This window comes from Devosia nitrariae, from assembly GCF_030160115.1.
Lineage (GTDB): Bacteria > Pseudomonadota > Alphaproteobacteria > Rhizobiales > Devosiaceae > Devosia > Devosia nitrariae.
In genome coordinates this window covers 56781-114451 of record NZ_BSNS01000022.1, presented here as the reverse complement: position 1 = coordinate 114451, position 57671 = coordinate 56781, and the positions used below count along the sequence as shown (strand labels likewise).

At 64.3% G+C, this 57671-nt stretch carries 45 protein-coding genes (2 of these 45 cut by a window edge); 30 read left to right on the top strand and 15 right to left on the bottom strand.

Annotated elements, in window-relative coordinates; genetic code table 11:
- Positions 1-167: the beginning of an ABC transporter substrate-binding protein gene (locus tag QQK18_RS20175; RefSeq protein ID WP_284342181.1), read on the bottom strand. It extends 754 nt beyond the left edge of the window; only the first 167 of its 921 coding nucleotides appear in the window; its start codon is at positions 165-167; the stop codon falls past the left edge of the window.
- A 150-nt stretch (positions 168-317) separates the two neighbouring features.
- Between QQK18_RS20175 and QQK18_RS20170 the strand changes: the two genes are divergently transcribed.
- The 3 genes from QQK18_RS20170 to QQK18_RS20160 are packed head-to-tail and all read left to right on the top strand — an operon-like array spanning position 318 to position 3158.
- Positions 318-1286 (top strand): FecCD family ABC transporter permease, encoded by a 969-nt coding sequence (locus tag QQK18_RS20170; RefSeq protein WP_284342180.1) that lies wholly within the window; start codon positions 318-320, stop codon positions 1284-1286.
- On the top strand, positions 1283-2326 hold the full coding sequence (locus QQK18_RS20165) for a FecCD family ABC transporter permease (protein WP_284342179.1): 1044 nt from the start codon (positions 1283-1285) through the stop codon (positions 2324-2326). The genes QQK18_RS20170 and QQK18_RS20165 overlap by 4 nt, the downstream gene beginning before the upstream one ends.
- Positions 2316-3158 carry an ABC transporter ATP-binding protein gene (locus QQK18_RS20160; RefSeq protein ID WP_284342178.1) on the top strand — a complete coding sequence of 281 codons (843 nt, stop codon included), beginning with the start codon at positions 2316-2318 and terminating at the stop codon, positions 3156-3158. The genes QQK18_RS20165 and QQK18_RS20160 overlap by 11 nt, the downstream gene beginning before the upstream one ends.
- A gap of 180 nt (positions 3159-3338) precedes the next feature.
- On the opposite strand, the gene QQK18_RS20155 is transcribed toward QQK18_RS20160, so the two are convergent.
- Positions 3339-4151 carry a DUF72 domain-containing protein gene (locus QQK18_RS20155; protein WP_284342177.1) on the bottom strand — a complete coding sequence of 271 codons (813 nt, stop codon included), beginning with the start codon at positions 4149-4151 and terminating at the stop codon, positions 3339-3341.
- 203 nt (positions 4152-4354) lie between these two features.
- Between QQK18_RS20155 and QQK18_RS20150 the strand changes: the two genes are divergently transcribed.
- Both QQK18_RS20150 and QQK18_RS20145 read left to right on the top strand, forming a co-directional pair.
- Entirely contained in the window at positions 4355-8368 is a 4014-nt protein-coding gene (locus tag QQK18_RS20150) for a glycosylhydrolase-like jelly roll fold domain-containing protein (protein ID WP_284342176.1), read from the top strand.
- Positions 8369-8456: 88 nt separating this feature from the next.
- On the top strand, positions 8457-9179 hold the full coding sequence (locus QQK18_RS20145) for a FadR/GntR family transcriptional regulator (protein ID WP_284342175.1): 723 nt from the start codon (positions 8457-8459) through the stop codon (positions 9177-9179).
- A gap of 12 nt (positions 9180-9191) precedes the next feature.
- Here the strand turns inward: QQK18_RS20145 and QQK18_RS20140 are convergent, their stop codons facing one another.
- Positions 9192-10220, bottom strand: a complete 1029-nt coding sequence (locus QQK18_RS20140; protein ID WP_284342174.1) for a LacI family DNA-binding transcriptional regulator — start codon at positions 10218-10220, stop codon at positions 9192-9194.
- A gap of 398 nt (positions 10221-10618) precedes the next feature.
- Here QQK18_RS20140 and QQK18_RS20135 point away from each other — a divergent pair, with 398 nt between their 5' ends.
- The 13 genes from QQK18_RS20135 (at position 10619) to QQK18_RS20075 (ending at position 30991) form a co-directional block, all read left to right on the top strand.
- Positions 10619-12904: an alpha-L-rhamnosidase gene (locus tag QQK18_RS20135; RefSeq protein WP_284342524.1), complete on the top strand. Its 2286-nt coding sequence runs from the start codon at positions 10619-10621 to the stop codon at positions 12902-12904.
- An 86-nt stretch (positions 12905-12990) separates the two neighbouring features.
- Positions 12991-14436, top strand: a complete 1446-nt coding sequence (locus QQK18_RS20130; protein ID WP_284342173.1) for an ABC transporter substrate-binding protein — start codon at positions 12991-12993, stop codon at positions 14434-14436.
- A gap of 240 nt (positions 14437-14676) precedes the next feature.
- Positions 14677-15627 carry a carbohydrate ABC transporter permease gene (locus QQK18_RS20125; RefSeq protein ID WP_284342172.1) on the top strand — a complete coding sequence of 317 codons (951 nt, stop codon included), beginning with the start codon at positions 14677-14679 and terminating at the stop codon, positions 15625-15627.
- Positions 15614-16453 carry a carbohydrate ABC transporter permease gene (locus QQK18_RS20120; protein WP_284342171.1) on the top strand — a complete coding sequence of 280 codons (840 nt, stop codon included), beginning with the start codon at positions 15614-15616 and terminating at the stop codon, positions 16451-16453. Before QQK18_RS20125 ends, QQK18_RS20120 begins: the two co-directional genes overlap by 14 nt.
- Before the next feature lie 8 nt (positions 16454-16461).
- A complete protein-coding gene (locus QQK18_RS20115; RefSeq protein WP_284342170.1) occupies positions 16462-17607 on the top strand; it encodes an ABC transporter ATP-binding protein in 1146 nt (381 codons plus the stop codon).
- A 132-nt stretch (positions 17608-17739) separates the two neighbouring features.
- A complete protein-coding gene (locus QQK18_RS20110; protein ID WP_284342169.1) occupies positions 17740-20796 on the top strand; it encodes an alpha-mannosidase in 3057 nt (1018 codons plus the stop codon).
- A 15-nt stretch (positions 20797-20811) separates the two neighbouring features.
- Positions 20812-21894, top strand: coding sequence for a LacI family DNA-binding transcriptional regulator (locus QQK18_RS20105; protein WP_284342168.1), 1083 nt, complete (start codon positions 20812-20814; stop codon positions 21892-21894).
- 370 nt (positions 21895-22264) lie between these two features.
- On the top strand, positions 22265-24172 hold the full coding sequence (locus tag QQK18_RS20100; RefSeq protein WP_284342167.1) for an ABC transporter substrate-binding protein: 1908 nt from the start codon (positions 22265-22267) through the stop codon (positions 24170-24172).
- 94 nt (positions 24173-24266) lie between these two features.
- The gene (locus tag QQK18_RS20095; protein WP_284342166.1) at positions 24267-25253 is read left to right on the top strand and encodes an ABC transporter permease; all 987 of its coding nucleotides are present in this window, start codon (positions 24267-24269) and stop codon (positions 25251-25253) included.
- A 10-nt stretch (positions 25254-25263) separates the two neighbouring features.
- Positions 25264-26400 carry an ABC transporter permease gene (locus QQK18_RS20090; protein WP_284342165.1) on the top strand — a complete coding sequence of 379 codons (1137 nt, stop codon included), beginning with the start codon at positions 25264-25266 and terminating at the stop codon, positions 26398-26400.
- A gap of 10 nt (positions 26401-26410) precedes the next feature.
- The gene (locus QQK18_RS20085) at positions 26411-27448 is read left to right on the top strand and encodes an ABC transporter ATP-binding protein (protein ID WP_284342164.1); all 1038 of its coding nucleotides are present in this window, start codon (positions 26411-26413) and stop codon (positions 27446-27448) included.
- Positions 27441-28484: an ABC transporter ATP-binding protein gene (locus QQK18_RS20080; protein ID WP_284342163.1), complete on the top strand. Its 1044-nt coding sequence runs from the start codon at positions 27441-27443 to the stop codon at positions 28482-28484. Before QQK18_RS20085 ends, QQK18_RS20080 begins: the two co-directional genes overlap by 8 nt.
- Positions 28481-30991, top strand: coding sequence for a hypothetical protein (locus tag QQK18_RS20075; RefSeq protein WP_284342162.1), 2511 nt, complete (start codon positions 28481-28483; stop codon positions 30989-30991). Before QQK18_RS20080 ends, QQK18_RS20075 begins: the two co-directional genes overlap by 4 nt.
- Here QQK18_RS20075 and QQK18_RS20070 read toward each other — a convergent pair.
- From QQK18_RS20070 to dgoD, 4 genes are all read right to left on the bottom strand, one after another.
- The gene (locus QQK18_RS20070; protein ID WP_284342161.1) at positions 30988-31344 is read right to left on the bottom strand and encodes an iron chaperone; all 357 of its coding nucleotides are present in this window, start codon (positions 31342-31344) and stop codon (positions 30988-30990) included. The two genes, QQK18_RS20075 and QQK18_RS20070, sit on opposite strands and share 4 nt — an antisense overlap.
- A gap of 64 nt (positions 31345-31408) precedes the next feature.
- Positions 31409-32125 carry a FadR/GntR family transcriptional regulator gene (locus tag QQK18_RS20065; protein ID WP_284342160.1) on the bottom strand — a complete coding sequence of 239 codons (717 nt, stop codon included), beginning with the start codon at positions 32123-32125 and terminating at the stop codon, positions 31409-31411.
- 66 nt (positions 32126-32191) lie between these two features.
- Positions 32192-32953, bottom strand: a complete 762-nt coding sequence (locus QQK18_RS20060) for an SDR family oxidoreductase (RefSeq protein ID WP_284342159.1) — start codon at positions 32951-32953, stop codon at positions 32192-32194.
- Positions 32954-32958: 5 nt separating this feature from the next.
- A complete protein-coding gene (gene dgoD, locus QQK18_RS20055; RefSeq protein WP_284342158.1) occupies positions 32959-34131 on the bottom strand; it encodes a galactonate dehydratase in 1173 nt (390 codons plus the stop codon).
- A gap of 132 nt (positions 34132-34263) precedes the next feature.
- Between dgoD and QQK18_RS20050 the strand changes: the two genes are divergently transcribed.
- The 5 genes from QQK18_RS20050 (at position 34264) to QQK18_RS20030 (ending at position 41219) form a co-directional block, all read left to right on the top strand.
- Entirely contained in the window at positions 34264-35184 is a 921-nt protein-coding gene (locus tag QQK18_RS20050) for a carbohydrate ABC transporter permease (protein WP_284342157.1), read from the top strand.
- Positions 35181-36023, top strand: coding sequence for a carbohydrate ABC transporter permease (locus tag QQK18_RS20045; protein ID WP_284342156.1), 843 nt, complete (start codon positions 35181-35183; stop codon positions 36021-36023). Before QQK18_RS20050 ends, QQK18_RS20045 begins: the two co-directional genes overlap by 4 nt.
- 73 nt (positions 36024-36096) lie before the next feature.
- Positions 36097-37380: an ABC transporter substrate-binding protein gene (locus QQK18_RS20040; protein ID WP_284342155.1), complete on the top strand. Its 1284-nt coding sequence runs from the start codon at positions 36097-36099 to the stop codon at positions 37378-37380.
- A 72-nt stretch (positions 37381-37452) separates the two neighbouring features.
- On the top strand, positions 37453-40158 hold the full coding sequence (locus QQK18_RS20035; RefSeq protein ID WP_284342154.1) for a DUF8487 domain-containing protein: 2706 nt from the start codon (positions 37453-37455) through the stop codon (positions 40156-40158).
- Complete coding sequence (locus QQK18_RS20030; protein WP_284342153.1) at positions 40155-41219, top strand: ABC transporter ATP-binding protein; 1065 nt, start codon at positions 40155-40157, stop codon at positions 41217-41219. The genes QQK18_RS20035 and QQK18_RS20030 overlap by 4 nt, the downstream gene beginning before the upstream one ends.
- A 355-nt stretch (positions 41220-41574) precedes the next feature.
- On the opposite strand, the gene QQK18_RS20025 is transcribed toward QQK18_RS20030, so the two are convergent.
- The 6 genes from QQK18_RS20025 to QQK18_RS20000 all read right to left on the bottom strand — a co-directional run bounded on the left by QQK18_RS20025 (position 41575) and on the right by QQK18_RS20000 (position 48076).
- The gene (locus tag QQK18_RS20025) at positions 41575-42315 is read right to left on the bottom strand and encodes a ribonuclease activity regulator RraA (protein ID WP_284342152.1); all 741 of its coding nucleotides are present in this window, start codon (positions 42313-42315) and stop codon (positions 41575-41577) included.
- A gap of 28 nt (positions 42316-42343) precedes the next feature.
- The gene (locus QQK18_RS20020; RefSeq protein ID WP_284342151.1) at positions 42344-43498 is read right to left on the bottom strand and encodes a mandelate racemase/muconate lactonizing enzyme family protein; all 1155 of its coding nucleotides are present in this window, start codon (positions 43496-43498) and stop codon (positions 42344-42346) included.
- An 8-nt stretch (positions 43499-43506) separates the two neighbouring features.
- On the bottom strand, positions 43507-44607 hold the full coding sequence (locus QQK18_RS20015) for an ABC transporter ATP-binding protein (RefSeq protein WP_284342150.1): 1101 nt from the start codon (positions 44605-44607) through the stop codon (positions 43507-43509).
- 25 nt (positions 44608-44632) lie between these two features.
- Complete coding sequence (locus tag QQK18_RS20010) at positions 44633-45517, bottom strand: carbohydrate ABC transporter permease (RefSeq protein WP_284342149.1); 885 nt, start codon at positions 45515-45517, stop codon at positions 44633-44635.
- Entirely contained in the window at positions 45514-46467 is a 954-nt protein-coding gene (locus tag QQK18_RS20005) for a carbohydrate ABC transporter permease (protein WP_284342523.1), read from the bottom strand. Before QQK18_RS20005 ends, QQK18_RS20010 begins: the two co-directional genes overlap by 4 nt.
- A 133-nt stretch (positions 46468-46600) precedes the next feature.
- Positions 46601-48076 (bottom strand): extracellular solute-binding protein, encoded by a 1476-nt coding sequence (locus QQK18_RS20000; RefSeq protein ID WP_284342522.1) that lies wholly within the window; start codon positions 48074-48076, stop codon positions 46601-46603.
- 253 nt (positions 48077-48329) lie between these two features.
- On the opposite strand from QQK18_RS20000, the gene QQK18_RS19995 reads away from it, so the two are divergent.
- The 3 genes from QQK18_RS19995 (at position 48330) to QQK18_RS19985 (ending at position 51707) form a co-directional block, all read left to right on the top strand.
- The gene (locus QQK18_RS19995; RefSeq protein ID WP_284342148.1) at positions 48330-49019 is read left to right on the top strand and encodes a GntR family transcriptional regulator; all 690 of its coding nucleotides are present in this window, start codon (positions 48330-48332) and stop codon (positions 49017-49019) included.
- A 54-nt stretch (positions 49020-49073) separates the two neighbouring features.
- Positions 49074-50444 carry a mandelate racemase/muconate lactonizing enzyme family protein gene (locus QQK18_RS19990; RefSeq protein WP_284342147.1) on the top strand — a complete coding sequence of 457 codons (1371 nt, stop codon included), beginning with the start codon at positions 49074-49076 and terminating at the stop codon, positions 50442-50444.
- A gap of 63 nt (positions 50445-50507) precedes the next feature.
- Positions 50508-51707: a mandelate racemase/muconate lactonizing enzyme family protein gene (locus QQK18_RS19985; protein WP_284342146.1), complete on the top strand. Its 1200-nt coding sequence runs from the start codon at positions 50508-50510 to the stop codon at positions 51705-51707.
- Positions 51708-51829: 122 nt separating this feature from the next.
- Here the strand turns inward: QQK18_RS19985 and QQK18_RS19980 are convergent, their stop codons facing one another.
- Entirely contained in the window at positions 51830-52612 is a 783-nt protein-coding gene (locus tag QQK18_RS19980) for an SDR family oxidoreductase (protein ID WP_284342521.1), read from the bottom strand.
- Between the two features lie 228 nt (positions 52613-52840).
- Between QQK18_RS19980 and QQK18_RS19975 the strand changes: the two genes are divergently transcribed.
- On the top strand, positions 52841-53746 hold the full coding sequence (locus QQK18_RS19975; RefSeq protein ID WP_284342145.1) for a S1C family serine protease: 906 nt from the start codon (positions 52841-52843) through the stop codon (positions 53744-53746).
- A 12-nt stretch (positions 53747-53758) separates the two neighbouring features.
- On the opposite strand, the gene QQK18_RS19970 is transcribed toward QQK18_RS19975, so the two are convergent.
- The gene (locus QQK18_RS19970; RefSeq protein WP_284342144.1) at positions 53759-54421 is read right to left on the bottom strand and encodes an ArsR/SmtB family transcription factor; all 663 of its coding nucleotides are present in this window, start codon (positions 54419-54421) and stop codon (positions 53759-53761) included.
- A 62-nt stretch (positions 54422-54483) separates the two neighbouring features.
- Between QQK18_RS19970 and QQK18_RS19965 the strand changes: the two genes are divergently transcribed.
- The 3 genes from QQK18_RS19965 to serA form a co-directional block, all read left to right on the top strand.
- Complete coding sequence (locus QQK18_RS19965; protein ID WP_284342143.1) at positions 54484-55674, top strand: MFS transporter; 1191 nt, start codon at positions 54484-54486, stop codon at positions 55672-55674.
- 129 nt (positions 55675-55803) lie between these two features.
- The gene (locus tag QQK18_RS19960; protein ID WP_284342142.1) at positions 55804-56985 is read left to right on the top strand and encodes a phosphoserine transaminase; all 1182 of its coding nucleotides are present in this window, start codon (positions 55804-55806) and stop codon (positions 56983-56985) included.
- 171 nt (positions 56986-57156) lie between these two features.
- Positions 57157-57671 carry the beginning of a phosphoglycerate dehydrogenase gene (serA, locus tag QQK18_RS19955; RefSeq protein WP_284342141.1) on the top strand. 1075 nt of this gene lie beyond the right edge of the window, so only the first 515 of its 1590 coding nucleotides appear in the window; its start codon is at positions 57157-57159; its stop codon lies off the right edge, out of view.

Genomic DNA, 57671 nt, shown 5'->3' with positions numbered 1-57671 from the left:
AGGAGGGCTTCGGTGCCCTCGTTGGTGAGGATGACGATGCGCTGCGGATCGTCGGGCACATCGGTCACGCCCATGGCATGGGTGATTTCGCGGGCCAGCGTCGCAGGGGCCGACAGGAGCGCGGCGACGACAGCCAGCGCTGCCAGACCGTGGCGGAGTATGGTCATTTCTTGCATCCCAAACTTGACAACCGTCTTCAGATAATGGTTGTGGCAAACATCAGAATTTAATCTGACTGTCAACATCCAGTTCAGAGGCGCGTCCTGTCCGATCTGACCGTACCCCATCGCCGGGAAGCGACGTTCGCCTGGCCGGTTATGGCGACCTATGGCGCGCTGGCGACTGGGCTGCTGCTGGTTATGGCGGCAAGCCTGACGCTCGGCTATCGCATCTATTCACTCGACCAGGTGGCGCGGGCGCTCTTTGCCTTCGACGGCACGGAAACCTCGGTGATCATCGCGAACCTGCGCCTGCCGCGTGCGGTGGTGGCGCCGATGGTCGGCGCCGCGCTCGGCATCGCCGGGGTGCTGGTGCAAACGCTTTCGCGTAACCGCATTGCCTCTCCCGACACGCTCGGGCTCAATGCCGGAGCATCGCTGAGCGTGGTGATGGCAAGCTCGGTGGTGGGCGTGTCCTCGTTGATGGGGCTGTCGCTGGCGGCGGCGCTCGGTGCGCTGCTCGCCGCGCTCCTCGTCTTCGGTATCGCGGCGACAGCGGGCGGGCTCTCGCCGTTGCGCATTGTCCTCGTCGGGGTCACCTTCGCCGGGCTCGGCCATTCGGTCGTCGAGGTGGTGCTGACCACAAACGAGGCGCAGATGCAGCAGTTGCTCTTCTGGCTCTCGGGTGCCTTCGTCGACCGGCCGCTGGCGCTCGCCGCCAACGGCGCACCGTTCATGGCCGCCGGGGCGCTGATCGCACTCGTCCTGTCGCGGGCGCTCGATGCGCTGCAGGCGGACGACTCGACGGCGGCAAGTCTCGGGGTACCCCTGTTCCTGGTGCGCGGGGCTGCGTTCCTTTCGGTCTCGTTGCTGACCGGAGCATCGGTGGCGATGGCGGGGCCGGTCGGCTTCGTCGGCCTGGTGGTGCCGCATGCGGCCCGGCGCCTGGTAGGCTTGCGTCACTCGCGCCAGATCGTGGCCGCTGCGCTGATCGGCGCGGTCTATACGACCGCCGCGGACGTCGCCGCCCGTTTCGTCATCTATCCGGTCGAGGCGCCAGTCGGGGCGGTCACGGCCGTCGTCGGCGGCGTCGTGCTGTTCGTGCTCCTGCGGCGGAGGGCGGCATGACGGCAATTGCAGCCCGCCCCGCCAGACCCGGAGTTGCGCGCGCCCCGCTGGTGCTTACCGCGATGGTTGTTCTTTTCGCGGTGCTGGGGCTTTCGGGAGTGGCTTTCGGGTCGACCTGGATACCGCTCGAGGACGTCGCCAGAGTCATCCTCGGTTTCGGCGACAAGACACAGAACCTCATCGTGCTGCAGTTGCGTCTACCGCGGGTGGTTGCAGCGATCCTGTCGGGCGGGGCGATCGCGGTCGCCGGGTACCTCCTGCAGAAGGTCACCCGCAATGAACTGGCCTCGCCGGGCGTCCTCGGTGTCGTCGATGGCGCGGCGCTCGGTGTTGTCATCTTCCTTGCCGCCCTTTCCGACGAGTCCAATGCGCTGGTCACCAGCATCGCCTATCAACCCCTTGCGGCGGCCATCGGCGGACTGACGGCCATCGCTCTCGTCTTTGCGCTATCGGGCCGCCAGGCCTCCTCGGCGGTGCGGCTCCTGCTCTTCGGCATCGCGGTGGCGGCGGTGGCCAAGGCGCTGACCATGATCATGATGCTGGTCGGCCCGATCTACCGCACCACCCAGGCGGCGCGTTGGATCGCCGGAGCGGTCAACGAGGTCAACTGGAGCGAGATCCAGATCACCTTCCTCGCGCTGGTGCCGCTGCTGGTCATCACGCTCCTCGTCGCACGCCGCCTGCCGCCCGCCGACCTCGACGAGGTTTCGGCCCAGAGCGTCGGACTCAACCTGCCGGTCGTGCGGCTGTTCATCTTCGTCCTCGCGGCGGTGCTCACCGCGGTCGGCGTGGCGTTCGTCGGCGGCGTCGGCTTCATCGGCCTGATGGCGCCGCACCTTGCGCGCATGCTCATGGGGCGCGGCGTCCATCTCGGGATCGTTGGCAGCTTCGTTATCGGGGCGATGATGCTCCTCGCCGCCGACCTTCTCGTGCGTGTCGCCTTCGCCCCGGTCGAAGTGCCGGCGGGCACCGTCACCGCCATTCTCGGGGCTCCCTATTTCCTCTATCTCCTCATGCGAAAGCAAAGCTATGACGGATGATCGTACCCAACACCGCATCGCGGTCGAGAACCTGACGCTCGCCTATGGGACGACGCGGGTACTCGATGCGCTGACCCTTCCGATCGAGCGCGGCAAGGTGACGGTGCTCGCCGGACCGAATGGCTGCGGAAAGTCGACGCTGCTGCGCGCCATCCGCAGGCTCCTGCGCGGGTCTGCGGGCCAAGTGCTGCTCGACGATGTCGACATTGACCGGATGAGCGGCAAGGATCTGGCTCTGCAGATCGGCCTCCTCGCGCAAAGCCCATCGGCCCCCGGCGATATGAGCGTCGAGGAACTGGTGCGGCTCGGGCGCTATCCGCACCAGACGATGATGCAGCCGTGGAGCCCGCGCGACGCCGAGGCAGTGGAGCGGGCGATGGCGGGTACCGGCGTCACCGGATTGCGCACCCGGCCGATCAGCTCGCTCTCGGGTGGGCAGCTGCAGCGGGTGTGGATCGCGCTGGTTCTCGCCCAGGAGACCGACGTCATCTGCCTCGACGAACCGGTCAACCATCTCGATATCGCCCACCAGCTCGAGTGCCTCGATCTCGTCAAGCGCCTCAATCGCGAACATGGGCGCACCATCGTTCTGGTGCTGCACGACCTCAACCTTGCCGCGCGCTATGCCGATCAGCTGGTGTTTGTGCGCGAGGGACGGATCGCTGCGCGCGGAACGCCGGCCGAACTGATGTCGGCAAAGCTCATCGAAGACGTGTTCGGCGTCCATGCCACTATCATCACCGATCCCGTCCACGGCAGTCCGGTGTGCATTCCGGCGAGCCGGAAGGCGATGTCGTCGGGCGTGGACGAGAAGGTCGCCGAGGCAGTTTAGTCGGCACAGCAAGTGCCCGCTTTTTGAGATTGTGCGCGTGTCGGCATCGCGTCACCCCCTCCCGGCCTCCCCCATCCATGGTGCTCGTGGCACGACCTTGCCAAGCCCACCAGACCGGCACCTCCCCCCTTGTGGGGGAGGTTGGGAGGGGGGTGGCTCAGGTGACCGAGCCAGTCCGAGTCACCTCAACCGCTCGATCAGCGCCATGGCAGCGGCCGGGTTTCGCTCCTTGAATCCGGAGATGACGTAGAGGAAGACTTCGGTCGGGCCGGCGTTAGCGGGCTTTTCCTCGACGGCGTCGAGACCCTCAGGCACGTCGCCCGCCGCCAGCGTCCTTGCGCGTTCGGCCCAGGTGTCGAGCGCAGCATCGGAATAGCCGAGCGGCTCGTCCTCGCTGGTGCCCATGATACGTAGATACGCGAACGGCGCGGTGATGTCGGCGATCTGAGTGTATTTGGCGTCGGCGGCCGTGATGACGGCGGCGCCGTATTTACGGGCAAGCGCGATGAACGCCGGATCGCGAAAACTCTCGTGTCGCACTTCGAGTGCGTGGCGGATCTGGCGACCCTCGATGCTTTTGGGCAGGAGCTTGAGGAAACCCTCGAAATCCTCGGGATCGAACCTCTTGGTCGGAGCGAACTGCCAGTTGATTGCGCCGAGCTTGTCCTTGAGTTCGAGCACGCCGCCCATGAGGAACCGCTCCACCGAATCACCGGCTTCGGCAAGAACCCGTCGGTTGGTGGCAAAACGCGGGCCCTTGAGCGAGAAGATGAAATCCTCGGGGGTTTCGTCATGCCACTTCGCGAAGCTCTCGGGTTTCTGAGACCCATAGAAGGTGCCGTTGATCTCGATGGAAGTGAGCTTGCTCGCGGCGTATTCGAGTTCGCGCTTCTGCGTCAGACCTTCGGGATAGAAGGTGCCGCGCCAGGGCTCGTAGGTCCATCCGCCGATGCCGATATGGATGCCGGACTGCTTGTTGGCCAATTGAGTCATCCTCCCGCTGCGGTTGCGGGCGACAACCTATCCGGAAAACCCTCGCCAAAACATCCCGGTTTTGACCGTTCTTTTGTTCGCTAACTTGTTTGACAAATTGTCAGGTCGGTGCAAACCTCGGGCGAGTGGAGGAGGTGTGGCGCCGGTACAGGCGGACGCATGCTCGTCTGCGACCAGACGAACCGCATCATGGGTGATCATCAATGTCGAAGAGCCAGGTCAGCGCCGCGCTCCATGAAGGTTTCGCGGTCCCGAACCCGGAATATTCGCCCGTACCGATCTGGTGGTGGAGCGGCGATGAGCTCGCACTCGACAGGATGACCTGGCAGGTCGACCAGCTCGTCTCGCAGGGCGTCCACAATGCCGTGGTGCTGAACCTCGCACCTACCGGGCCGATGTACGGCGCCTTGAGCGATAATCCGCACTTCCTCACCGAGGAATGGTGGGCGCTGTGGGAGGGGGTTTGCGATCACGCCCGGAAAGTTGGCATGTGCTTCTGGTTCTACGACCAGATCGGGTTTTCGGGCGCCAACCTGCAGGGACGGCTGGCAGTCAAAAATCCGGCTTTCGTCGGCATGGACCTCAACCGCGTGACGCTGGATGTAGCGGGCGAGGGTGAGATCGCGCTGCCGGAGGCCGGGGTGTTCGTTGCCGGCCAAGTGCTGCCGCTTTCGGCGGACGGGTGCGTGGCGGGGGAACCGGTGAACCTTGCACTCGAGGACGGCGTCATCAGCTGGCGGGGAGAGGGCAGGGCGCGACTGATCCTCGCCTATGCCATCCGCAAGGGATACGACTATCATTCGCCCGAGGCGTGCCGGGCGCTGATGGATATCGTCCACCACGCGTTCGAAAAACGCCTCGGCAAGTATTTCGGCAGCGCCATCGTCGGTTCGTTCCAGGACGAGCTGCCATCCGTGCCGACCTGGAGCGCGCGGTTCGCGGGCGAGTTCGAGAAGCGCTGCGGCTATCGGCTGACCGACAAGGTTGCCGCGCTCTGGGAAGATTGGGGCCTCGCGAGCGCCCGCATCCGCATCGACTATCAGCGGGTGCGCGCTCAGCTTGCCGAGGAGGCCCTGTTCAAGCCGGTGTTCGATTGGCATGAAAAGCATGGACTGACCATCGGCTTCGACCAGCAGAGCCCCTCGCGCGCCGCCCAGCCGATTTCGACGGTGGATCAATATGCCGACTATGCGCGTACCCACCGCTGGTACTCGGCACCGGGCAGCGACCATTGGGGCGACGCCAAGTTCCATTCCTCGCTTGCCCACAATTACGGGCGGCCTCGCACGTGGATCGAGGCGTTCCATTCGTCCGGTTGGGGCGGCACGCTCGAGGAGACCTTCGACTGGTTGCAGCCCTGGCTGCTGGCGGGCGCCAACCTCTACGATCCGCATGCGGTCTATTATTCGACGCGCGGCGGACAATGGGAATGGGCGGCGCCATCGACTTGCTGGCGGCAGCCCTATTGGCGCCACTACAAGCACTTCGCCGATGCCGTCAGCCGTCTCTGCTGGCTGGCGACGCGCGGTGAGCATCAATGCGATATCGGCCTGCTGTTCCCGAGCGCCACGGTGCAGGCCGATCTCTTTCTCGACAGCTGCGGCCAGACCGCTCGCGCGGCTCACGGGACCTATCAGGACCTCGTCGGGCAGATGACCTGGTTCAATGCACGGTCAGGGCCGCTCAAGCGGCTTCGGCGCGATTTCGACGTGCTGGACGACGATACCGTCGCGGCTGCGCGCATTGCGGAGGGTGCTCTCCATACGCGCGGCGAGCTCTACAAAGCGATCATCGTGCCGGCCATGTGGATGCTGGAAACAGCCACCGCGCAAAAGCTTTCCGCCTTTGCCGAGGCGGGCGGGCTGCTGATTTTCATCGATCATCCGCCCGAGGTTGCCGACCGTGTCGAAGGCGAGGCGGCGATCGCGACGCTGAAGGCTCTCGTTGCCAACGGCAAGGCTCAGGTCGTGGCGGGTGGCGCGGGCATCGAGGCGAGGCTTGAGGCAGCGCTGGCGACATTGCCTGCCGAGGTTGTGACGGATTCGCCGACGCTTCTGCGGCGGGACGGGGATGTCAGCATGCTGTTCATCACCGCCGCGGCTATCGGCGCGGCCAGTGCCGAGGGACGGTTGCCCTGGGCCGAGTGGGGGTACGATACCGACCATATCTCCATGCCGCGCTACAACCGCGAGCTGCGCGAGAGCGGTATCGGCTTTGACCTGGCTTCACAGCGCAAGAGCGCAACGGTGCGGATCGCCGGTCCGGTCGGCGCCATCGAGCAATGGGACCCGGGAACGGGTGAAACGAGGCCCGTGGCCGTGACGCAGCTGTCCGGCATCACGGAGGCCGAGGTCGACTTCTCGCAGTCGCCGATGACCGTGCTGGTCTGGTCGACGAAGGGCGAGGCGGAGGCCGCACCTGCGCGCGAGAGCGGCAGGGAGTTGGTTCTCAATGCCAGTTGGACGTCGCGCGTCATCCCCACCATGGACAATCGTCACGGCGACTTCATCCTGCCGGCGAGCCCGGGGCCGCTGCCCGTGCAGATCTGGCAGGCGGACTGGCGCGAGGACGCGGCCGAGTCGCCTCCGGCGGATGTGGAAGGCTGGCAGCGCGTGCCGCTGACGGATGGCGTCAGGGCCTGGTCGTTCGGACCTGCCCAGTCCGGTAAACTGCCGGCGCCCCTGCCGGCCGGGCACCAGGGCGAGCTTGGTGGCGAGGGCTGGCAAGCGGTCGACTATTCGCTTTCGCGCGGCATCGATCACGATTTCCAGCACGACAAGACATTAGGCCCCAAGGGGCGCGTGCTCGAACCAATGATCCGGCTGGCGAGCGTTGCGGCAAGCGAGACGGTGCAGGTGCGCACCTGCCTGCCGGTCGAAACGGCCGGCTCGTTGACGCTAGCGATCGGCGGCAACGGGCGCAAAGAGGTCTGGTGGAACGGCGTGCGCCTTGCCGAAGATACCGGCGGCTATCTCTACATGCAGCCGGTCGAGGCGAAGGCCGGACTCAACCTCCTGGAGTCGCGGGTGAGCGCCGTCGAAGCGGGCGACCTCGAGGCCTATTGGGCACTGACCAGCGACTCGGAAGCCTTTGCACGGCCGGAATGGCTGGAACCGGCCGATGGCTGGAAGGCCGGCACGACGCTCTCGATCCGCCGGAGCCTCACCACGCAGCAAGGCGACAGCCTTGTTGTGCATTTTGGTTCGATCGGCGTTGCGCGGTTGCTGGTCAATGGACACGAGGTCGCGATGCAGGGGGCGTTCGAGCCCTATGAGGTCTGGCGCAACGCGCGGGTCATGCGCTACGACCTCACCTCATACCTTAAGCCGGGCGACAATCTCATCGAGGCGCGGTTCACCGACGATGGCAAGGTGCTCGCTTTTTTCCTCGATGGTGTCATCACTTCGCCCGATGGCGGCGAGCGCTATCTGGTGAGCGACATGAACTGGGCAGCCGAACGCGAGGGCACACCGGTCGAGCTCACCATGCGGATCAACCAGCGCCACGATGCGCGGTTCTATTGGCTGCGGCCACGCCCGCACCCCCTGCCGCGCAGCAATTGGATCGACCCCGACGCGCCGCTCGAGGGCGTCCTCGACATCGTTCCCGAACCCAATCCGGGGCGCGAGAGGGTTGCCCAGTGGTTCCGCCTGCCGCTGCCGCCCGGTGCGCGGATCGCCAGACTTCCCATCACTGGGGCGCGGGTCACGGCGTCCTTGGGCGACGCCGAACTGGCGGTTGCGGATGGCGAGGTCATCCTTCCTGCTGAGACGCTGGCGGGCGCTCAGTTGATGGTGCGCGTGCTGCCTCAGGACGGCCGGCTCGGCGGCGCCGTGTGGGAAGCGCCGGTCGAGTTCGATGTCGCGGAGGGCCGCATCGCGCTGGGCGCCTGGGCGGACAACGGCCTCGAATTCTATTCGGGTGGCCTTGCCTATGAGCAGACGCTCACCATCGAGGATCCCTCGGCCTGGACGGTGCTCGATCTCGGCGGCTTGCGCGGGACGGCGGAGGTTGAGGTCAACGGGCAGGCGGCAGGCGTGCGCGTCTGGTCGCCATACAGGTTCGACATTGCCGGCAAGCTGCGCCCCGGCGAGAACCGCCTCACCGTCACGGTGTTCAACACGCTGGCCCCCTATCTCAAGGGCGCTTCGCCGACCCGCTCGATCTTTGGCGGACAGGACGTCTCCGGTCTCTTCGGACCGGTGCGGCTTTGCTGAATTCTGTGTGATGGAAGCGAGAGGAGATGAACCGTTCCGGCTGACTTGCTAACCTGTATGACAAGGCATGAGCCGGCGGGGCACGCGCATGACTATGACCACACTCGATAAACTGACACCAATCGATCAGAAGCCGTCCGCTTCCGAGCGCGTGGCCGAGCGCCTCATCGGCCTCATCTCCTCGGGCAACATCGCGCCCGGCGACAAGCTGCCGAGCGAGAACGAGCTCTCCAAGGCGCTGCAGGTATCGCGGCCGGTGGTGCGCGAGGCGCTGCGCGGGCTGGCGATGATGGGGATCGTCGCCAGCCGCCAGGGTGGCGGGTGCTATGTCACGGACCTGAAGCCGCAGCGGCTTATGGCGCCACTCTCCTTCGCCCTGTCCCTCAATGACTACAACATCGAGAGCCTGTTTCGTGCCCGGCAGGTCATCGATACCGGCATTGCAGCGGAGGCGGCGCGTTACGCGACGGACGAGCAGATTGCCTCGCTCTCGGAACTCGTCGATGCCGGTTATAAGCTCATCGACGATCCGGTCGGGTTTCGCGTCATGGACGCACAGTTCCACGAGCTGATCGCCGTTGCCGCCAACAACGACTTTCTCGAAAAGGTGTCGGGAAGCCTTTACAGCCTTGCCATCGAGCAACGGCGCAAGGCGTCGGCCAAGCCCGGCGTGCTCGAGGTCTCAGCCGCCGATCACGCAGCCATCTGCGCGGCGATCGCCGGGCGCGATCCCGAGGCGGCGCGTGAAGCCATGAGCGTCCATGTCGAGAACATCCGCCGCACCACGCTGGCGGTGATGGACGAAGCCTGAAGCGTTCTCGTTTTATGTCCGCGGTCGGGAGCTGCCGCGCGCGACCAGCCGCGGCGTGACGACGAAGTGTTCGGGGCTGATACGGCCCTTGATGCGTTCGATCAGCAGGCGCGCCGCCTGCAGCCCGAGAGTGTGGCCCGACTGGTCTACACTGGTCAGGTCGTTCTGGGCGAGGTCGCAATAACTGGTGTTGTCGTAGCCGACGACGGCAACGTCCTCGGGAACCGACAGGCCCAGCTCACGGGCGACGCTTAGTACTTCGAGCGCGACGAAATCGGTCCAGCAGAAGATGGCTTCGGGCCGCTCGCCGCTCTTGAGCATGCGGCGCGCCGCCGCCTGGGTTTCGCGCGAACTCTGACCGGCGCGCACGATGTCGACATGGGCCGAGAGCCCGTTCTCGGCCATGGCGGCGCGATAGCCGATCTCTCGCTGGCTGGTGACCAGGGCATTGATCGGATCGTCGATCTCGAGGCTGAGGAAGGCGATGTCGCTCCGCCCGGTGGCAACGAGATGCTCCACCACCAGTTGAGCGCCCAGCCGGTCGTTGTCGTTGACCGTGTCGAAGAGTGTCGCCTGCGGTTCATGATGGCCGATGAGGACGGTGGGGGAGCGCAGGGCCGTGACCGTCACGTCGGCGGCCACCATGCGCGGTGCCACCAGAATCAACCCATCCATCGGCCTGTCCGTCATGGCGTCGACCAATGCCAGCTCGATACTGAGCGCCGACTGGCTGATGCCCACCAGGCTCTGGTATTTCGTACGCTCGAGGGCCGAGTGGACGCCGTCCATGATATCGGAAAAGAACGGATTGCGAATGTCGGCGAGCAGCACGCCGATGGTATCGGTCTGGCCGCGCATGGCACGGGCGGCGGCGCGTGGCCGATAGCCGAGGCGGGCGATCGACGTCTCGACCCGGGCGCGCAACTCGTCGCTGACCCCGTAGGCGTTGCGCAGGACCTTGGAAACGGCGGCAACCGAGACGCCAGCATCGGCGGCCACAGTGCGGATGGTGGTGCGGTCGGTCGTGCGGCTGGAGGCCATGGCGGATCCTGTGACGACGGGTGAGGAGAGAATTCACCTGTCACCGGCATTGCCGCAAGACCCCAAAGTTCTGCGGACATGGATTTTCCGCAGGTTCTGCTCACGCTGTGACGGGTTCTGCATGAAGATGCACAAGCATGATTGCTTTTGGCGCCAAACCGTGATTGCTTGGTGCTATGTAGAACGGTCTACGCCCATGCTTCGCTGCCGACAGGGATTGTTTCCATGCAGGTCATTGAGGCCTTGCAAGTTAGCTACTTGTCAGACAAGATGGCAGCAGAGGTTGGTCAACAGCCCACGGATGCTCAAGGAGGAGCCCCATGTCCGACACCATAGTCGCGCCGGAAAGCTCGGCCGAAGCACGAGTCAGCCACAACCCGGCCGCTTGGACCGCCGAGATGGTGCGTCCGACCGTCGATGCGGGAGTGGGCGCGCAGGCTTCGTTCCTGCGCAAGGAATTCGACCTCGCCAATGTTGGCGGCAATGAGCGTTTGCTGATTAGCGCCCAGGGGCTCTATCGCGCCTTCATCAACGGAAAGCGGGTGGGCGAGGACGTGCTGACGCCCGGCTGGACCTGCTATGACGTGCGGCTGTCCTACCAGACCTACGATATCGCGGACCTTCTCAGGCCCGGCCGCAACGTCATCGATATCTGGCTGGCCGACGGCTGGTACCGGTCGCGCATGATGTGGCCGTCGAGCAATATCATCAATTGCTGGGGCGACAAGATAGGGGCGATCGCCGAGATCCGCGGTGACGGACTTGATCCGATCCTTGCCACCGACGGTTCCTGGAAAAGCGGACTGCTGCCCATCCTCAAGTCCGGCATCTATTTCGGCGAGATCTATGATGCCCGCCAGGAAGACCTGCCCGCGATCGGCGGCGGCGAGGTGCTGCCGTTCGACAAGAGCATCCTCGTTGCGCATGAGACCACCGGGGTCATGGAACTCGAGCCGCTGCCGGTGGTATCGTCCTTCACCGACGAAGAAGGGCGCACGGTCTACGATTTCGGCCAGAACAGCGCCGGCTACGTGGCGTTTACCGTCGCGGGCGAGCCGGGTGCGCAGATCGTCGTCGACCATGCCGAAATCCTCGACAAGCACGGCCAGTTCGACCGGGCGAGCCTTCGAACCGCGGAGGCGCGCATCGAATACGTGCTTAAAGGCGGCGATGTAGAGAGCTATCGACCCTATTTCACCTTCCAGGGCTTCCGCTATGCGCGGATTACGATCGAGGGCAGGGCCGAGATCAAATCGATCGCCTCGGTGCCCGTCTCCTCTGCGGCGCATCCGACAGCCGCATTCACCTCCGGCCATCCCCTGGTCAACCGGCTGGTCGAGAATACTCTGTGGTCGCAGCGCGCCAACTTCGTCGAGGTGCCAACTGACTGTCCGCAGCGCGATGAGCGGCTCGGATGGACGGGCGATGCGCAGGTGTTCGCGCCGACCGCATGCTACCTCAACGACAGCGAGACATTCTTGCGCAAATGGCTGCGCGACGTGATGGCTGACCAGCGCGAGGACGGCGCCATCGCCCATGTCACGCCCGATCCGACACGCATGCATCCGCAGGCCGCACCGGGCTTTTTCGGCTCGACCGGGTGGGGCGATGTCATCTGCGTCATCCCGCACGTGCTCTACGAGCACTATGGCGATGCTTCGGTCTTCGAGGAAACGCTGCCGGCGATGGTGAAATGGGTCGACTTCGTCTGGAGCATTTCGGACGGGCCGATCGTCAAGCCGCCGCGCGGTTGGGGCAAGCGCGGCTTCACCTTTGGCGACTGGCTGCAGCCGAGCGGACCGAGCGTCAAGCCGCTGCCGACAATCGGGGACGACGCGGCGGCAACCATTTACCTCTACATCTCGTCGGTGCTGACGGCGAGGGCCGCGGAAATCGTCGGCGACGACGCCGTCGCCCAGCGCATGGGTGAGCGCGCGGAAGCGGTCAAGAAGGCTTTCATGCGCGAGTTCGTCACCGGATCCGGACGGCTCGCCTATGACGACCAGACGTCGTATGCGCTCGCCTTCATGCACGACCTGATCCCGGCCGAGCATGTCGAGGCGGCCAAGGGCTATTTCAAGGCGGCGATCGCGCGCTGCGACGGGCGCATCGGCACGGGGTTCATCGGCACCCCGGCGCTGCTGCCGGCGCTGGTCAAGATCGGCGAAACGGAGCTCGCCGGGCAGGTGTTCCTGCAGGAGGAACTGCCCGGCTGGCTCTATCAGGTCAAGAAGGGGGCAACGACCATCTGGGAGCGGTGGGACGCCGTCATGCCGGATGGATCCACGCACCCTGAAGGCATGAACTCCTACAACCACTACGCCTATGGCGCGGTCTGTCAGTGGCTTTTCGAGGCCGTCGCCGGCTTCCGGCCAGACCCGGAGATGCCGGGTTTCAAGCGGATCATTTTCGAGCCGACCGTCATTGCCGCGCTCTCGCCGGTCGCTGCCCACCACGACAGCAGGGTCGGGCGTATCGAGGCGGGATGGGCGCTCGATGGGAACAAGGTCGCCTATGACGTCAGCGTGCCCGAGGGCGCCGAGGGCTTGCTGGTGCTGGCACCGGACTACCGTGACATCGTCGTCGACGGATCATCCGTCCTGACCGCCGCCGATGGCGGCAAGACAACGGCACGGCTTTCGCCGGGCCGACACGAGATCAGTTTCCGGGTCCAAGGGAACTAACGCCACGACCGCTGCCGGATGCGCTTGAGGAGTAGCGCACCGGTTCGGCCGGATCCGACAATCGAGCGTTTAAGGAGGAGAACGCAATGAACGCTTGCAGACTGACGGCTGTCACAGCCGGCATTGCCCTGATGGCGGCCTCGCCAGTCATGGCCCAGACCAATCTCAGCATGTACGTCAACCAGTTCTATGCGCCCGAGACCAATCCGGAGGTCACCAAGGTGACGCAGGAACTGGTCGCCGAGTACGAGGCGGAGCATCCTGACGTCAAGATCAACCTCATTCCGCACATCGCCGACGTCAACGCCTACCAAGCGTGGCTGACCACCCGCTTCACGGCCGGTGACGAGCCGGACATCACCTGGCAGCAGTTCTACCAGCGCAACACGGAAGGGACGGACAACTGGCTGGCCCTCAACGAATATCTCGAGCAGCCGAACCCCTATATCCCGGAGGGCGAGAACGGCCACGACCGCTGGGGCGACATCTTCTTCGAGAACGTCCTGGCCCAGATCCGCGGCGGTGACGGCAACTGGTACCAGGTCAACACCAACTGGGTGGAAACCGGCTTCTACGTCAACGAGCACCTGCTCGCCGCCAATGACGTCGACATCTCCGGTTGGGAAGACTGGGGTGACATGATCGAGACCTGCAAGGAGCTGCGGTCCAAGGGCATCCAGCCGATCGGGGTGTTCATGACGCCCGAATGGAGCACCTATCAATGGCTCGACGACATCATCATCACCGGCGCCTTCGCCGATGTCGCCCAGAGCTGGTACATGGACAAATACGCCAACGAGTTCCTGCCCTGGCGCCAGCTCACCCGCGAGGAGTTCGCCAAGGCGGTCAAGGACGGCAAGTTCTCGGTAGATGACCCGCGGTTCGACACCTATCTGTCGCTGACCAAGGAAATGGCCGACAATTGCCTGGTGGAAGGCTTTGCCGGCATTCCCGAATACGACACGCTGTTCAACATGTTCTACAACGAACAGGTTGCCATGGTCTGGCTCGGCGCGTGGTCGGCACCCAGCCTTGCCGACGTGCCGTTCAAGGTCGGCTCAAGCTATATGCCCCCCTTCAGCAAGGACGAAAGCCCCTACGCCATCCACGACACCTCTTACCGCGTGGGCGGGCCGTCGAGTTCGGGTCAGTTCGGCGTGACGGCCTCGACCGTCGAGCGCGGCACGGCCGAGACGGCCATCGATTTCCTCAGGTTCTTCACTGCCCCGCAGAACTATGCGCGGGTGGCGGCGGCCGACGCCGGCTACATTCCGGTGATCGAAGGGGTCGAGCCGCCGGCGGTCGCCAAGGCTTTCCAGGAGATCGCGCAGTTGCCCGAGCGGGCGCTCACCGATCCGATCGCTCGCCTCAACCAGAAGTTTGGTTCCGAGCACAACCGGCTGATGCAGAGCTTCATGCTGGGCGAGATGGATGCCGAGCAGCTCAAGGGGCAGTACCGGCGCGCGCTCGAACGGGCTGTCGAGGACATGTGCTTCGAGGCCGGAGACGAATGGGCCTGGTGCGCTGAGTAGTCACGACGTTCGGAAGGATCGCATCTGCGGTTCTTCGCCTCCCTCCCCCTTGTGGGGAGGGAAGCGAGATAGGACTTAGCGCCAGCTAAGTCCGTGATCGAGCAGGGTGGGGGACGTCGCGGCAAAACGCGATGCTACGGTTCCTGCCGAGGCATACCCCCACCCGACCCGCTACGCGGGCCACCCTCCCCACAAGGGGGAGGGAGGTGCAGGCGGACCACGACGCAGGAGGGTCAGCAGATGAGTTCAGTGAGCGGCAGCGTCGAGGCCAGCCGGACGAGGACAGGCGAACGCCGGTCGGCGAGTTCCTACGTCAACAAATATCTGCCGTGGATCTTGCTGGCTCCAGTGCTCGTCCACCTCATTATCTTTCGCTACGTCCCGACCTTCGCGGCCTTCTTCTATTCCTTGACCGACTGGGACGGCATCCGCATCCGCCGGTTCCTGGGCCTGCGCAATTTCGAGGACCTGTTCAACGACTACGTTTTCCTCGAAGGCTTGAAGAACATGGTCATCTACACGTCGCTGCGCGTCGTGCTGCTGATCACCTTCGCTTTCCTTGCCGCCGAATTCGTCATCAGTTTCAAGAGCGCGACGGTGCGTACGTTCTGGAAGATCGTCTTCGTGCTTCCCATGGTCGTGCCGCTTTCGGTCATCTATCTGCTGTGGGGATTCATTCTCGCGCCGCAGAACGGCATGCTGAATTCCCTGCTGGAGGCGATCGGACTTGCCGACATGGCCCGGCCGTGGCTCGGCAGCTCCGCCACGGCACTTTTCTCCATCGCCTTCGTGCAGTTCCCCTTCATTTCAGGCCTCTCCTTCATCGTCTTCGTCTCCGCGCTCGAGGGTATCCCAAAGGATGTCCTGGATGCCTGCGAGATTGAGGGTTGCGGGCGGCTACGCCGGGTGTTCGAGGTCGACATTCCGATGCTGCGCGGGTCGCTGATCTTCATTGCGGTGCTGCTGGTGCTCTCGGGCATTCAGGCGGTCGAGCCGCAACTGGTGCTGACCAAGGGCGGACCGGGTACGGCGACGGAATCACCCGGCTGGTATGTCTACCGGGCCGCATTCCAATATGGCGAGTTCGGGCTCGCAGCGGCGGCCGGCGTCGTCATGGTCATCGTCGGCCTGGTCTTTTCCTACTACACCGTGCGCGCCCGCTACAAAGGAGCCTACGATGTCGGTCAGTGACGCTGTGGGCGTGCGGCGCCCGCGCTTTCCCTGGAGCCTGGTGGTGCCGACGGCGGGGCTCGTTTTCTTTGCCATCGTCACCTGGTACCCGTTCATCTTCATGCTGGCGACGTCGCTCAAGACCCGCCAGCAGTTCTTCGAAAGCTATTGGTGGTTCACCTTTCCCTTCGACTGGATGAACTATGTCGAGGTGTGGCCGCGCGTGTCGCGGGCCGTCCTCAACTCCCTCCTCTATTCCTCGCTCACGCTGGCGCTGACGCTCTTCATGTCGCTACTCGGCGGCTACGCGTTCGGGCGCTTCAACTTCCGCGGCAAGGACCTGATATTCCTTGCCATCCTCATGCTGCTGATGGTGCCGGGGATCCTCACCATCGTGCCGCTCTTCGTGCAGATACGGCAGTTCGGCTTCATGAACACCTGGGCGGCGCTGGTCTTTCCGTGGACCGGGTTCGAGATGGTCTTCGGCATCTATCTGATGCGCCTCTTCTTCGAGCGGTTGCCGCGCGAGCTTTTCCATGCGGCGCGCGTCGAAGGGGCGAGCGAGTGGAAGGTGCTGGTGTTCGTCGCCATCCCACTGGCGCTGCCGGGCCTGGGGTCGGTGGCGATCATCGACCTGCTGTTTACCTGGAACGACCTGATCTGGCCGATCGTGACCATGTCGGACCAGAGCAATCTGCCGGTCGGACCGACGGCCCTGTTGTTCCGCGGCAACGAGAATGTCGACTATGGGGCGATCTTTGCCGCTTATGTCACCATCTCGGCACCGCTCATCATCGTGTTCAGCCTGTTCACGCGCCAGTTCCTGCGCGGGATCGAAGGCATATAGGAGGGACTATGGCGGAAGTCGTTCTCACCGGCGTGCGCAAGAGCTTCGGGCCCATCGAGGTTCTCAAGGGCATCGACCTGACCATCGATGACGGCGACTTCGCAGTCATCCTTGGCCCTTCGGGTTGCGGCAAGACCACGCTTCTGCGCTCCATCGCCGGTCTCGAGGGCATCACCTCGGGCTCCATCTGCATCGGCGAGCGCGTCGTCGACGACGTACCGGCTGCCGAGCGCGAGATCGGCATGGTGTTCCAGACCTACGCGCTCTTCCCGCACCTCAACGTCTACAAGAACATCGCCTTCGGCATGCGCATGCGCGGCGAGCCCAAGGCGCGCATCGCCGAGAAGGTCGACGAGGCGGCGGCCAAGCTCCGCCTGACTGACTATCTCGCCCGTCTGCCGCGCGAGCTATCCGGCGGACAGCGTCAGCGCGTCGCCATCGGGCGGGCGCTGGTGCGCGAGCCGCAGGTTTTCCTCTTCGACGAACCCCTGTCGAACCTCGATGCGGAACTGCGCGTCGACATGCGGCTGGAACTGGCGAACCTCCATCAGAGCCTTGCGGCCACGATGATCTACGTCACCCACGACCAGGTCGAGGCGATGACGCTCGGCAGCAAGATCGTCATCCTCGACCGCGGCGTGCTGCAGCAGGTCGGCTCGCCGCTCGAAGTCTACTACCACCCGGGCAACAAGTTCGTTGCCGGCTTTGTTGGATCGCCGCGCATGCGGTTCATCCCTGCCACGGTCGTTGCCAGCGACAGAAGGCAGATCAAGGTCCATGCCGACGGCATCAGCCCGGAGACGATCGTGGTCGATGCCGACGGATCGCGGCTTGCGGCCGGCGATGCCGTCGAAATAGGGCTGCGGGCCGAGGATCTGCGCGCCGACGCGCCGGCTCCCGGCCACCTGCTGCTCACCGGCACGGCGCGGCAGGTCGAGAATATGGGGCATTCCTCCTTCTGGTACGGCACGCTGAAGGGGACTGAGAGCGAGCTCATCGCGCGCCTCGACAAGCACCTGTTCATCCGGCCTGGTGTCGAGACGCAGTTCTCGGTCGATCCAGCCAATGTCTACCTCTTCGATGATGAGGGGCGGTCGCTCGAGCGTCACGGTTTCAGGAACGAGAACCTCGAGGCGCAGGCCCGCCGCGCCTGAGCCGGCCGCTTGCGGGTGGCATCACGAAATAGTTTTCACGAGGAGAACGCCGCGCAGGCTGCCGCAACCTCTTTCCTTTGGGCTCTTCCCGATGTAGCCATGCAATAAATTTCATTCGGGAGGCCGAGAGGCATGGGCGACATCGCGAAGCGGCTGGAGGCGATCGACACCCTGCTGGCTGCGCTGAAGAAGCGCATCTTCACGCCCACCGGCGTCTTCGTTCCCCTGCGATACCGGCCTGCCCGATATGACGAGCGGGCTGCCGTGCCCGGCGAGGATCGCACCCAATGGGAGCCGGTCGACTCGAACCTCATCTGGGGAGAGCCGGACGGATACTACTGGTTCGGCGGCGAGATCGCCATCCCGGAGACGCTCGACGGCATGAATGTCCACATGCGGATCGATGCGCAGTTCGGCAATGTCATGGGGCGCTCGGACCCGCAATGCCTGATGCGGGTCAACGGCCGCATCGCCCAGGGGGTCGATGCCAACCATCGCACGGTGCTGCTTGCCGGACAGGCGAGGAGTGGGGAGCGGTACGACATCCTCATTGAGGCCGGCACCATTGAGGACCGTCGGCAGCTCGGGTTTGCCTGCGAGCTGGTCACCCACGACCGGCTGGCCGAGAAAATCTACTATGACCTCAAGGTGCCGTGCGATGTAGCGCGACTGTTGCCGGCCGATGACAACCGGCGTCATGCTATCCTGCGGCACGTCGAGGCTGCGCTCGCCGTGCTTGACCTCCGCCCCGGCAACGCTGACCGCTTCCGGAAGGGCCTCGTTGCTGCCGAGCGGCACGCCGACGCGATCTATGGACTTGCCGATACCGAGGCCATGCCGAAGATCGTCGCCACGGGCCATACCCATATCGACGTCGCCTGGCTCTGGCGGGTGCGCGAGACGCGCCAGAAGATGGCGCGGTCGATGGCAACGGCGCTGTCGCTGATGGACGCCTATCCCGACTACCGGTTCATGTACAACCAGTGCGTGTTGCTGGAGTACCTGGCCGAGGACTATCCCGAGCTCTTTGCGCGCATCCGGCAGAAGGTCGGGGACGGGCAGTTCGAGATCGAAGGGGCGCTGTGGCTCGAGCCCGACGTCAACGTATCGAGCGGCGAGTCGCTGGTGCGCCATATCCTTTATGGGATGCGCTACCACGAGGCGACGTTCGGCGTGCGTCCGCGTATCCTCTGGCTGCCCGACACATTCGGCTATTCGGCGGCCCTGCCACAACTCATGGAGAGGTCGGGGCTCGACACGTTCATCACCCACAAGCTTAGCTGGAACGACACTAATCGCATGCCCTACGAAACCTTCCACTGGCAAGGGATCGACGGCACGAAAGTGCCAGCCTATTTCCTCACCACCCAGCCCTATACGGCAACGAGCATCGGCACGACATACTGCCCAGACCTCAAGCCGACCCACGTCATGGGCGCCTGGAAGCGCTACGGACAGCAGCCGATCAACGACGAGCTGTTCCTCGTTTACGGCCATGGCGACGGCGGAGGCGGGCCGACGCGCGAGATGCTGGAGAATGTCCGGCGCATGGAGCGCGGCATTCCCGGTTGCCCCAAGGTCAGCCACGAGCCGATGCGGCCGTTCTTCGATCGGCTGCTGGCGCGGATGGCGGCCGAGCCGAACCACTTCCCGACCTGGGTCGGGGAACTCTACCTCGAATACCATCGCGGCACGCTGACGTCGGTTGCCAAGAACAAGGCCAACAACCGCCGCGCCGAGACGGTTCTCCGCGAGATCGAGACTCTGGCGACCATTGCGGCCGTCAGGGCCGTGGTCGCGTACCCCCGTCAGGAGCTCGACGCGCTCTGGAAGATCGTGCTGCTCAACCAGTTCCACGACATCCTGCCCGGCTCGTCGATCGGCGCGGTCTACGACGACAGCGACCGCGACTATCAGCGCTTCTTCGAGCAGGCCGAGGCCCTCCGCGCGCAACTTGGCCAGGCCTTGGCGCCGGCCGGGCAGGCGGTTGTGTTCAACGTTGCCGGCCGAGATCGCTCGGGGCTCGTCGAGACCCGCGACGGTACCGGACAGCCGATCGAGCATGCCGACGGGCGCATGGCGTGCGTCGCGCGCGTCGTCTCAGTTCCGGCTCTCGCCGCGATGCCGTTGGCCGAGGCGCCGGCGAAGGGCGAGCTTTCGGTCTCGACCGGCCATCTCGGCAATGCCCATATCGAGATCCGCTTCGACGATGCCGGTCGCGTGACCTCGATCCTCGACCGCAAGACGGGTCGGCAGGTGCTCGAGGACGGCGCCGTGGGCAATCGCCTGCAGGCCTATCGCGACAGGCCAGCTCAGTTCGATGCCTGGGACATCGACCGCTCGTTCGAGGACCAGGTCTGGGAGATCGACGACCTCAAATCCGTCCGCGTCACCGAAACGGGACCCTATCGCGCCGCATTGCGCCTAGAATGGGCCTATGAGCGTTCGCGTATCGTGCAGGTGATCTCGCTCGAGGCCGACGCCCGGCAGGTCGAGGTTGAAACTTTCGTCGATTGGAACGAGCACAACACGCTGCTCAAGGCCGCCTTTCCGCTGGCGATCAACGCCGCCAAGGTGCGTGCCGAGATCCAGTTCGGTCATGTCGAGCGAGCAACGCACGCCAATACGAGCTGGGACGAAGCGCGTTACGAATGTTCCATGCAGCGCTGGGTGGAAATGAGCGAGTCCGATTTCGGCGTCGCCTTCCTCAACGACTGCAAGTACGGGTACGACGTCAGGGACACCACAATCCGCCTGACGCTGCTGCGCTCGCCGACCTATCCGTGGCCGCAGGCCGATCAGGGCGAGCACCGCATGCGTTACGCCGTCATGGTCCATGACGGCGATATCGGCGCCGTCGCGGCGGCGGCGGAGGACTTCAACATGCCCCTGTTGGTGCTTGAAGGTGGGGTAGGGCCTTCCGAGGGAACAGGCGAGCCGTTCCTCTCCGTTACCGGCGAGAGTGTCGTACTCGAGGCTCTCAAGCTTGCCGAGGACAACGAAGACGTCATCGTGCGGCTCTGCGAGACACGCGGCGTGCGTGCTGCGTGCCGTGTCGGGCTGCCGGCGGGTTTTGCAAATGCCGTCGAAGTCGACCTGCTTGAGCGCGAGCCGAGGTCGGTGGATGCGGGTCAATTACTTGCGTTCAAGCCGTTCGAGATCAAGACCCTGAGACTGATGCGAGGGTGAAACCAGGAGCCGCAGATGGGCAAGACCGCGACTGACGACGGGCGAAGCAGGAAGGTCGGCGTAAAGGACATCTCGCGAGAAGCGGGGGTGTCGATCTCGACCGTCTCGCATGTCCTCAATGGCACGGCTTCTATCTCGCCGGCCGTCAGGACGCGGGTGCTCGAGGCGGCGCGGCGATTGGGCTATCTGGCGCACCGGCAAGCCAAAGCCTCGATCACTGCCCTCGACACGATCCTTCTGGCGGTACCGCCGGACACCCTGCCGCAGAACAATCTCAACTTCGTCTCCTGGACTGTGCTGAGCGCGCTCGGCAAGGAGAGTGAACGGAGGGGCATCAGGCTGGTACCTTTCCCGCTCGAAGGCCTTGCGAACTCCGCCAAGGCCATCGTCGAGGCGGCACGGAGCGAGAAGGCTGGCGGCATTATCCTGCTCAACGTCGACAGGCGCGAGCTTGTCGAGGGCATTGCCGGCGCGGGGGTCGCCGCGGTGCTGATCAATGGCGAGGACAGCTCGATGCAGCTCGACAGCGTGACGCCCGGCAACCGGTTCGGCGCGCGGCTGGCGACCGACTGGCTGATCCGGCAAGGCCACCGCAAGATCCTGCACATCACCTGGCGCGGCCGGGCCACTATTCGGCGCCGTGGCGATGGTTTCGTCGACGCCTTCGTCGACAACGGCCTGCCGCGCGAGGATGCGCAGTTCCTCTTTGCCGAGGGGTACGAACCGCATCTCGGCGAGAAGGCGATCGGCGAATGGCTTGTTGCCAACAAGGGGCTGGGGGAGATCACGGCCATTTTCTGCGCCGCCGACAATCTCGCCCTCGGCGTGATGCGGGGCCTGCAGACAGCCGGATATAAGATCCCCAGCGATATCTCGGTCATGGGATTCGATGGCGTGGCGCCCGGTGAATTCACCACGCCGAGCCTGACCACCGTGAACGTGCCGCTCGATCAGATGGGGCCGGCAGCGCTCCATCTCATCGAGCAGCGGGTGACGAGCAACCGGCTAGACCGCGCGTCGCATCGCCTGGAGCTCGGATGCAGGCTGATCGTGCGCGCGAGCGTGGCGCCAGGCCCGGCGGGCACATCGCCCCGCTGATTCAGCAAAAATTTGTACCCGATTGCAGCCATCAGGAGCCGCAGCAGTCCGGGACCGCAAACTGCTGACTTTGTTCCATTTCTCTCTCGTTCAGCACATCCGTTCCATTTCATAGATGTAACCAAACGGTGAAAAAGAGTGGTCGTGAAAGAATTTTCCCGTTGATTTGGTGCGATTTTAGCGCAATGGTTCGGTCCACAGGCTCGCGTTCAGGCGGAAAAGCGGGGGTAAACCGCGCAGTCCGATCCAATGTCGAGCAGGAATGTGGGAGGTTCGATGAAAATATTTTCATCAAAGTTTCCCGCAAATGCTGGGTGAATTGCCGGTTGAAGCCCGGCTCGCACCATATCGCTGATCCAGGGAGGTTCCATTGAAGTTCACCACCGGTCTATCGACTGCACTCGCTGCAGGCTTGGTCTTGACGACCTGCCTCGTTCCCGCGGCTCTCGCATTCCAGGAATCGCCGATGCTCACCGAGCAGGTCGAGGCCGGCACGCTTCCACCGGTTGACGAGCGCTTGCCTGCCAACCCGACCGTCATCGAGGCCGTCGAGGTCGGGCAGTATGGCGGCACCTGGCAGCGCGCCTATAAGGGCCCTGGCGACCGCTGGGGGCCGACCAAGCTGATGGAAGAGCGCGTGCTCAAATGGGCGCCCGGGGAAGACGGCGGCCTGGAGCTGGTGCCGGGCTACATCGAAACCTACTCGGTCAACGAGACTTCGACGGAATTCACCTTCACCCTGCTCGAAGGCCTGAAGTGGTCGGACGGACACCCGGTCACTACTGAGGATGTGCGCTTTTGGTACGAGGACATTTTCCTCAATCCGGCGATCAATCCGACAATCGATCCGACCTTCTCGCCGGGCGGCAAGCCGTTGACGGTCGAAATCGTCGACGAGAAGACGTTCATCGTCAAATTCGAGGAGCCCTACGTCTATTTCCTGACGATCCTCGCCAAGGATTCCACCGGTGAGCCGAGCCTCGATCGGCCGAGCTTTCTCTTCCCCAAGCACTACCTCTCCCAGTTCAACGACAAATATGCCTCGGAGGACGAGCTGACGGCCGCCGCCGCCAAATACAGTGTCGAGAAGTGGACCGACCTCTGGGGGTCCAAAGGCATCATCACCGCCTGGTGGTCGAACCCCGACCTGCCGGTCATCACCGCCTGGAAGATCGAGACGCCGGCGCCCGCCGACATCGTCACCATGGTGCGCAACCCCTATTATTACGCCGTCGACCAGGAGGGTAACCAGCTCCCCTATATCGATCGCATCGAGCACAAGCTGTTCGAGCAGCAGGAAACCTTCAACCTGATGGTCGTCCAGGGGCAGATCGACATGCAGGGGCGCTATGTGAGCCTGCAGGACTATTCGTTCTACAAGGAGAACGAGGAGCGCGGCAACTATCACACCGTCGACTGGATCAGCGCCGACACCATGTCGCTGGTGCCGAACCTGACGACCAAGGACGAGGTCCTGGCCGAGCTTTTCGCCAATATCGATTTCCGCCAGGCGCTGAGCGTCGCCATCGACCGAGAGTTGGTCAACGAAGTGGCCTTTTCGGGTCTTTCGGAACCGCGCCAGGCATCCCCGATCACTGGATCGCCCTATTTCAACGCCGAGCTCGAGCAGCACTGGACGGAATACGATCCGGACCTTGCCGAAGAGCTGCTCGACAGCGCCGGTCTTTCGGAGCGCGATGCCGACGGCTATCGCCTGCGGCCGGACGGACAGCGCCTGACACTGGTGGTCGAGGCCAACGACGCCGCCTGGGGCAATACCCTCGAATTGCTGGCCGACAATTTCGCCGATGTCGGCATCGAGCTCCTGCCGCGCATCATCGACCGTACCCAGTGGGACTCGAACCGCGACAACAACGACTTCCAGATGCAGTGGACCCCGTTCGACCGCCTCTCGGTAGTGCCGGCCGATCCGCGCAACATGATGGGCAGCGACAGCTACGGCCACCAGTACTTCGTCTGGTACTCGACCGACGGCGAGTCGGGCGTCGAGCCGCCGGCCGATCATCCGATCCGCGACATGTGGGCGGCCTGGGACGTCGCCTCGACCGCCGGCAGCATCGAAGAGGCCGATGCGGCGGTCAATGAGATGATCGAGACGTTCGTGACCAATGGCTTTGTGATCGGCGTGGTCGGCGAGTCGACCGTTCCGAACATCGTCGGCAACAACTTCCACAACATGCGGGCCGGATTGGTCTCCGATGACGTTGCGCGCGGCATCGGCCTCGGCCAGACCCAGCAGATGTGGATGGACCAGTAGCACACGCCATCGGAGCGGGGCGGACCATAGTCCGTCCCGCCTTCCCTCTTGCCATTCCCCGGGGCAGGCGGCCTGCATGAGGTAGGGAGACATCATGATCGGCTTCATCCTCCGGAGGGCCTTTTGGGCCATCCCCACGCTGATCTTCGTATCGCTGATTTCCTTCATCATCATCCAGCTGCCGCCGGGCGATTACGTCACCGCCTATGCTGCGCAACTGCGTCACGGCGGCGAGTACATCACCGCCGTCCAGGAAGAGGCCATGCGTCAGCAGATGGGGCTTAATGACCCCGTCCTCGTCCAGTACTGGCGCTGGATTTCCGACATCGTCCTTCACGGCGACTTCGGTCACTCGCTCGAGTGGAACGCTCCCGTCAGTACCCTGATCTGGGACAGACTGGGGCTGACGCTGGCCATCTCGTCGCTCTCGATGCTGTTCACCTGGGCAATCGCTATCCCGGTTGGCGTCTATTCGGCCACGCGACAGTATTCGGTGTTCGACTACATCTTCACCGTTTTCGGGTTCCTCGGCAAAGGCATCCCGGATTTCCTGCTCGCCCTCGTCCTGATGTGGATCAGCTTCGTCTATCTCAATCTCAACGTCGGGGGCCTGTTCTCACCCGAGTTTCAGACGGCGCCCTGGAGCGCCGCCAAAGTCGTCGACCTGCTCGTTCACCTGTGGATCCCCATCCTGGTGCTGGCCACCGGCGGCGCGGCCGGCCTCATCCGCGTCATGCGCGCCAACATGCTCGATGAACTGGGCAAGCCCTATGTTGAGACGGCTTATGCCCAGGGGCTCTCCGAGGGTCAGGTGGTCTGGAACTATCCGGTACGCGTGGCGCTGAACCCGTTCATTTCGACCGTCGGCTGGGCGCTGCCGGCGCTGTTTTCCGGCGACATCATCACCGCCGTGGTGCTCAACCTTCCGACCACCGGTCCGCTGCTGCTGAAGGCGCTGCAGATGCAGGACATGTATCTGGCGGGCAGCTTCATACTTATCCTCAGCGTCTTTACCATCGTCGGCACGCTGGTGTCCGACGTTCTCCTCGCGTGGTCGGACCCACGCATCCGTTACGCGTAAGGACCGTGCCATGACCGATCAGGCCCTCGATCCCGTCGCCACGCCGGCCCCGGCCGCCGCCAAGGAGAACCTCTACACCGCCAGGCCGTGGACGCTGGTCTGGTGGCGTTTCCGCAAGCATGTGCTTGCCATGATCTCGCTGTGGTTCCTGGTGATCCTGGCCTTCATGGCGATCTTTGCCGACGTCGTTGCGCCCTACAATCCCTTCGGCATCGAGCGGCTATTGACCTTCTCGCAGCCGACTGCGGTGCGCATCGTCCACAATGGACAACTCACCTGGCCCTTCGTTTACGCCTTGAAGCGCGAACGCGATCCGGTGACCGCCCGCGTCCTCTACGAGGACGACTTCGAGAAGCCGCTGCCGATCCAGTTCTTCGTCTCGGGCGACGAATACAACCTGCTTGGCCTCTTCGAGACCGACATCCACCTCTTCGGCGTCGACGACCGGCGCGCCAAGATCAATCTGCTCGGCACCGATGGTCTTGGCCGTGACGTGTTCTCGCGCCTTATCCACGGCGCGCGCGTCACTCTCTCGGCAGGGCTTGTCGGGGTGGCTTTCGCTTTTGTCCTCGGCCTCACCCTCGGCTCGATCTCGGGTTATTTCGGCGGCTGGGTCGACGCCAGCATCCAGCGCCTGATGGAGTTCATCCGGTCGGTGCCGACGATCCCGCTGTGGATGGGGCTCGCCGCGGCGCTGCCCATCGCCTGGGATCCGGTCTTCGTCTACGTCCTCATTACCCTCATCCTGGCGCTCATCGGCTGGACGCATCTGGCGCGGGTGGTGCGTGGGCAGTTCTTCGCCATCCGCGACGAGGACTACGTGATGGCCGCGCGCCTTGCCGGCGCCTCCGAATACCGCATCATCACCAAGCACATGCTGCCGGCGATGACCTCCTACATCATCGCGGCGCTGACGCTGGCGGTGCCGGAAATGATCCTCGGCGAGACGGCGCTCTCCTTCCTCGGGCTCGGGCTGAGGCCGCCGGTTGTCTCCTGGGGCGTGCTGCTGCAGGACGCGCAGAACCTGCGGTCCATCTCGCTCGCCCCATGGCTGCTCTCACCGGGCGTCGCGGTGGTGCTGACGGTGTTGGCCTTCAACTTCCTCGGCGACGGCCTGCGCGATGCCGCCGATCCTTACGGCCAGTAAGAGAGATCCGATGACCGCAAGCCATTCCATGCCCGCCGAACGCCTACTCGACGTCGAGGACGTGCATGTGCACTTCCCGATGCGCGAGGGGCTGGTCAAGGCGGTCAACGGCGTCAGCTACCACGTCGACAAAGGTGAGGTGCTGGGGATCGTCGGCGAAAGCGGCTCGGGCAAATCGATCACCGCGCGTGCCATCATGCGCCTGCTGCCGCGCAATGCGCGCGAGGCGGGCGGCTGCATCCGATTCCGGCCGCGCACGGGCGAGGAGTTCGAGCTTTCCGCCCTCGAGCGCAACAGCCGCGCAGTACGGCAGGTGCGCGGACGCCATATCGGCATGATCTTCCAGGAGCCGATGACGGCGTTATCGCCCGTGCATTCGATCGGCGACCAGATCTGCCGCACCATCCAGCTTCATATGGGGTTCGACCGGCAAGCGGCGCGCAAGCGGGCGGCCGAGCTTCTCGCCAGGGTGCGCATGCCGCGCCCTCAGCAGATGCTCGACAACTACCCGCACCAGCTCTCGGGCGGCATGCGGCAGCGCGCCATGATCGCGCTCGCCATTTCGTGCGACCCGAGCCTTCTGATCGCCGACGAACCGACGACGGCGCTGGACGTGACGACGGAAGCGCAGATCCTGGAGCTGCTCAAGGAACTGCAGGCCGAGACGGGCATGGCAATCGTCTTCATCACCCACAATTTTGGCGTGGTCGCCGACATCGCCGACCGCGTGGCGGTGATGTATCTGGGCCGCGTCGTCGAGACCGCCACGGTCGACGACGTCTTCTATGCGCCCAAGCACCCCTATACCAAGGCACTGCTCAACTCGATCCCGCGGCTCGGCGTCGAGCAGGGCCGGCGCTTGCCGACCATTCCGGGCATGGTGCCGGATCCGTTTAGCGTGCCGGCGGGGTGCTCGTTCAACCCGCGCTGCGCGCATGCCGTGCCGGGCGTCTGCGACGTCACCGCACCCGAGCAGCACCGCTTCGCCAACGGGCAGGCGGCGCGCTGCCACTTTGCCGAACAACTCGCCGAGGCCGTCCATGCTTGACAAGGCAAACATGCCGGCGCTCGCCGACGACGTGCTGATCTCAGTGCGCAACCTCAAGAAGCACTTCCCCATCCATGCCGGATGGCTGCGCCGGCAGATCGGCGAGGTCAAGGCCATCGACGACGTCTCGCTCGACATCCGCAAGGGCGAGACCTTCGGGCTGGTGGGCGAGAGCGGCTCGGGCAAGTCGACTGTCGCGCGGCTGATGCTGCGCGCCTATACGCTCACCGACGGAAGCATCCTCTTCCGGCGCGGGAGCGGCGACGTCGTCGACATCTCCAGCCTTTCCGAACGGCAGATGCGCGAGATGCGCAGCGAGATGCAGATGATCTTCCAAGATCCCTATTCCTCGCTCAACCCGCGCATGAACCTGCTCGAGCTGGTGGGCGAGCCGCTGGTCATTCACGGCGTCGGCTCGCGGGCCGAAATCCGAGATCGGGTGGCCGAGCTGCTGCGGGTGGTGGGGCTGAGGCCGGAATTTCTCCTGCGCTACCCGCACGCCTTCTCGGGCGGGCAGCGCCAGCGCATCGGCATCGCCCGCGCGCTCGCGCTCAACCCCTCGTTCATCGCTGCCGACGAGGCGGTGTCGGCGCTCGACGTGTCGGTTGCTGCCCAGAACATCAACCTTCTGCAGGACCTGCAGGAGCAGTTCGGCCTTACCTATCTCTTCATCACCCACGACCTCGGCATGGTCGAGCACATCTCGGACCGCATCGGAGTGATGTATCTGGGCCGGCTGATGGAGATTGCGCAGACCAAGGACCTGTTCTCCAAGCCCCTCCACCCCTATACCGAAGCGCTGATGGCCTCCGTGCCGCAGCCGGATCCGCGCGGCAACCGGGCGCGCAAGCGCATTCAGGTCAAGGGTGAGATCGCCAATCCGGCCAATCCGCCTTCGGGCTGCACCTTCCATCCGCGCTGCCCCTATGCGCAGGAGCGTTGCCGCACCGAGGTGCCGGCGCTGCGTCCCGTCGCCGGCCGCCAGGTGCGCTGTCACTTCGCCGAGGAACTCGAGCTGGCGGGCGTTGCCGCATGAATGACAAGGCGACCCTGTCGTCCGCTTCCGATGTCGGAGTGCTCTTTGCGCTGCTGCCCGGCGGGAGCGTCACCGCCTGGGCGCTGTCGCCGGTCGAGGCGCGCTATTATCCGGGCGAGCCGGCGCTCGCCGAGGACCGGGTCGACTACCGCTTCATCAACGGCTTCGTCGATGTCGGCACGCTTCCCTGCCGTATCGCGCTGTTCAAGGAGCTGGCGGGTCGCGTGCCCGCCCTCGACAACGACTGGCCGGTCGAAAGCCTCAACCTGCCGGGCGCAAGCCGAAGGGTGGAGTTCACCCAGTTCCGGCACCGTCCGACGCGATTGAGTCGCTGGTGCCGCACGGTGCTGGTGCCGCCGACCGATGGCGAATATCGCTTCGAGATCGCGACCTGCGGCGGCGTCCACATCTGGGTGGACGGCGAGCTGCAGACCCGCTTCGAACCCTACATCCGCAATGTCGAACAGCGCCGCGAGATCGGCCTGCCGCTGAAGGCTGCGGGCAGCGAGATCGTGGTCCTGACCGAGGAGATGGCCGAGCGCGACACCAACTGGTTCTTCGAGTTCGCCCTCGTCTCGCCGACGCCCATGCATGTGCGCCTGCCGGGCGCGGTGCCGGTCGCATCGAGCGCGACGCTGGAGGCACTGGCCGGAAGCGTGCGGCCTGCTGGAGAATTCGTTAGGGGCACCGCTCCTCTCCGCCTCGTCTTCGATACACCGGTCGAGGAGGCCGTCGGCGTCCACGTCGCCATCCGCCGCGCCTCGCATGCCCGCGCCGTCCTCTTCGAGCGTGCACTGACGCTTGCGGCCCGCACATCGACGCTCGACATCTGCCAGGGAAGCGACCTGCAGCAGGGCTATCATGACGTGCATCTCACCTTTTCGGTGGGTGAGGCGCGGGTCGCGCGGACCGTCGGCTGCGCAGTGCTGCACGATGTCGCGCCGGCACCGCTCGGCGCGTCGTTCGAAGAGCGCAAGCTTGCCGCCCTCGAGCATCTCGCCAGCCACGGCGAGAGCCGCATGGGCACGGCCCTGGTACTGCTGGCGACCGGCCGACAGGACGACGAGCGGCTGCGCCCGATCCTCGAAGAGACCCTTCTCAGTATCGAGGAGCGACGGGATTGCTCGGATTTCGTCATGGTGCCGCTGCTCTGGGCCTATGGCGCCTATCCCGCGCGCTTCCCGGACGATCTTGCGGAGCGCACCCGTTGCGCTGCGCTCGACTACCGCTACTGGGTCGATGAGCCCGGCAACGATGTCATGTGGTTCTGGAGCGAGAACCACGTCCTCTGTTTCCACGTCTCGCAGCTGCTGGCCGGGCGCCTCTTTCCTGATGATGAGTTCCTTGCCTCGGGGCGCACCGGCGCCGAGCAGGCGCGGCTTGCCGAACATCGGCTCGACCGCTGGTTCGACACGGTGGAGCGGGACGGGCTCGCCGAGTGGAACTCGGCCGCCTATTACCCGGTCGACTTCATCGGGCTCCTGGCGCTCGCCGAGCTCGCGCCCGATGCGATTGCCCGCCGTGCCCGCGCCCTGATCGACCGGCTCTTCACCATGATCGCGCTCCATACGCTGGGCGGCGTTCCGGCCGGCAGCATGGGCCGCGCCTATGACAAGGAGCTGCGCGCCGGGCCGCTGACGGAACTTGCCCCCTTTGCTGCCGTCGCCTTTGGCGAAGGCTGGCTCAATGCCGGCGTCGCCTCCCTACCTCAGCTCGTGCTTGGCCGCTACACACCGCCCGAGGGGCTCGCCGACTATGCCAAGCCCGCCGAAGGCAAGGCCATCACCGCCCACTACGTGCAGGGGCATGGCCAGGCGGGTCGGCTTGCCCTCTACAAGACCCGTCATGTCCAGCTGTCGGCGACCGTCGATGGGCGGCCGGGGCTTGAGGGGCATCAGCAGCACCTGGTGGACGTGCGCCTTGCCGCGCACCCCTTCGCACGCGCCTGGGTCAATCATCCGGGCGAGGACGATCCGTGGGGCCACCATCGTCCCTCCTACTGGGCCGGCAACGGCGTCATGCCCCGCGTCGGCCAGTGTCAGAACACCGCCCTGATGCTCTTCGACCTTGGCGACAGGGCCCGCATCGACTTCACCCACGCCTATGTGGCGACCGACGGCTTCGAGCGCCGGGAGCTCCACGGCAACTGGCTGATCGTGCAATCGGGCGAGGGGCTCGCGGCGTTCGGTGCGACCGGGCCCATTCTTCCGGTCGAAACAGGTCCCGGTTCGGGTCGCGAGTTCCGCGTCATCGGCCCGCGCACGGGATGGGCCGTCATCGTTGCCGACGGCAAAGGGACGGAGGCGTTCGACGCCTTCCGGTCAGCTCTTGAAAGCGCCCGGTTGACGCTCGATGAGGCGACCATGACGCTGAGGCTCATTCGACCGGATGCGCCGGATCTCACGCTGAACTGGCACGACGGGCTTGTCGTCGACGGCGCGCGCTGGGCATTTCCCAATCCCACGGTCGGGCCGACAGTGACCAGCCTCGCTGCGCGGCGGTTCTAGAATCCCTTTTTGCTGCGCGAACTAATTGCCAATTTCTCAACTAGTTCATCAGTGATAGGCTTGCTCACCGAGAACGTAACTCCGGTCTTAGTTGCCTTGAGTCTTAAAGAAGCGATCTCATCTGCGTGGGCAGCAATTGCACCCGGGTCAACATATAGACCGCATTGTTTACCGAAGGCAGCATAGCCCGCGATAATCGTTTCTTCGATCTGAAATCCGGGCATATCGTACTTCACGACTTCTTCGGCGTCTGGTAGCGCCCGCGATAGCAGTGCACGCAGTTGACCCAACATGGCGCGAAACTGCTCCGGTGCGGCGGCTATATAGGCGTCATGGTTGTCTTTCTTCGTCATGCTGACAGTATGCCTTTTCGAACCGCAAAGTGGTGTCCACTTTTGCTGAAAACACTATAATCGCTCACAAACCGAGGTCGATGACCGCGATCCGCAGCAGCCGCGCCATCGAGGCGGCGGCGCCTTCGCTGTCGCGCTCGCGGATGCGCTCGATGACCTCGCCATGGTTGGGCAGCGACGCGCCCGGCTCGCGCGCCCGCTCGACGGTCATGCGGAACGAATAGGCGAGCGCCGCGCCGATGGTGTTGGACAGCTGCTGAAAGACGATGTTGCCGCTCGCGCGCAAGAGCGCGGTATGGAAGTCGATGTCGGCCTGGTTGAACGTCGCGAAGTCCTGCCGGGCCTTGGCCTCACTCATGCGCCGGTATGCGTCCTCGAGCGGCGCCAGCTCGGCTGCGCCGGCGCGCAGCGCGGCAAGGCGCGCCGCGGCCGGCTCGATCGCCTGGCGCGCCTCGATAAGGCTCAGCACCAATTCGGGGCTCGGGGCGATCTCCATCGACCAGGCGAGGAGGTCCTGGTCGAGCAGGTTCCATTCATCGCGCTTGCGCACCTGGGTGCCGGTGCGCGGGCGGGTCGTGACGAGGCCCATATTGCCGAGAACCTTGACCGCTTCGCGCAAGGCGCTGCGGCTGATGTTAAGCTCGTCGCAGAGTTCGGCTTCGGGGGGCAGGAGAGAACCAGGCTTCAATTGTTCGCTGAGGATCCGCTGGGCCAGCGTCTTGACCACGTGCCTGTGCACGCGCGGTTTGATCAGCGTCCTTGCGTCCGGTTCCAGGGTCACATGCGCGCCTTTCCGCGAGAGATCGTTGCCTGCGATAGCAATCGCCCAGGCGAGCGGCAATCGGGCCTACTCATGGTAGAGCACCGAACGGCCGCCATCGATGACGATGTTGGCGGCGTTGATGAAGGGCGCCTCGTCGCTGGCGAGGAATACGGCGGTCATCGCCACCTCCTCGGGCCTGCCGATGCGCTTGGGCGGATGGAGGTCATAGGTACGCTGCCGCTCGGCGGCCGGGTCCGGGAATCCATCCCAATAGTCGAGGGCGAGCTGCGTTTCGATATAGCCGGGCGATATGGCGTTCACCCGCACGTTGTCGGCGGCATATTCGATACCGAGGGAGCGGGTGAGGCCGAGCAGGCCATGCTTGGCGACGGGGTAGGGGAAGGTGCCGGGAATGATTGTGAAGGCATGCGAGGAGGCGATGTTGACGATCGAGCCTTGCTTTTGCTCGCGCATCGCCGGAAGCGTCGCTCGGCACATGCGCCAGACGCCCTCCAGGTCGACCGAGAGGCACCGCGCCCATTCGGCGTCGCTCGTTTCCAAGGGGTCATGGAAGACGTTGATGCCGGCGTTGTTGACCAGCACATCGATGCGCCCGTGCGCGGCGAGCACTGCATCGCGCGCCGCGTCGACCGAGGCCTGATCGGTCACGTCGGTCTCGATGAAACGGGTGCGTGCGCCAAGCTCGACCTGGGTCTTCTTGCCGGTCTCCGCGTCCCGCTCGGCGATGACGACCGTTGCACCTTCCCGCACGAATGCCTCGGCGATGGCCTTGCCGATGCCGCGGCCGGATCCTGTGACGATGGCGACTTTGTCTTTCAGGCGCATGGGGCTTACCAGTCGACGATGGTTCCGTCCGCCAGCACCGCGTTCTGGGTGTGGAGGACTTCCTGGGCATAGGGGTGGCGCGCGCATGCAGCCTCGTCGACGGTGATGCCGAGACCGGGTGCCTCCGGCACCTGCCAAAAACCGTCGACCTGTCGTATCGGCCCGTCGACGACCTCGTAGTACCAGGGCACGGCGCCGACCATCTCCTCCTGGATCACGTGGTTGGGCGTCGAGACCGCGAAATGCAGCGCTGCCACGCCGGCGATGGGGCCAAGCGGGTTGTGCGGGGCAACGCCGATGCCCAGCACCTCGGCGCGGGCGGCGATCTTCTTCGCCTCGAGGAGCCCACCGCAGTGGCAGATGTCGGGCTGGACGATATCGATGGCGCCGGTGGCAAAGAGGGCGTCGAACTCGCCGCGGTCGATCAACCGCTCGCCCGTCGCCAGCGGCACCGAGGTGCGTCGGGCAAGATTGGTGAGGCTGGCGAAATCACCCGGCTGCACCGGCTCTTCGACGAACATCGGCCGGCCGGGAGCAAGCGCCTCGATATAGGCGAGCGCCGCGCCGGCGGAAGCAGGACGGCCGTGGAAGTCGACCATGATCTCAACCTCCTCGCCAACTGCCTCGCGCAGGCCCTGCATCATGCGGGCGACCTTGTCGACTTCCGGCAGCGGCGCGTGGAAGTGCGTATAGGGGACGATGACGGCCTTGAAGGCCCGGTATCCCTGTTCCACCACCTCGCGGGCCCGCTCGATCAGCGGTTCGACTTCGTTCGTCTCATAGACGGCGCGCATGTCGCCCATGCCGAGGTGGGTATAGACGCCGACCTTGTCGCGCACCTTGCCGCCGAGCAGGCGCCAGACGGGCACGTCGAGGTGCTTGCCAAAAATGTCCCAGAGCGCGAGTTCGATGCCCGAGACCGCGCTCATGCCGACCGCGCCTAGCCGCCAGAACGACTGCTTGGTCATGGCCCGCACCGCCTGCTCGATGTCGCGCGGGTCGCGCCCGACGATCAGCGGGGCGAGGTCCTCTATGGCGCCGACCACGGCACGGGTCTTCCATTCCAGCGTTGCCTCTCCCCAGCCGAAGAGACCGGGATCGTCGGTCCCGACCTTGACGAACACCCAGTTGCGCATTTCCGCGTTGACGACGCGGGTCGAGACGGAAGTGATTTTCACGCGACGCACCCAAACATCAGATGTTTCAGATGTAGACGGCATGGAAAGGTCGGTCAAGCCATAGTAGTTGGCTTGACACCCTGCTTAAACATCTGATTATTTGAATGTAGATAGATGAAAGGTGACGCGAGCATGACGCGCGGCCCGGGCGGCAAGAGCATGACGAGGATCAGGCGGAACGGCGCGTTCTATGTCGCCATCGCGCCGTTCCTGGTCATCTTCCTGGTGTTCTCGGTCTTTCCGGTCGTGTTCTCGTTCTATCTCGGCTTCAACCGCTGGGACGGGTTTAGCGACCCGGAATTCGTCGGGTTTGCCAACTATGCGCAGGCCCTGCGCGATCCGGTCTTTCAGAAGGCGATCGGCAACACGGTCTACCTCTGGTTCTGGTCGACGCTCGTCACGGTCGGCCTTGCCCTGGTGCTGGCGGTGCTCGTCAACGAGTACGTGCTTGCCGGCAAGACCTATTTCCGCATGGTCTTCCTCCTGCCGCTGCTCGTTGCGCCGGCGATCGCGGCCATTATCCTTCGCGTCTTCTTCACCTCGAATGGTGGGCTGGTGAATCTGCTCAGCGGCGCCGTCACCGGCACGCCGAGCTATTTCGACTGGCTGGGATCGGAAGCCTGGATCAAGCCGCTCGTCGTGCTGCTCGTCGTCTGGCGCTGGACGGGCTGGCACATGATCATCTTCCTTGCGGGCCTCCAGGCCATTCCGCGCGACATCTACGAGGCGGCGCGCATGGACGGCGTCGGTCGCTGGCCGATCTTTTCGCGCATCACCGTGCCGCTGCTTCTGCCCTCGCTCGCCTTCTCGATCATCACGGCGACGCTCGGCGGCCTGCAGATGTTCGACGAGCCTTATGTCCTGACGCAAGGCACGGGCGGTACCAACAACGCGGCAACGACGCTCGGAATGTATCTTTATGCCACCGCTTTCACCCAGTTCAATTTCGGGCTCGGCTCGGCGGTCTCCTGGTACATCTTTGCGGCGGTTGTCGTCTTCACCGTCGTCTATCAGGCGATCGTGCGGCGGTCGCAGGCGGGGGCGGCGGCATGAGGAAGCTCCTTGCCAATCGCGAGCGCCGCTTCAACCTGCTGGTCACGGCGGCGCTGGCCGTCGTTTCGCTGCTGTTCGTTCTGCCCCTCTACTGGACGACGGTCTTTGCCACCCGCACCCTCTCGGAGGTGTTCCAGTTCCCGCCGCCCGTCTGGTATGGCGGGAACATCGTCCAGAACTACTTCAACATCGCCAATGTCTTTCCGCCGTTCCGGCCGATCTGGAACAGCCTTATCGTGGCCGTGCCCAAGACCGTGGGGCTGGTGCTGGTCAGCGCGCTCGCGGGCTACGGCTTTGCCCGCTACACCCGCGCGCCGGGCCATCGGCTGCTGCTGGTCATGACCTTTGCGACACTGTTTTTCCCGCCCTCGCTGGCGCTCATCCCGTTCTTTTTACAGATGAGCTGGTTCGGCTGGCTCAACACCTTCTGGCCGCTGATCGTGCCGGCGCTCGCCTCGGGCTTCGGGGTGGTATGGATGTACACCTATATCGGCTCGACGGTGCCGCGCGAGCTCTACGAGGCGGCCGAGATGGACGGGGCCAAGGGGCTGGCGACGTTCTTCTTCGTGGTGCTGCCGATCATCCGGCCGGGGCTGGCGGCGCTCGCGGTCTGGACCCTGATCAGCACCTGGAACGATTTCCAGCTCCCGCTGGTGGTGCTCGCCGAGGGTTCGCGGTTCACCGTGCCGCTGGCGCTCACCATGCTCTCGACCACGCACTATTCGGACATGCCGGCGGTGATGCTCGCGACCCTCATGGGGCTGGTGCCGGTGTTCGTACTGTTTGCGCTCCTCAGCCGGCAGTTTATCGCCGGACTGACCTCGGGCGCCGTCAAATGAGCCGGCGGAACCATCCTGCCGGACTGGAAACGCCGCGAGGGCGGCGGGAATCAAGCAAGTGGAGGAACTGCTCATGAAACTCTGGCTCAAGGGTCTGGCGGCCCTTTCCCTTGGCGCTGCGCTGGCCGTGCCGACGCTCGCGCAGGAGGCGACGCCCAACACCGACATCTCGGGCACCATCAGCGTCTGGACCTGGCCCAACAACGACCGCACTTTTGCGGCGCTGATGCCCACCTTCAACGAGGCCTATCCCAACATCACCGTAAACGTGCAGGGCTTTCCCACCGCCAACGACGCCTATCTCAACAACTTGCAGCGCGCGCTGTTGAGCGGCAGCGGACCGGACGTGGCGATGATCGAGATCTCAATGATGGCGCTGCTGCGCGAGCGCCCGCAATGGGTGGACCTCCGCCAGGCGCCCTATAATGCCGGCGAGTTCATCGAGGATTTTGCGCCGTTCACAGTCTCAAATGTCACCCTGTCGGAAGGCAAGATCGTGGCGCTGCCCAAGCACACCGGGCCGGGCGGCATGTTCTACCGGCACGACATTTTCGAGGAGGCGGGCCTGCCGACCGAGCCGGAGGAGGTCGCGGCGCTTCTTTCCGATTGGGATTCCTTCATCGAGGAAGGCAAGAAGCTCGTGGTGCCCAACGAGCGCTGGCTGATCGGCAATGGCGAGGAGATCCTGCGCGCCATGACCGCTCAGACAGGCATCAGCTATTTCGATGCCGACGGCAATTTGCTGTTCGACGAGCCTGTCTACCGCGAGGCGTTGGAGCGCGTTCGTGAGGCTGGTGAAGCCGGGCTCATCTCGCCCTTCACCGCCTGGTCGCCGGAATGGCAGGGTGCCTTCCAGCGCGGTCAGCTGGCGACTGTCCTCTACGGCAACTGGTTCGGCGGTCTTCTGAAGCGCGCCTATGCCACCGACCAGTCGGGCCAATGGGCCGTCGCTTCGGCGCCGGGCACGGACGGAAACCGCTCATTCAACAGCGGCGGGGACTATATCGGCATCCTCGAGACGTCGCAGAACAAGGAAGCTGCCTGGGCCTTCGTCCACTGGCTCGTCACTAATGACGAGAGTCTGAAGCAGCAATACCAGAACGACGATCTCTATCCCGCTTATATGCCGGCGCTCGAGCAGGACTGGATGAACTTCGAGGATCCCTATTACGGCGGGCAAAACGTCAACGAGATCTTCGCGCCCGTGCAGGCCGAGATGGTGCCCGTAGAGCTCGACGAGCGCGACACAATCGCCATCGCCGCCATGCGCACGGCCATCAACAACGTCGCCCGGGGCGTGGCCACGGTCGACGAGGCCCTCGCTGCCGCCAAGGCGGAAGTCGAAGCCAAGATGTAGGCTGACACGGCTCACTTTCCGGCGGGCGCTCGATGCGCCCGCCGTTCCACGTTTCATTGTCAGGGTTCTCAAATGCTGTTTTCCACCTCGCTCGACGGCGAATGGTTTTTTGCGCTCGACCCGGAAGGGCGCGGCGAAGCCGAAGCCTGGTTCAGGGCCGAGCTTTCCGACACCATCCATCTGCCCGGCAGCGTCGACGAGGCGAAGAAGACTCCGCCGACCGAAGGCGGCACCATGTCGTATCTCAGCCGCCGTCACCCCTATGTCGGCAAGGCCTGGTACGCGCGTGAGTTCGACGTCGCTGCGCAGGCCGATGGGCTCTTCCACCATCTCGCCCTCGAGCGTCCCCATGGTGAAGTGAACGTCTGGATCGACGGCCTCAAGCTCGGCCGCGACGAGAGTCTTTCCACCGAGAACCGTTTCCTCATCGGGCCGCTCGCGACCGGCACGCACCGCCTGGTGATGATGATCGACAATTCGCGCTTCGAGGCGGTGGGTGACGCGATTGCCCGCAACGGCCCGAAGATGGCGGACGTCGCCCATTCGAAGACCGAGCACACCCAGACCAACTGGAACGGCGTCGTCGGGTATCTGCGCATCGAGGCGGCGCGGGCATCCGTTGCGCGCGTCGACGTTTTCGCGCCGCACCACAAGGCGCTCGTGCGCATCGAACTCGATGCGTTCGATCCGGACAACCGTTGGCCGACCTTTTGGACCGAGCCGCACCAGGATGAACTGAAACTCAGTTTCGCGTTCGGCGACGGTACGGCGCCGCTTGAGCTGACCTATCCGGTCACCATCGACAGCGGCTATACGTCGGTCGAGTTCGAGGTCGAACTCCCGGCCGAGGTAGGGCGCTGGGATGAGATCAATCCGGTGGTCCATCGCCTCATCGTCGAATGGCTGCGGGACGGGGTGCCGCAGGACCGGCGCGCCGTCTCCTTCGGCATCCGCAGCTTCAAGCGCGAGGGAAAGCGGCTGACGCTCAACGACCGGCCGGTGTTCCTGCGCGGCACGCTCGATTGCTGCATCTTCCCGCTGACCGGCTATCCGCCCACCGACCATGCGGGCTGGCGCAAGGTCTTCGAGACGGCCAAGGCCTATGGTCTCAACCATATCCGCTACCACTCCTACTGCCCGCCGCGTGCCGCCTTCGAGGTGGCCGACGAAATGGGAATGCTCTTGCATGTCGAAACGCCGGTCTGGCCGGTGCTCGGCTCCGACCCGCACCTCGATCGCTACATCCATGCTGAAGCCGAACGGATCGTGCGCGACTACGGCAACCATCCGAGCTTCGTGATGCTGTGCGTCGGCAACGAGGTGAACGGGTCGGGCGTTCACGCCTTCCTCGAGCGCTTCGTCGACCATTGGAAGAGCCGCGACGACCGGCGCGTCTATACCGGTGGCTCCGGCTGGCCGACGCTCAAGCGCGCCGACTACATCTCCAAGCCCGAACCGCGCAACCAGCGCTGGGGTGAGGGGCTTGCCGGGCGCCTCAATGCCCGTCCGCTCGAGACGCTGACCGATTGGAGCGACTGGCGCGACAGCGTGCCCATGCCGCTCGTCAGCCACGAGACGGGTCAGTGGTGCGTTTACCCGAACCTCGAGGAGATCGAGAAGTATACCGGCGTCCTCGAAGCGCGTAACTTCGTCATGGTACGCGACGACCTCGAGAAAAAGGGCCTGTTGCCCCTGGCGCGCGACTATATGCTGGCGAGCGGGGCGCTGCAGACCCAGCTCTACAAGGAAGAGATGGAAGCGGCGCTGCGCACCCGCGATTTCGCCGGCACGCAGCTCCTCGGCCTCCAGGATTTCCCGGGCCAGGGTACCGCCCTTGTCGGCGTCGTCGACTCCTTCTGGGACGAAAAGCCCTATGTCTCGCCCCAAGCGTTCCGCGAGTTCTGTGCGCCGATCGTGCCGTTGGTGCGGGCCGGCAAATTCATGTGCGAGACGGGAGAGGTCTTCTCCGCCGACGTGCAGATCGCCCAGTTCGGTCCGGGTGACCTCGATACGCCGCGCATCGCCTGGTCGCTCAGCGACGGGCAAGAGACCGTCGCTTCCGGCGTGCTGGAGCCGGGCAAGCTCGCGACCGGCCACCTTCACGATGTCGGCCGCGTCGAGATCGCAACCGATGACCTTGCCGCTCCGCGCAGCTACGAGCTCGTCGTCTCGCTCGAAGGTACGGACTATCGCAACCGCTGGGGTGTCTGGGTGATGCCCGCCGACAAGGCGGCGAAGCCCGTCGCCATCGTCGAGGCTCTCGACGCCGATGTCCTGGCTCGTGTCGCCGCTGGCGAAGCCGTCGTTTTCAGCCCACCGCCGGAGGCGATGAAGCCCAATGCCGCGCTCGGCCACACCTGCGCCTTCTGGAACACGCTGTGGACCGACGGACAGGAGCCGCATACGCTGGGCCTGCTCAATGAAACCGATCATCCCGTGCTTGCCGGCTTCCCTATCGCCCGCCACAGCGACTGGCACCTGTGGGAATTGACCTTTGCCCGCCGCGCCCTCGACATCGCCGGCGTCGGCTTTGCTCCGGTCATCCGCGTCGTCGACGACTGGAACGAGAACCGCGATCTCGTCATGCTGGCCGAGGCGCGCATCGGCAGTGGCCGTCTGATCGTTTCCGGGGTCGACCTGGAGGGCGATCTCGAAAAACGGCCCGTGGCCCGGGCTCTGCGCAATGCGGTCGCCGATTATGCGGCCGCAGGCAAGAACGACGCGCCGGCGATCGAGGCCGAAGCGGTCGCGGCATGGTGGGAAAGGATCAGGGCATGACGGCGATCGAACTGCGTGGCGTCGAGAAGTCCTTCGGCGCCAGCAAGGTCATCCACGGCGTCGACCTGGCCATCGAGGACGACGAGTTCTGCGTCTTCGTCGGCCCCTCCGGATGCGGCAAGTCCACGCTCCTGCGGATGATTGCCGGGCTCGAGGACGTCACGGCTGGCGAAGTCGCCATCGACGGGCAGGTCGTCAACGACGTCGAGCCCTCCGCCCGGCGGCTCGCCATGGTCTTCCAGTCATATGCGCTCTACCCGCATATGAGCGTCAAGCAGAACATGAGCTTTGGCCTGCGCATGACCGGGACGAGCAAGGAAGAGACGGAACGGCGTGTGCTCGACGCGGCCCGTATCCTCCAGCTCGACGGTCTGCTCAACCGCAAGCCCGCGCAGCTCTCGGGCGGGCAGCGTCAGCGCGTCGCCATCGGCCGCGCGATCGTGCGCCAGCCGCGCGCCTTCCTCTTCGACGAGCCGCTCTCCAACCTCGACGCGGAGCTGCGGGTGCAGATGCGCGTCGAGATCGCCAAGCTCCACCGCGACCTCGGCGCCACGATGATCTACGTCACCCACGACCAGGTCGAGGCAATGACGCTGGCCGACAAGATCGTGGTCCTGCGCGCCGGCCGCATCGAGCAGGCAGGCAGCCCCACCACGCTCTATGCCGATCCCGACAACACCTTCGTTGCCGGCTTCATCGGCAGTCCCAAGATGAACCTGCTGGCCGGGGCCGCCAATGCCGACGGCGCCGTCGCGTTCGGTGGCGCCTCCATTGCGCCGGCAATCGGGCAGAAGCTCGCGGCCGGCCAGAAGGTCACCGTCGGCATCCGGCCGGAACAGTTCGAAGAGGCCGATGTCGGCGGCGCCGATCTTTCCGTGGTGGTCGATGTGGTCGAGAACCTCGGCGGCGCGTCGGTCGTCTATGGACGTCTCGCCGATGGCCAGACTGTCGTCATAGAGCAGCGCGGGGGAGAGCGGGCCAAGGTGGGCGAGCGTGTTACAGTGGGGTTCAGGCCGGGTGATGCGTTGATCTTCGACGAGGCGGGGGCGCGGGTACGGTAGGCCCGTTTCACTTGCCGACGCGATTGTGCGTGTGTCGGCATCGCGTCACCCCCCTCCTGCCTCCCCCATCAAGGGGGAGGTGGGCGCCTGTGGGTTTGGCGGGATCGAGGCGTACACTGGATTAGTCCGGGTGCCACGGCACGTCTTCACCACGTCCGCCAGACCGGCACCTCCCCCCTTGTGGGGGAGGATGGGAGGGGGGTGTTCATGGCGCCCCTGATTGTCCTTCCCACCGGGTCATCCTCGCGAAACACGAAAGCGAGGACCTCTGTTTCTTTTGCGCCCTGGCAAACGGAGATTCCCGCTTTCGAAAGCGGAACGACTCCGTGGTTGTAAATGGCAACACGGCCTACAGCTACTTCACCGGATTGAGCTTGCGCCACTCCTCGTATTCGCTGCGCGCGTCGGCGTGGAGGGGGTAGTAGCGCTGCAGCGGGGCGCCTTCCATCAGCTTCATGCGGGAGTAGTCCTCCCACTCGTGGTGTTCGGTCGCCTTGGCAATCACCTCGGGCGCCAGGGCGATCGGCAGCACCACGGCCCCGTCATCGTCGGCAATGATGATGTCGCCGGGGATCACGGTGACGCCGCCGCAGGCGATGGGCACGTTGACGGCAAAGGGCATGAGGCCGGTCTGGGTGTGGAAGTTCGGCGTCCAGCCGCGCAGCCATAGCGGCAAGTCGAGCTTCTTGAGGTTCGGATAATCGCGCAGGCACCCGTCGACCACGATGCCGGCGCCGCCCCGGCCCTTGAAATAGGTGGACATCATGTCGCCAAAGACGCCCGAGCTCATGTCGCCGCGCGCATCGACCACCACCACGTCGCCGGGCTGCACGTGATAGAGCACGTGGCGGTGGAGTTGCTTTTCCGGGTCGGAATATTCGCCTTCGTCGTAAAGATCCTCGCGCTTGGGCATGAACTGCAGGGTCAGCGCCGGACCGACGATCGATTTGCCGGGATTCTGGGGTACCGGACCCATGATGTGCGGATTGCGGATGCCCATATGGCCGAGGGTTCCGGCGACGGTCGCAGCGCCGATGCCCTTCAAGGCGTCAATGAGGTCCTGTGGTGGGCGCACGATATCGGGCGTATGCGTCATGGCTGAAATCTCCTTTAAATAAGCGCGGCTACCAGTTGGTGACGGATCCGTCGATGCGCTGCAGATGGGGGGCTTCCCAGAACTTAAAGCTCTGTTTCTTGACCAGATCTTCGTCGACCTCGACGCCAAGACCAGGCGTATCGGGCACCTTATAGACGGCGCCCTCGAGCCGCGGCTGCACGGGGAAGATCTCGATGTCGTCGAAGCCGTGATAGAGCTCCCCGGGCGAGGCGCGGGTCTCGAGCCAGGAAAAGTTTGCAACAGAAGCCGCGAAGTGGATGGTCGCGGCTGTACAGATTGGTCCCAACGGGTTGTGGGGCATCATGTCGACATAATGCGCCTCGCTCCAGCCGGCGACTTTCATGGCCTCAGTCAAGCCGCCCACATTGCACACGTCAATGCGGTTGAACTGGTGGATGTCGCGTTCGATGTAGGGCAGGAACTGCCACTTGCTGGCGAACTCCTCGCCGATGGCGAACGGTACGCCGGTCATCCGCCGCAACGCTTCATAGGCTTCAGGTGTTTCGTCGCGGATCGGCTCCTCGAGGAAATCGAGTGTTCCCGAGGGCATCTTCTGGCAGTAGCTCGCCGCCTCGGCGACCGAGAGGCGGTGGTGGTAGTCGACGCCGAGCACCACCTCGTCGCCCAGTTCCTCGCGGGCTTTCACGCACCACTTGGCGGTCTCGGCAATGCTCGCTCGCGGCTCATAGACACCGCGGCTGTCGTGGCTTGCCGGAAACAGGCGTATGGCTGTCCAGCCGCCGGCCATCAATTCCTTTGCCTGCTCGATCATCTCCGGCCCACAGGGGCCGCGAGTCGTGGCGAAGGTTGGTATATGGCGACGCTGCTTACCGCCCAGTAGCTGGTAGACAGGCACGCCCAGCGCCTTGCCTTTGATGTCATGAAGCGCGATGTCGATGGCCGAGATGGCGGCCGTCAGCACCCGTCCGCCCTCGAAATACTGGCTGCGGTACATTTCCTGCCAGAGCGCGCCGATCGCCATCGGGTCGCGGCCGATGAGGAACTCCCGGTAGTGCTCGATGGCGCCGACGACGGCTTTTTCGCGGCCGGACAGGCCGCTCTCACCCCAGCCAACTATGCCTTCGTTTGTCTCGACCTTGACGATGAGCTGGTTTCGGATGCCGACCCACACGGGGTAGGGGTGGATTGCGGTGATTTTCATTTAGTGGGTTACGCCGCCTTCAGCGCCATGGTTGTCTCTCCGTCGAAGAGATGCATGCGGTCCTGGTCGAACTCGATCCAGACGGCTTCATCCGGCTCAATCGCTACGGTCGGATCGAGGCTGATGTTGACCACGGCGCCGTTCACGAAGATCTGGGCGAAGGTCACGTCGCCGGTCGGCTCGACCGTATAGACCTTGCCGGGCGCGGCGCCGGCCGCGGCCGACTTGTGGAGCTTCAAGGTCGAGTGCCGCGCTCCCAGCACCAGCTTGCCGTTGGACGAGGCGGAAGCCTTCCTGGCGTTCATTGGTGAAAGCGGCAGCTCCCAGCCCTCCTCCGGACTCCTGAGCGCCACCTCTGTGCCCTTGCTCACCACGTCGAGTGGGATGAGGCTCATGGCGGGACTGCCGACGAAGCTGGCAACGAAGGTGTTGACCGGATTGCCGAAGACGTTGGCGGGCGTGTCGTATTGCTGGAGCACGCCGCCATGCATCACCGCCATCTTGTCGGCCATGGTTACAGCCTCGAGCTGGTCGTGCGTGACGTAGATAACCGTGGCATTGAGGTTGTGGTGGAAGCGCTTCAATTCCGAGCGCATGGCGACACGAAGCTTCGCATCGAGGTTGGAGAGCGGCTCGTCCATCAGGAAAGCGGCGGGGTCGCGCACCAGCGCCCGGCCGAGCGCCACGCGCTGCTGCTGTCCGCCCGAGAGCTCACGGGGTCGGCGCTCCAGAAGATGGGAGATATCGAGCACCTTGGCGGCTGCCATCACCTTGGCCTCGATCTCGGCCTTGGGCAGCTTTCTCATCTGCAGGGGGAAAGCGAGGTTCTTGAACACGCTCTTGTTGGGGTAGAGCGCGTAGTTCTGGAAGACCATGGCGATGTCGCGGTCCTTGGGATCGAGATCGTTGACCACGCGGTCGCCGATGACGATGTCGCCGCCCGACATCGGTATGAGACCGGCGATGAGGTTGAGCGTCGTCGTCTTGCCGCAGCCGGAAGGACCGACAAGCGCCACGAACTCGCCGTGCTCGACGGCAAAGGAGACGTTGTTGACGGCATAGAGGCTGCCGTAATTCTTCATGACGTCCTTGAGGACCACTTCGGCCATGGGCCGTCTCCCAACTCTTGAAACGCTAGTGCTTGACCGCGCCCTCGGTGAGGGCACGCACGAAATATTTCTGCAGGACCAGGAACAGCACAACGACCGGCACGCTCATCAGGAATGTCGCCGACATGAGCCCCGGCCAGTCCGTGGCGAATTCGGTGAAAAACCGCTGGATGCCGACGGGCAGCGTCATCTGGTCGTCGCGCGAGAGGAACGTGTAGGCGTAGACGTATTCGTTCCAGGCGCCGATGAACGAGAAGATCGAGGTGGCGATGATGCCGGGCGAGGATAGCGGCATGACGATGAGGATGAACGCCTGGAAGCGCGTTGCCCCGTCGATGCGGGCCGCCTGCTCGAGCTGGATCGGGATGTTGTCGTAGAACCCCTTTAGCAGCCAGATCGAGAGCGGCAGGCCGAAGGTCAGGTAGGTCAGGATCAGCGAGCCGTGGGTGTTGACCAGTCCCATCCAGCGCATGAGCAGGAAGAGGGGCATCAGGAACACGACCGCCGGGAACATGTTGCGCACCAGCACCGAAAAGAACAGGAATGTGCGGCCCGGGAAGCGGAAGCGCGAGAAGGCATAGGCCGCCGGCACCGCCACGACCACGCCGAGGATCGTGGTGAGGAGCGAGACGTAGAAGCTGTTCCAGAAGTAGCGCAGGAATTCCCTGCCGATGCGGTTAGTCGGATCGAGGAGCTTGAAATAGTTGTTGAGCGTCGGCTCGCTCGGCCACCATTGCGGCGGGTACTGCATGGCGGCGAACTGGGATTTGACCGAGGTCAGGATCATCCAGGCCATGGGCAGCACGGTAAAGAGCATCAGGAAGGTGAGGAACACGCGCCCAGCCCACCGCCACCAGTCGATGGGCTTCCTGACGACGGGACGCTGGGCAGTTTCGATCGCAGCCATCATGCCCTCGCTTCGTCGCCACGCGTCAGCGCCTTCACATAGAAGTAGCCGAGGAACATCATCACGATGAACAGGATCACCGCGTAGGCCGAGGCCACGCCCCATTGCTGGCGCCCGAACGCGAGCTGGTAGATGTGGGTGATCCAGATGTGCGAGGCATCGGCAGGGCCGCCGCCGGTCATCACGAACGGGATGATGAAGGAGTTGAAGTTAGCCACCATCAGCAGCAGCACAGTGACCATCGACACGCCTTTAAGGTGCGGGAAGGTCACGTGCCAGAAACGGTTCCAGGTGTTGGCGCCGTCCACCTGGGCGGCCCGTAGAAGTTGATCCGGTACGGTCTGGAGTCCCGCCATGAGCATGACCATGGCAAACGAGAATTCCTTCCATATATTGACCACGATCAGCGAGGCGAGGACCGTCTGGCGATTGTCGAGGAAGTTTATCGGTTCGGCCGTAATGCCGAGTTGGACGGAAATGGCTCCGATCACTCCGAAATCGGAATGGTAGAGCCACTTCCAGACATAGGAGGCGGCGACCGCGCTGATCACGTAAGGGATCAGCAGCAGGGCGCGCATCAGGCCGCGGCCGACGAACTCGCGGTGAAGCGAAAGCGCGGCGCCGAGGCCCAGCAGGAAAGAGATGACGGTGGAGGCGAGCGTCCAGATAATCGTCTGGATCGTGACCTCGTGGAACACCGGTGAGCTGAGGACCCGGACATAGTTGTCGATCCCGGTCCAGACCTTGTCCCGCATCTGCAGGTTGGGCGGGGTCCGGAAAAAGCTGAGCTCGATCGTGTAATAGATCGGATAGGCAATCACCACCAGCATGACGATCAGGGCTGGCAGGACGTAGAGATAGTCGGTGCGGTGCGCAACGATACGAGAGAGGAAGCCGGACCGTTTCTGCACCGTGCCGGTGGCCGGGGGGCTTGCGGCCTGTTGCGTCGCAATGCTCACGGGGCCCGTCCTTTCTCACGCTCTAGCGTTGTTATTGCCGGACGTTTTGCGAAACACCCGTTCCGGCTTTTCGCATCCAGCTACAGGGCAAGCGACCGGCGGCGCGTACGCCGCCGGCCTTGGGAGGTTAGAGGCCGCCGCCCATCAGGGATTCCACCTTGGCGGCGGCGTCGTCGGCCGCTTCCTCGACGGTCATCCGCTCGGTCAACGCGTTCTGCAGCATGTCCGGGACGATGATGTTCATGATCTCGGTGGCTTCCGGGACGACCGGGAAGGGGACGCCGTTGGGCAGCATCGAGGTCGTGACATCGAGGAACTTGATGGTATCGAGCCGCTCCTTCATCCACTCGGTCTTGAAGCCGCGCAGGTTACCCGGGTTGGAGCCGGTCCAGGCGAGCTTGGTCGACCATTCGGGGCTGTTCCAGAAGCAGGCGAAAGCCTTGGCCGCCATCTCGTCGAAGCCGCCGTCGACATATTCATCCTCGATGAAGTGCATGTTGGAACCGCCGAAGACCACGGCGCGCCGCTCCGGCCCTTCGGGGATGAGCCCGTAGCGCATATTGGCGACGACGGTGTCGGCGACCTCCTTGTCTGCGCCGGTTGCCTGTCCGGCCAGATCGACCATCTTGGCGTATTCGGCCGGGTGGGCGATCATCATGGCGAGCTGGCCGGCGATGAACGGGGCCTGGTTCTCGTTCTGCGTATTGGTAAGCGCCGACGCGGGCACCGATTTGTCACGCACATACATGTCGTAGGACGCCTGCAAAGCCGCTTTGGCACCCTCGTTGTTGAGCATCACCGTTTCGTAGGTCGGGCTGTCGGTGGATTCATCGAGCGCGCCGCCGCCAAAGGCCCAGAGCTGCGGCATGAAGCGGAAGGGTGTGTTGCCGGCATTCTGGCGGGCAACGAGGCCGTAGCCGGCAATACCCAGTTCGTCGTGGATCTGCTTGGAATAGGCGACAACATCTTCCCAGGTTGCAGGCGGCGTTTCCGGATCGAGCCCGGCCCGTTCGAAGATGTCGGCATTCCAGATGAACGCCATCGTCTCGTTGTTGGTCGGGATACCGTAGGTGGTGCCCTCCCAGGTCACCGACTTCATGGCGCCGGGCCAGAAATCGGCGGTTGGGTAGCCGACATCCTCGGGCTTCAGTTCCTGGAAATAGCCCTTGGAGGCGAACTCGACGCCGCCGAGGATCTGCAGACGCAGCACCATCGGTCCGGCATTGCCGAGAAGCGCAGTGCGCAGTTTGTCGAGCAACTGGTTGTAGTCGATGTTCTGCGCGTCGGTTTCGATATTGGGGTAGGTTTCCTCCCAGGCTGCCCAGAACTGCTCATTGATGTCGCGCTCGATCTGGGGCGACGCTTCGTTCGGCCCAGTCCACCAGTAGGTGAGGCGTCCCTCATAATCGAGCGGGACGACGCTTGCGCAATGCTCGGCGGTGTCGACCTCCTCGGTGCCGGCGATCGAGCGGACATATTCGGGCGACCACTGGCTGAGGTCGACGCTCTGCGCATAGACAGTGCTCGACAACAGCGAGGCGACTGTCACAGTCGCCACCGCGCGCCCAATCAAACGCCGACGAGTCGGCGCGGCAGACCGCATGCCGCGGCCCTGCAACTTCGTCATGGAAAAATCCCTCCTCCACATTGGATACCAGTTCGACCACTTGATCGGACCAGATTCCCCACAGCCTTCGCTGTGCCTCCTTCGGGCCGGGCTTATTCCCCGTCTCTCCACTGAAGAGAGTTTCAGACTGAAAACTATCTGTCAATATTGATTGGATCGTACATTATTTTTGAATTTTCGCGTGCGAACAGACTTGGCTTGCTCTTAAAACCCGCATAAACAGGGCGCTATGAGCGACGTCAGCATTTCACCGGGCCTACCCCAGAGCGGTCTCGAACAACCCGTGTCGGTGTTCGAGATGATCCGCGAGGACATCATTTCGGGGAGGCTGGAGCCCAACGAACGCCTCAAGGTGGCCGAACTTTCCGATCGCTACGGCACGTCGACCAATCCGGTGCGCGAGGCGCTGCAGCAGCTGCGCGGAGAGGGCTTCGTCATCATGGAGCCAAACCGGGGCGCGCGCGTGCTGCCGATCGACGAAGCATTCGTGCGCGACATTATCGAGATCGAGGTGTTGATCGAGCCAACGCTGACCCGTTGGTTCGTTTCGATTGCGACGGACGCCGACATCGCCGCCCTCGAGGCTGCCCAGGCCGAGATCGAGGCGGTGAACTTCAGCGATGCGACCCGGCACGGCCAGCTCGACACACGGTTTCACCAGTTGATCTACGATCGCCACTACAACAGGCACGCTGCCGAACTCTGGTGGAAACACCGCGAGATCCTGCGCGCCATTGCCCGGCGCTATCCGACCTCGCTCAGTCGCCGCGCCGCAGTGCTTTCCGAGCATCGCGAGCTCATCGCGCGCATCAAGGCGCAGGATGCCGACGGGGCGGCGGCGGTCGTCGCCCAGCACGTCGAGGGATCCGGCCGGCACATCATTGAGCAGATGGGCGCCGCAAAGCGTCTGAGGCCATAAGGGCCGACGGCTGAGCGTCTCAACTTTCAGATCAAAGCATATGAGGAGGGGATAATGGAGATCGAACTCAACGAACGCACGGCCGGCGAGGTCATAGAGGACAACGTCCGCACGAGTTCGCGCCCGAGCGATCTGCGCATCACCGACATGCGCGTTGCCGAGATCGTCGGCGCTCCGTTTACCTCGGCGCTCCTCAAGATCTACACGAACCAGGGCATTGTGGGCCTGGGCGAAGTGCGTGACGGCGCGAGCGCGACCTATGCGCTGATGCTCAAGAGCCGGCTGCTGGGCGAGAACCCCTGCGATGTCGATCGGCTGTTCCGCCGCATCAAGCAGTTCGGTGGCCACGGTCGGCAGGGCGGCGGCGTATCGGCCGTGGAGATCGCGCTCTGGGATATCGTCGGCAAGGCCTATGGCGTGCCGATCTATCAGATGCTTGGCGGACGGTTCCGCGAGAAGGTGCGCATGTACTGCGACACCGACGCGACCGTTCCGAGCGGTACCGAGACCGGCAAGCGCCTCAAGGAGCGCATGGAACTCGGCTATACGTTCCTCAAGATGGATCTGGGTCTCATGCAGATCGCCGATGTCCCAGGCGCGGTCGTCGCCCCGGCCGGTTCGCTCGAGGGCTACCGTGTTCACCCCGGCCGCGGTCCGGTCAAAACAATGGAGGATCGCCGCGCCCGCAACGCGGTCTATGATCTGCACAACGTTCGCCACCCCTTCACGGGTCTCCAGTTCAGCGACAAGGGCCTGGACCTCCTCGAGCAGTACATTGCCGAGGTTCGCGAGGTGATCGGCATGGAGATACCGCTTGCCATCGACCATGTCGGCCACATCTCGCTGCAGAACGGCATCCGGCTGGCGCGACGGATCGAAAAATACGTGCCCGCCTGGCTCGAGGACGTGATCCCCTGGCAATACGCCGACCAGTACCGGCAACTGCAGGAGGCCACGACCGTACCGATCTGCACGGGCGAAGACATTTATCTGCGGGAAGGCTTCGAGCCTTTGCTGAAATCGGGCATCTCGGTCATTCACCCTGACCTGTTGACTGCAGGTGGCATCCTTGAGACCAAGAAGATCGGCGACGCCGCCCAGGAACATGGCATCGCCATGGCCATCCATATGGCGGAAAGCCCGATCGCGGCGATGGCGGCCGCGCATGTGGCGGTCGCGACGGAAAACTTCATGGCGCTCGAGTATCACACCGTCGACGTGCCGTGGTGGGACGATATCGTCACCGGTCTTCCCAAGCCCCTGGTCAAGGACGGGTTCATCACCGTGCCCGACAAGCCGGGGCTCGGCATCGACGACGTCGTCGATGAGGTCATTAGCCAGCACCTGCAGGAGGGCGTCAAAGGCATTTGGCAGCCGACCGATCACTGGGATCAGGAATACTCCTGGGACCGTACCTGGAGCTGAGGGTGTCGCGCTCTAGCGCCAGGGTAGGTTGGACGATTTCTCAAGGGGCAGAGAAGTAGACAAATGAAAATCACGGACCTGCGCTGTGCCGTCATCGGCCGGCACCCGATCGTGCGTATCGTGACCGACGAGGGGCTCTATGGGCTGGGCGAGGTGGAGTACACCAAGCCTTATCTCAAACCCTGGGTGCTGCACTTTCGCGAGGCCTTGATCGGGGAGGACCCGACTGATGTCGAGCGTTGCATGCTCAAGATCCGCCAGCGCGGCTCGTTCAAGCCCTATGGCGCCGCGGTCAGCGCCATCGAGCATGCCCTCTGGGACATTGCCGGCAAGGCGGCGGGGGTGCCGGTCTACAAACTCCTTGGCGGCAAGGTGCGCGATCGGGTGCGCGTCTACAACGGCTCGATCCGCCGCAAGCGCACCGGCGACCGGCCAGAAGACTATGCCGCCGACGTCAAATGGATGATGGAGCGGCCCGAGAACTTTTTCATGGTCAAGCAGGGCATCAGCTTCCACTCGAACATGAAGCACACTGTCGAGGATTTCCACTACGGCGTGCGGCAGGTCAAATCCGGCTATCACGGCGCCATGGACCAGGGCCAGATCAGTGAGCGCGGCATGGCGCACCTGATCGACTGCGTCATTGCGATGAAGGACGTCCTCGGCGACAAGGTCTCCCTCGCCCTTGACTGCGGCCCCGGCTGGTTCCTCAACGACGCGATCCGGTTTGCCCGGGCGGTCGAGAAGTACAATCTGATGTGGCTCGAGGACATGCTGACCGGCGACTATGTGCCGTGGGTCAACTCGCAGGCCTATCGCGAGCTCACCCAGTCGACCTCGACGCCCATTCATACAGGCGAGCAGATCTATCTCCGGCACAATTTCAAAGAGCTCATCGAGACGCAGGCGGTGCGGGTCATCGGCCCGGATCCGGCCGATATCGGGGGCATCGCCGAGCTCAAATGGGTGGCCGAGCACGCCTATATGCACTCGATCATGATGGCGCCGCACGGCACGGCCAACGGGCTCTTGGGGCTTGGCGCGCTGATCAATGTCTGCGCGACGCTCCCGGCCAACTACATCGCCTTCGAATACCCCAGCGCCTCGGACCCATGGTGGGAGGAGATCGTCATCGGCCTGCCCGACCCCATCGTCAAGAACAGCCATGTCGAGCTGCTCGAAGCGCCCGGTCTTGGCCTCGACATCGATCCAGAGGGGGCGCGCAAGTATCTCCTCGAGGAGGACACGAATTTCTTCGATTAGGTGACCTGGGGCGATGATGCGGAGACGGTGCGGCGGTTTCGGCGCTGCCACCCCACCACCCACGATGACAGCGGTGGGGGATGTGCTTGGTGGCCTACACAGGGGTCGCCGCGTTCGACTGATTAGCGCACCAGCGATTGGCCGCCATCGACATAGACGGGCATTCCGGTCACGTGGCGCGCCGCGTTGGACGCCAGGAACGCGATGACGTCAGCGACGTCCTCGCTCTTGCCGGTACTCTCGCGCGAGAGCGGGATGGTGCCTTCCGGAAACTCGACGGGGAAGCGCACCGAGTCCGCGTTACGCCTGACCGTACTTGCTCCAATCGAGGTGGCGATCGAGCCGGGCAGGACCGCATTGACCCGGATGCCCTGCCGGCCGAGTTCCACAGCGAGTTGCTGGGCGATCGCCACTTGGGCGGCCTTGGTCGCCGAATAGGCGGTGGCGCCGGCGGTCGAGAAGGTGCGCGAGCCGTTGATTGAAGAGACGATGACGATCGAGCCGCCGCCGGAGCGTTTGAGGTGCGGGACGGCAAAGTGCAGGGTGAGATAGGTACCGCGCAGGTTTACTCTTATGGTCGTGTCCCATTCCTGCGGCGTCAGGTCGTCTATCGGCGCCCAGACGCCATTGATGCCGGCATTGGCAACGAGAATGTCGATCCGCCCGTAAGCGGAAGCGAGCTGCGCCACGGCTGCTTCCATCGCCGCCTCGTCGGCGACATCCGCGGTCAGGCCGAGAGCCGTGCCGCCATTGGCGGCGATCTCTGCGGTGGTCGCCTCGACCTCCGAGGTAGCGAGGCTGAGGACCCCGACCCGTGCGCCGCCGGCCGCCAGCCGCAGCGCGGTCGCTTTGCCGATACCCGATCCGGCGCCGGTCACCAGCGCCACCTTGCCCTCGAACTCCATCGTGTCCTCGCCCGACATCTCCAGCCGGGCGGCATTTAACACCTTTCCTGTCCCGGCAGCGTTATGGGCAATTGAAGGAACTGGAGATTTCCACACCCCCACATGCTGGTCCTTGAGGCGGGCGGCATGACTGCATAACTAATGAGCAAGACTTGGTGGATGACTGGGCGGTTGACTTGGTGGTCCTGAGCCTTCCCTACCTGCAGCCCTCCAAAGGAGGATAGAGCCATGAATTTTGATCCGACCCTGCCCTCAATCGTGGCCGTGCGTGCCCATATCCCTGAAGATGCGTTCACCGCAACGACACTCGGAATCCTCAGGGAAGGCAGTGGCGTGGTGATCGGCGAAGATGGCTTGGTGCTTACCATCGGCTATCTCATCACCGAGGCCGAAGAGGTGTGGCTGACAGCCCAGGACGGACGTGTCATCGCCGCCCATGTGCTCGCCTATGATCAGGTGACCGGGTTCGGGCTGGTGCAGGCCCTCGGCCCCCTTGACCTGCCGGCGCTCGAGTTCGGGAATTCGGCAGAGGCAGAGGTCGGCGCGTCGGTCATCTTCGCTGACGGCGTGGGCCAGTCCGTGCGCTCGAGGATCGTCGCCAAGCAGGAGTTCGCCGGCTATTGGGAATATCTGCTCGATGAGGCGATCTTCACCGCGCCCGCCCATCCGTCATGGGGCGGGGCTGCATTGATCGGTGAGGACGGCCGCCTGCTCGGCATCGGCTCTCTCCGCCTGCAGATGATCCGCAACGGCGAGACCGTCGACATCAACATGGCCGTGCCGATCAACCTCCTGCCGCCGATCCTCGACGACCTCGTCACCCGAGGCGAGGCCAACCGTCCGCCGCGGCCCTGGCTCGGCGTGTTCTCGGCCGAGAGCGATGGCGAAGTCGTGGTGATGAGCGTTGCCGAAAAAGGGCCGGCGGCTGAAGCAGGACTGCGCCGGGGCGATATCATCTCGGATATCCGAGACGGCAAGGTGGATGGTCTCGCCGACTTCTACCGCAAGGTCTGGGGAAGCGGGCCGGCCGGCGCCGAGGTGCCCATACGCATCGTGAGGGACGGCCGTGATAGATGGGTGCGGATCAAGTCTGCCGACCGCAACAGCTTCCTCGTCAAGCCGAAACTGCAGTGACCGGCGGCGCTGTCACGCCGTTTCGACCGGGTAGCCGGCCGCCTTCCATTCGGGAAAACCCTCTTTGAAGCGTCGGACGGCGAAGCCGCGGGCGCGCAGGGCCTCTACAGCCTGGAAGGAGAGGACGCAGTAAGGCCCTCGGCAATAGGCGATGATCTCGCGGCCCTCCGGCAACTCGGAGATTCGCCCCTCCAAAGCCGCGAGCGTGATGTTGCGGGCTTGGGGGATATGGCCTGAGCGGAACTCATCCGCCGGCCGCACGTCGAGCAACGTCACGCTGTCGCTCTCGAGGCGCGAAAGCAGCTCACCGGCTCCAACGGGCTCGAGACTGTCGATCTCATCGAAGTATCTCGCAACCACATCGCGCACCTCGGCCATGTTGTGTTCGGCCAGAGCCCGCAGGGCGGAAACGGCCTCGACCACCGGCCCGTCCTGCAAGCGATAGACGATGTTCTTGCCCCGACGCCCGCCGGTCACCAAACCGGCTTTGCGCAACTGCTGGAGATGCTGGGAGACATTGGCGAAGCTGATGCCGGTCCGCGCAGTCAGTACCTCTACCGGCTGTGCGCCTTGAGCGAGAAGCTCCAGCAATTCCAGCCGGTGCTCATTGCCGAGAACCCGTGCAAGGGCGGCGAAATGGGAGAACAGCTTTCGTTTCGGGTTGTCGCTTGACATCGGCCGTCCGGAGGATCATTCAAGAGAATTATTGAATGTACTGCCATTCCTTGGATGACGCAATGCACGCCATGCACCGCCAGGTCTTCCTGCTCGCCTCCGCGCAAGCCCTGTTCCAGACGGTTTCGGTCCTGGTCATGACGATCGGTGGCCTTGCCGGTGCGCAGATCGCCCCTACGCCCGAATGGGCGACCGCGCCCATAGCCTCCATGTTCCTGGGAACCGCGATCGCCACCGTTCCAGCCTCCATGTGGATGGCGCGGGTCGGCCGCCGGGTCGGGTTCGTGACGGGGGCACTTCTCGGCACGCTTGGCGGGCTGCTGGCCGCTGCCGGTGTAGTCTTTGCGTCGCTGCCGCTTCTCTGCCTTGGTACCCTCTTCGTTGGTACCTACCAAGCCTTCGCGCAATTCTACCGCTTTGCCGCTTCGGAGGTCTCCGACAATGCATTCCGGTCTCGCGCCATCTCCCTTGTCCTGGCTGGAGGCGTGGTCGCCGCCCTTGCCGGTCCGGCCCTTGGCCGGCTGGGCGGTGATCTGATGCAACCGGCTTACGTTGCATCGTTCCTCATTCTTTCCGTCGTGTCGCTGATTGCGGCTGGCGTGCTGCTCGGGGTCAAAGTGCCGCGCCAGGTCGACACCGCCGAAGACAAAGCCTCGGCGCGAGGGCTCGGCCAAATCGTCCGGCAGCCGACCTACCTCGTTGCCCTCTTCGGGGCGGTGACCGGCTATGGCGTCATGATCCTCGCCATGACCGCAACGCCCCTCGCCATGGCCCACCATCACCACGGTCTTGCGGAAACCGCCACGGTCATTCAGTTGCATGTGCTGGGCATGTTCCTGCCTTCGTTCTTCACCGGTTCGCTGATCGCCCGCTTCGGCGTCCTGCGCGTCATGTTCACCGGCATCGTCCTGCTGGCGGGGCACGTGCTGATCAGCCTTTCCGGGACAGAGTTCTATTCCTTCGCCGGTGCATTGATCCTCTTGGGCGTCGGCTGGAACTTCCTCTATGTCGGCGGCACCAACCTGCTGACGCGGGCCTATAGCACCGCCGAGAAGGGTAAGGCCCAGGCCACCAACGACCTGACGATCTTTCTTGTCGGTCTGGCGGCGTCGCTCAGCGCCGGCGTGCTGCAAAATACCGTCGGCTGGCAAACCCTCAACATGCTGCTGCTGCCGTGGCTGGCAATCGCCGCTGCTGCAATCGTGTGGCTCGGACGTCGGCGAGAAGGGGTTCTGGAGACGCGCGCTCTGTAGCAAGCGCCGCAGAGGAGAAGGACGGCATACCCCCAAAAAGGATGATTGACGCGACCCCCCGCGCGGGAGTATCTCGCGCCTCAGGACACCTCTCCCTAACGAGAGGCAATCGACCTGGGAGGGTCGCTCATGACTGACCTTATGACCGCGCCGGCGGTGAAACCGGCTAATCCCAATTTTTCGTCGGGTCCCTGCGCCAAACGTCCTGGCTGGACGGTCGAGGTGCTGGCCAATGCGCTGGTGGGGCGCTCGCACCGGTCCAAGCCCGGCAAGGCGCGGATCCAGCGTGCGATCGAGCTGACGCGCGAGTTGCTCGAGGTCCCCAAGGACTATCTCATCGGCATCGTGCCGGCCTCGGATACCGGGGCGGTCGAGATGTTCCTGTGGTCGGCGCTGGGCGCGCGCGGTGTCGATATGCTCGCCTGGGAGTCGTTCGGCGAGGGCTGGGTGACGGACGTCACCAAGCAACTGAAGCTCGAGGACGTGCGCATCCTCAAGGCGCCCTATGGCGAGCTGCCGGACCTCGATGAGGTCGATTTCACCCGTGACGTGGTCTTCACCTGGAACGGCACGACCTCGGGCGTGCGCGTTCCCAATGGCGATTGGATCCCGGCCGATCGGCAGGGCCTGACCATTTGCGATGCCACTTCGGCGGCTTTCGCGCAGAACCTCGATTTTTCCAAGCTCGATGTGGTGACCTTCTCGTGGCAGAAGGCCCTTGGAGGCGAGGCTGCCCACGGTATCCTCATCCTCAGCCCGCGCGCCGTCGAGCGGCTCGAGACGTTCAAGCCCGATAGGCCGCTGCCCAAGATCTTCCGCCTGACCAAGGGCGGCAAGCTCATGGCCGACGTCTTCGAGGGCGCCACGATCAACACCGTCTCGATGCTCTGCGTCGAGGATGCGATCGATGCCATGGAATGGGGCGTGCGCGAGGGCGGCCTCAAGGCGCTGAAGGCCCGCGCCGACGCCAACTACAAGGTGCTGGCCGATTGGGTCGGGCGGACCGATTGGGTCGGATTCCTGCCCAAGGAGAGGGCGACGCATTCCAATACCTCGGTCTGCCTCGTCATCACCGACGCGCAAGTCACGGCGCTGCCCGAAGAGCAGCAGGCGGCGCTGGCCAAGGCGATCGTCTCGCGGCTCGACAAGGCCGGTGTTGCCTACGACATCGGCGCCTATCGCGACGCGCCGACCGGCCTTCGCATCTGGGCCGGATCGACGGTCGAAGCCTCCGACCTCGATAAGCTGACGCCATGGCTCGACCACGCCTTTGCCGTCGAAAAGGCCGCGCTTCTGGCCCAGGCCGCTTAAGCCAAGACCCCCTCCCCAGCCCTCCCCACAAGGGGGGAGGGTGACTACTGTGCTTGTGGCGCATGCTGCCCAGCGCGCTGGCGTCACCTCCCCGTTGATGGGGAGGCCAGGAGGGGGTGATCCACCGAATTCAGCGGCACCAGCCGCGCCCTTGCATCAAGGAACACACCCATGCCCAAGGTTCTCGTTTCCGACAAGCTGTCGCCGACTGCCGTCCAGATCTTCAAGGACAATGGCGTCGAGGTCGACTACCTGCCCGATCTCGGCAAGGACAAGGAAAGGCTTCTCGAAGTCATCGGCCAGTATGATGGCCTCGCCATCCGCTCGGCTACCAAGGTCACCGAAAAGGTGATCGCGGCGGCCGCCAACCTCAAGGTCATCGGGCGGGCCGGCATCGGCGTCGACAATGTCGACATTCCCAACGCCACCAAGAAGGGCATCATCGTGATGAACACGCCCTTCGGCAACTCGATCACCACGGCCGAGCACGCCATCTCCATGATGCTCTCGCTCGCCCGGCAGATCCCCGAGGCCGACGTTTCGACGCGCGCCGGCAAGTGGGAAAAGAACCGCTTCATGGGCGTAGAGGTGACCAACAAGACCCTCGGCATCATCGGCTGCGGCAATATCGGGACGATCGTTGCCGACCGGGCGCAGGGCCTCAAGATGAAGGTTCTCGCCTTTGA

What these genes read in the sequence shown, in the direction of transcription:
- QQK18_RS20170 (WP_284342180.1), top strand. Translation starts at nt 318, where the DNA reads ATGGCGACCTATGGCGCGCTGGCGACTGGGCTGCTGCTGGTTATGGCG.
- QQK18_RS20165 (WP_284342179.1), top strand. Translation starts at nt 1,283, where the DNA reads ATGACGGCAATTGCAGCCCGCCCCGCCAGACCCGGAGTTGCGCGCGCC.
- QQK18_RS20160 (WP_284342178.1), top strand. Translation starts at nt 2,316, where the DNA reads ATGACGGATGATCGTACCCAACACCGCATCGCGGTCGAGAACCTGACG.
- QQK18_RS20155 (WP_284342177.1), bottom strand. Translation starts at nt 4,151, where the DNA reads ATGACTCAATTGGCCAACAAGCAGTCCGGCATCCATATCGGCATCGGC.
- QQK18_RS20150 (WP_284342176.1), top strand. Translation starts at nt 4,355, where the DNA reads ATGTCGAAGAGCCAGGTCAGCGCCGCGCTCCATGAAGGTTTCGCGGTC.
- QQK18_RS20145 (WP_284342175.1), top strand. Translation starts at nt 8,457, where the DNA reads ATGACTATGACCACACTCGATAAACTGACACCAATCGATCAGAAGCCG.
- QQK18_RS20140 (WP_284342174.1), bottom strand. Translation starts at nt 10,220, where the DNA reads ATGGCCTCCAGCCGCACGACCGACCGCACCACCATCCGCACTGTGGCC.
- QQK18_RS20135 (WP_284342524.1), top strand. Translation starts at nt 10,619, where the DNA reads ATGGTGCGTCCGACCGTCGATGCGGGAGTGGGCGCGCAGGCTTCGTTC.
- QQK18_RS20130 (WP_284342173.1), top strand. Translation starts at nt 12,991, where the DNA reads ATGAACGCTTGCAGACTGACGGCTGTCACAGCCGGCATTGCCCTGATG.
- QQK18_RS20125 (WP_284342172.1), top strand. Translation starts at nt 14,677, where the DNA reads ATGAGTTCAGTGAGCGGCAGCGTCGAGGCCAGCCGGACGAGGACAGGC.
- QQK18_RS20120 (WP_284342171.1), top strand. Translation starts at nt 15,614, where the DNA reads ATGTCGGTCAGTGACGCTGTGGGCGTGCGGCGCCCGCGCTTTCCCTGG.
- QQK18_RS20115 (WP_284342170.1), top strand. Translation starts at nt 16,462, where the DNA reads ATGGCGGAAGTCGTTCTCACCGGCGTGCGCAAGAGCTTCGGGCCCATC.
- QQK18_RS20110 (WP_284342169.1), top strand. Translation starts at nt 17,740, where the DNA reads ATGGGCGACATCGCGAAGCGGCTGGAGGCGATCGACACCCTGCTGGCT.
- QQK18_RS20105 (WP_284342168.1), top strand. Translation starts at nt 20,812, where the DNA reads ATGGGCAAGACCGCGACTGACGACGGGCGAAGCAGGAAGGTCGGCGTA.
- QQK18_RS20095 (WP_284342166.1), top strand. Translation starts at nt 24,267, where the DNA reads ATGATCGGCTTCATCCTCCGGAGGGCCTTTTGGGCCATCCCCACGCTG.
- QQK18_RS20090 (WP_284342165.1), top strand. Translation starts at nt 25,264, where the DNA reads ATGACCGATCAGGCCCTCGATCCCGTCGCCACGCCGGCCCCGGCCGCC.
- QQK18_RS20085 (WP_284342164.1), top strand. Translation starts at nt 26,411, where the DNA reads ATGACCGCAAGCCATTCCATGCCCGCCGAACGCCTACTCGACGTCGAG.
- QQK18_RS20080 (WP_284342163.1), top strand. Translation starts at nt 27,441, where the DNA reads ATGCTTGACAAGGCAAACATGCCGGCGCTCGCCGACGACGTGCTGATC.
- QQK18_RS20075 (WP_284342162.1), top strand. Translation starts at nt 28,481, where the DNA reads ATGAATGACAAGGCGACCCTGTCGTCCGCTTCCGATGTCGGAGTGCTC.
- QQK18_RS20070 (WP_284342161.1), bottom strand. Translation starts at nt 31,344, where the DNA reads ATGACGAAGAAAGACAACCATGACGCCTATATAGCCGCCGCACCGGAG.
- QQK18_RS20060 (WP_284342159.1), bottom strand. Translation starts at nt 32,953, where the DNA reads ATGCGCCTGAAAGACAAAGTCGCCATCGTCACAGGATCCGGCCGCGGC.
- QQK18_RS20050 (WP_284342157.1), top strand. Translation starts at nt 34,264, where the DNA reads ATGACGCGCGGCCCGGGCGGCAAGAGCATGACGAGGATCAGGCGGAAC.
- QQK18_RS20045 (WP_284342156.1), top strand. Translation starts at nt 35,181, where the DNA reads ATGAGGAAGCTCCTTGCCAATCGCGAGCGCCGCTTCAACCTGCTGGTC.
- QQK18_RS20040 (WP_284342155.1), top strand. Translation starts at nt 36,097, where the DNA reads ATGAAACTCTGGCTCAAGGGTCTGGCGGCCCTTTCCCTTGGCGCTGCG.
- QQK18_RS20035 (WP_284342154.1), top strand. Translation starts at nt 37,453, where the DNA reads ATGCTGTTTTCCACCTCGCTCGACGGCGAATGGTTTTTTGCGCTCGAC.
- QQK18_RS20030 (WP_284342153.1), top strand. Translation starts at nt 40,155, where the DNA reads ATGACGGCGATCGAACTGCGTGGCGTCGAGAAGTCCTTCGGCGCCAGC.
- QQK18_RS20025 (WP_284342152.1), bottom strand. Translation starts at nt 42,315, where the DNA reads ATGACGCATACGCCCGATATCGTGCGCCCACCACAGGACCTCATTGAC.
- QQK18_RS20020 (WP_284342151.1), bottom strand. Translation starts at nt 43,498, where the DNA reads ATGAAAATCACCGCAATCCACCCCTACCCCGTGTGGGTCGGCATCCGA.
- QQK18_RS20015 (WP_284342150.1), bottom strand. Translation starts at nt 44,607, where the DNA reads ATGGCCGAAGTGGTCCTCAAGGACGTCATGAAGAATTACGGCAGCCTC.
- QQK18_RS20010 (WP_284342149.1), bottom strand. Translation starts at nt 45,517, where the DNA reads ATGATGGCTGCGATCGAAACTGCCCAGCGTCCCGTCGTCAGGAAGCCC.
- QQK18_RS20000 (WP_284342522.1), bottom strand. Translation starts at nt 48,076, where the DNA reads ATGCGGTCTGCCGCGCCGACTCGTCGGCGTTTGATTGGGCGCGCGGTG.
- QQK18_RS19995 (WP_284342148.1), top strand. Translation starts at nt 48,330, where the DNA reads ATGAGCGACGTCAGCATTTCACCGGGCCTACCCCAGAGCGGTCTCGAA.
- QQK18_RS19990 (WP_284342147.1), top strand. Translation starts at nt 49,074, where the DNA reads ATGGAGATCGAACTCAACGAACGCACGGCCGGCGAGGTCATAGAGGAC.
- QQK18_RS19985 (WP_284342146.1), top strand. Translation starts at nt 50,508, where the DNA reads ATGAAAATCACGGACCTGCGCTGTGCCGTCATCGGCCGGCACCCGATC.
- QQK18_RS19980 (WP_284342521.1), bottom strand. Translation starts at nt 52,612, where the DNA reads ATGGAGTTCGAGGGCAAGGTGGCGCTGGTGACCGGCGCCGGATCGGGT.
- QQK18_RS19975 (WP_284342145.1), top strand. Translation starts at nt 52,841, where the DNA reads ATGAATTTTGATCCGACCCTGCCCTCAATCGTGGCCGTGCGTGCCCAT.
- QQK18_RS19970 (WP_284342144.1), bottom strand. Translation starts at nt 54,421, where the DNA reads ATGTCAAGCGACAACCCGAAACGAAAGCTGTTCTCCCATTTCGCCGCC.
- QQK18_RS19965 (WP_284342143.1), top strand. Translation starts at nt 54,484, where the DNA reads ATGCACGCCATGCACCGCCAGGTCTTCCTGCTCGCCTCCGCGCAAGCC.
- QQK18_RS19960 (WP_284342142.1), top strand. Translation starts at nt 55,804, where the DNA reads ATGACTGACCTTATGACCGCGCCGGCGGTGAAACCGGCTAATCCCAAT.